The organism is Blastococcus sp. SYSU DS0541, from assembly GCF_054050875.1.
Genome location: NZ_JBJHAD010000016.1, coordinates 56,410 through 113,202 on the forward strand (window position 1 = coordinate 56,410; position 56,793 = coordinate 113,202).

Annotated in this window: 53 protein-coding genes and 3 pseudogenes (2 of these 56 cut by a window edge); 30 read left to right on the plus strand and 26 right to left on the minus strand. The window is 75.3% G+C overall.

The window, feature by feature from the left end; translation table 11 throughout:
- Both ACI794_RS16445 and ACI794_RS16450 read left to right on the plus strand, forming a co-directional pair.
- A protein-coding gene (locus ACI794_RS16445) for an ATP-dependent 6-phosphofructokinase (RefSeq protein ID WP_456581416.1) crosses the window boundary here: on the plus strand, positions 1-410 show its end. Its footprint begins 619 nt before the window's first position; only the last 410 of its 1,029 coding nucleotides appear in the window; its start codon lies off the left edge, out of view; its stop codon occupies positions 408-410.
- Positions 411-450: 40 nt separating this feature from the next.
- A complete protein-coding gene (locus tag ACI794_RS16450) occupies positions 451-1,200 on the plus strand; it encodes an alpha/beta hydrolase family protein (protein ID WP_456616884.1) in 750 nt (249 codons plus the stop codon).
- Between the two features lie 4 nt (positions 1,201-1,204).
- On the opposite strand, the gene ACI794_RS16455 is transcribed toward ACI794_RS16450, so the two are convergent.
- A complete protein-coding gene (locus ACI794_RS16455) occupies positions 1,205-2,065 on the minus strand; it encodes a polysaccharide deacetylase family protein (protein WP_456616885.1) in 861 nt (286 codons plus the stop codon).
- Between the two features lie 116 nt (positions 2,066-2,181).
- On the opposite strand from ACI794_RS16455, the gene ACI794_RS16460 reads away from it, so the two are divergent.
- The 3 genes from ACI794_RS16460 (at position 2,182) to ACI794_RS16470 (ending at position 5,606) form a co-directional block, all read left to right on the plus strand.
- Positions 2,182-3,015, plus strand: a complete 834-nt coding sequence (locus ACI794_RS16460; protein ID WP_456616886.1) for a TSUP family transporter — start codon at positions 2,182-2,184, stop codon at positions 3,013-3,015.
- 86 nt (positions 3,016-3,101) lie between these two features.
- The gene (locus ACI794_RS16465; RefSeq protein WP_456616887.1) at positions 3,102-4,601 is read left to right on the plus strand and encodes a class I adenylate-forming enzyme family protein; all 1,500 of its coding nucleotides are present in this window, start codon (positions 3,102-3,104) and stop codon (positions 4,599-4,601) included.
- Between the two features lie 24 nt (positions 4,602-4,625).
- Entirely contained in the window at positions 4,626-5,606 is a 981-nt protein-coding gene (locus ACI794_RS16470; protein WP_456603653.1) for a phosphotriesterase family protein, read from the plus strand.
- Here ACI794_RS16470 and galK read toward each other — a convergent pair.
- On the minus strand, positions 5,594-6,760 hold the full coding sequence (gene galK / locus ACI794_RS16475) for a galactokinase (RefSeq protein WP_456603652.1): 1,167 nt from the start codon (positions 6,758-6,760) through the stop codon (positions 5,594-5,596). The two genes, ACI794_RS16470 and galK, sit on opposite strands and share 13 nt — an antisense overlap.
- On the minus strand, positions 6,757-7,767 hold the full coding sequence (locus ACI794_RS16480; RefSeq protein ID WP_456603651.1) for a UDP-glucose--hexose-1-phosphate uridylyltransferase: 1,011 nt from the start codon (positions 7,765-7,767) through the stop codon (positions 6,757-6,759). Before ACI794_RS16480 ends, galK begins: the two co-directional genes overlap by 4 nt.
- A 58-nt stretch (positions 7,768-7,825) precedes the next feature.
- Between ACI794_RS16480 and ACI794_RS16485 the strand changes: the two are divergent.
- Positions 7,826-8,068: pseudogene (locus ACI794_RS16485) on the plus strand (hypothetical protein); the annotation flags it as partial.
- Positions 8,069-8,282: 214 nt separating this feature from the next.
- Positions 8,283-8,900: a carboxymuconolactone decarboxylase family protein gene (locus tag ACI794_RS16490; protein ID WP_456616888.1), complete on the plus strand. Its 618-nt coding sequence runs from the start codon at positions 8,283-8,285 to the stop codon at positions 8,898-8,900.
- A 7-nt stretch (positions 8,901-8,907) separates the two neighbouring features.
- On the opposite strand, the gene ACI794_RS16495 is transcribed toward ACI794_RS16490, so the two are convergent.
- Positions 8,908-9,417, minus strand: coding sequence for a phosphohydrolase (locus ACI794_RS16495; RefSeq protein ID WP_456616889.1), 510 nt, complete (start codon positions 9,415-9,417; stop codon positions 8,908-8,910).
- A gap of 9 nt (positions 9,418-9,426) precedes the next feature.
- Positions 9,427-10,389, minus strand: a complete 963-nt coding sequence (locus ACI794_RS16500) for a hypothetical protein (protein WP_456603648.1) — start codon at positions 10,387-10,389, stop codon at positions 9,427-9,429.
- A 228-nt stretch (positions 10,390-10,617) separates the two neighbouring features.
- Here ACI794_RS16500 and ACI794_RS16505 point away from each other — a divergent pair, with 228 nt between their 5' ends.
- On the plus strand, positions 10,618-10,839 hold the full coding sequence (locus ACI794_RS16505) for a hypothetical protein (protein WP_456582072.1): 222 nt from the start codon (positions 10,618-10,620) through the stop codon (positions 10,837-10,839).
- Positions 10,840-10,856: 17 nt separating this feature from the next.
- On the opposite strand, the gene ACI794_RS16510 is transcribed toward ACI794_RS16505, so the two are convergent.
- The 5 genes from ACI794_RS16510 to ACI794_RS16530 all read right to left on the minus strand — a co-directional run bounded on the left by ACI794_RS16510 (position 10,857) and on the right by ACI794_RS16530 (position 15,478).
- Positions 10,857-11,495, minus strand: coding sequence for a response regulator (locus ACI794_RS16510; protein ID WP_456603647.1), 639 nt, complete (start codon positions 11,493-11,495; stop codon positions 10,857-10,859).
- Positions 11,492-12,475, minus strand: a complete 984-nt coding sequence (locus ACI794_RS16515) for a sensor histidine kinase (protein WP_456616890.1) — start codon at positions 12,473-12,475, stop codon at positions 11,492-11,494. Before ACI794_RS16515 ends, ACI794_RS16510 begins: the two co-directional genes overlap by 4 nt.
- A gap of 9 nt (positions 12,476-12,484) precedes the next feature.
- Positions 12,485-13,501 (minus strand): hypothetical protein, encoded by a 1,017-nt coding sequence (locus ACI794_RS16520; protein ID WP_456616891.1) that lies wholly within the window; start codon positions 13,499-13,501, stop codon positions 12,485-12,487.
- 64 nt (positions 13,502-13,565) lie between these two features.
- The gene (locus ACI794_RS16525) at positions 13,566-14,216 is read right to left on the minus strand and encodes a hypothetical protein (RefSeq protein WP_456616892.1); all 651 of its coding nucleotides are present in this window, start codon (positions 14,214-14,216) and stop codon (positions 13,566-13,568) included.
- Between the two features lie 143 nt (positions 14,217-14,359).
- Positions 14,360-15,478, minus strand: a complete 1,119-nt coding sequence (locus tag ACI794_RS16530; RefSeq protein ID WP_456603644.1) for a zinc-binding dehydrogenase — start codon at positions 15,476-15,478, stop codon at positions 14,360-14,362.
- Positions 15,479-15,535: 57 nt separating this feature from the next.
- Here ACI794_RS16530 and serA point away from each other — a divergent pair, with 57 nt between their 5' ends.
- The 7 genes and pseudogenes from serA to ACI794_RS16565 all read left to right on the plus strand — a co-directional run bounded on the left by serA (position 15,536) and on the right by ACI794_RS16565 (position 21,913).
- Positions 15,536-16,744: a phosphoglycerate dehydrogenase gene (gene serA / locus ACI794_RS16535; RefSeq protein ID WP_456616893.1), complete on the plus strand. Its 1,209-nt coding sequence runs from the start codon at positions 15,536-15,538 to the stop codon at positions 16,742-16,744.
- A gap of 55 nt (positions 16,745-16,799) precedes the next feature.
- Complete coding sequence (locus ACI794_RS16540) at positions 16,800-17,612, plus strand: alpha/beta hydrolase (protein WP_456616894.1); 813 nt, start codon at positions 16,800-16,802, stop codon at positions 17,610-17,612.
- Between the two features lie 41 nt (positions 17,613-17,653).
- Positions 17,654-19,051 (plus strand): thioredoxin family protein, encoded by a 1,398-nt coding sequence (locus ACI794_RS16545; protein ID WP_456616895.1) that lies wholly within the window; start codon positions 17,654-17,656, stop codon positions 19,049-19,051.
- A pseudogene (locus ACI794_RS16550) lies at positions 19,048-19,572 on the plus strand (UGSC family (seleno)protein). The gene ACI794_RS16545 and the pseudogene ACI794_RS16550 overlap by 4 nt, the downstream one beginning before the upstream one ends.
- Before the next feature lie 31 nt (positions 19,573-19,603).
- Complete coding sequence (locus ACI794_RS16555; protein WP_456603640.1) at positions 19,604-20,215, plus strand: peroxidase-related enzyme; 612 nt, start codon at positions 19,604-19,606, stop codon at positions 20,213-20,215.
- A gap of 29 nt (positions 20,216-20,244) precedes the next feature.
- On the plus strand, positions 20,245-21,078 hold the full coding sequence (locus ACI794_RS16560) for an SMP-30/gluconolactonase/LRE family protein (RefSeq protein WP_456616896.1): 834 nt from the start codon (positions 20,245-20,247) through the stop codon (positions 21,076-21,078).
- A gap of 97 nt (positions 21,079-21,175) precedes the next feature.
- Positions 21,176-21,913 carry an HpcH/HpaI aldolase family protein gene (locus ACI794_RS16565; protein ID WP_456616897.1) on the plus strand — a complete coding sequence of 246 codons (738 nt, stop codon included), beginning with the start codon at positions 21,176-21,178 and terminating at the stop codon, positions 21,911-21,913.
- A 9-nt stretch (positions 21,914-21,922) separates the two neighbouring features.
- Here ACI794_RS16565 and ACI794_RS16570 read toward each other — a convergent pair whose 3' ends face one another.
- Entirely contained in the window at positions 21,923-23,218 is a 1,296-nt protein-coding gene (locus ACI794_RS16570; RefSeq protein WP_456616898.1) for a D-arabinono-1,4-lactone oxidase, read from the minus strand.
- Positions 23,219-23,345: 127 nt separating this feature from the next.
- Here ACI794_RS16570 and ACI794_RS16575 point away from each other — a divergent pair, with 127 nt between their 5' ends.
- Complete coding sequence (locus tag ACI794_RS16575; RefSeq protein ID WP_456616899.1) at positions 23,346-25,289, plus strand: patatin-like phospholipase family protein; 1,944 nt, start codon at positions 23,346-23,348, stop codon at positions 25,287-25,289.
- Complete coding sequence (locus ACI794_RS16580; protein WP_456603634.1) at positions 25,286-26,254, plus strand: MsnO8 family LLM class oxidoreductase; 969 nt, start codon at positions 25,286-25,288, stop codon at positions 26,252-26,254. The genes ACI794_RS16575 and ACI794_RS16580 overlap by 4 nt, the downstream gene beginning before the upstream one ends.
- Before the next feature lie 20 nt (positions 26,255-26,274).
- Here ACI794_RS16580 and ACI794_RS16585 read toward each other — a convergent pair whose 3' ends face one another.
- Positions 26,275-27,333 (minus strand): TerC family protein, encoded by a 1,059-nt coding sequence (locus tag ACI794_RS16585; protein WP_456603633.1) that lies wholly within the window; start codon positions 27,331-27,333, stop codon positions 26,275-26,277.
- Between the two features lie 151 nt (positions 27,334-27,484).
- Between ACI794_RS16585 and ACI794_RS16590 the strand changes: the two genes are divergently transcribed.
- The 6 genes and pseudogenes from ACI794_RS16590 to ACI794_RS16615 all read left to right on the plus strand — a co-directional run bounded on the left by ACI794_RS16590 (position 27,485) and on the right by ACI794_RS16615 (position 31,745).
- Positions 27,485-27,802, plus strand: a complete 318-nt coding sequence (locus ACI794_RS16590; RefSeq protein WP_456603632.1) for a winged helix-turn-helix domain-containing protein — start codon at positions 27,485-27,487, stop codon at positions 27,800-27,802.
- A pseudogene (locus ACI794_RS16595) lies at positions 27,799-28,461 on the plus strand (sulfotransferase family protein); the annotation flags it as partial. The gene ACI794_RS16590 and the pseudogene ACI794_RS16595, both read left to right, overlap by 4 nt.
- Before the next feature lie 190 nt (positions 28,462-28,651).
- Positions 28,652-29,056, plus strand: a complete 405-nt coding sequence (locus ACI794_RS16600; protein ID WP_456582055.1) for a hypothetical protein — start codon at positions 28,652-28,654, stop codon at positions 29,054-29,056.
- Between the two features lie 72 nt (positions 29,057-29,128).
- Positions 29,129-30,688, plus strand: coding sequence for a phospholipase D-like domain-containing protein (locus tag ACI794_RS16605; RefSeq protein ID WP_456603631.1), 1,560 nt, complete (start codon positions 29,129-29,131; stop codon positions 30,686-30,688).
- Between the two features lie 89 nt (positions 30,689-30,777).
- Entirely contained in the window at positions 30,778-31,230 is a 453-nt protein-coding gene (locus ACI794_RS16610) for a DUF1905 domain-containing protein (RefSeq protein ID WP_456616900.1), read from the plus strand.
- A gap of 29 nt (positions 31,231-31,259) precedes the next feature.
- Positions 31,260-31,745, plus strand: coding sequence for a cupin domain-containing protein (locus tag ACI794_RS16615; RefSeq protein WP_456603630.1), 486 nt, complete (start codon positions 31,260-31,262; stop codon positions 31,743-31,745).
- A gap of 83 nt (positions 31,746-31,828) precedes the next feature.
- Here the strand turns inward: ACI794_RS16615 and ACI794_RS16620 are convergent, their stop codons facing one another.
- From ACI794_RS16620 to ACI794_RS16635, 4 genes are all read right to left on the minus strand, one after another.
- Positions 31,829-32,500 carry a hypothetical protein gene (locus ACI794_RS16620; RefSeq protein ID WP_456616901.1) on the minus strand — a complete coding sequence of 224 codons (672 nt, stop codon included), beginning with the start codon at positions 32,498-32,500 and terminating at the stop codon, positions 31,829-31,831.
- On the minus strand, positions 32,497-34,494 hold the full coding sequence (locus ACI794_RS16625) for a multicopper oxidase domain-containing protein (protein WP_456616902.1): 1,998 nt from the start codon (positions 34,492-34,494) through the stop codon (positions 32,497-32,499). The genes ACI794_RS16620 and ACI794_RS16625 overlap by 4 nt, the downstream gene beginning before the upstream one ends.
- Positions 34,495-34,995: 501 nt before the next feature.
- Positions 34,996-36,597, minus strand: coding sequence for a glycosyl hydrolase family 28-related protein (locus tag ACI794_RS16630; RefSeq protein WP_456616903.1), 1,602 nt, complete (start codon positions 36,595-36,597; stop codon positions 34,996-34,998).
- A gap of 58 nt (positions 36,598-36,655) precedes the next feature.
- Positions 36,656-38,149, minus strand: coding sequence for a sugar transferase (locus ACI794_RS16635; protein ID WP_456616904.1), 1,494 nt, complete (start codon positions 38,147-38,149; stop codon positions 36,656-36,658).
- A 144-nt stretch (positions 38,150-38,293) separates the two neighbouring features.
- Between ACI794_RS16635 and ACI794_RS16640 the strand changes: the two genes are divergently transcribed.
- Together ACI794_RS16640 and ACI794_RS16645 are read left to right on the plus strand one after the other, a co-directional pair.
- Positions 38,294-39,217: a sulfotransferase family protein gene (locus ACI794_RS16640; RefSeq protein WP_456616905.1), complete on the plus strand. Its 924-nt coding sequence runs from the start codon at positions 38,294-38,296 to the stop codon at positions 39,215-39,217.
- Positions 39,214-40,467, plus strand: coding sequence for a glycosyltransferase family 4 protein (locus tag ACI794_RS16645; RefSeq protein ID WP_456616906.1), 1,254 nt, complete (start codon positions 39,214-39,216; stop codon positions 40,465-40,467). Before ACI794_RS16640 ends, ACI794_RS16645 begins: the two co-directional genes overlap by 4 nt.
- Here the strand turns inward: ACI794_RS16645 and ACI794_RS16650 are convergent.
- Genes ACI794_RS16650 through ACI794_RS16665 form a run of 4 tightly spaced genes read right to left on the minus strand, consistent with a single transcriptional unit; the run spans position 40,430 to position 45,328 of the window.
- Entirely contained in the window at positions 40,430-41,647 is a 1,218-nt protein-coding gene (locus ACI794_RS16650; protein ID WP_456616907.1) for a glycosyltransferase family 4 protein, read from the minus strand. The two genes, ACI794_RS16645 and ACI794_RS16650, sit on opposite strands and share 38 nt — an antisense overlap.
- Complete coding sequence (locus ACI794_RS16655; protein ID WP_456616908.1) at positions 41,608-42,534, minus strand: sulfotransferase family protein; 927 nt, start codon at positions 42,532-42,534, stop codon at positions 41,608-41,610. The genes ACI794_RS16650 and ACI794_RS16655 overlap by 40 nt, the downstream gene beginning before the upstream one ends.
- Positions 42,531-43,928, minus strand: coding sequence for a lipopolysaccharide biosynthesis protein (locus ACI794_RS16660; protein WP_456603621.1), 1,398 nt, complete (start codon positions 43,926-43,928; stop codon positions 42,531-42,533). The genes ACI794_RS16655 and ACI794_RS16660 overlap by 4 nt, the downstream gene beginning before the upstream one ends.
- The gene (locus tag ACI794_RS16665) at positions 43,925-45,328 is read right to left on the minus strand and encodes a hypothetical protein (protein ID WP_456603620.1); all 1,404 of its coding nucleotides are present in this window, start codon (positions 45,326-45,328) and stop codon (positions 43,925-43,927) included. The genes ACI794_RS16660 and ACI794_RS16665 overlap by 4 nt, the downstream gene beginning before the upstream one ends.
- A 148-nt stretch (positions 45,329-45,476) precedes the next feature.
- Here ACI794_RS16665 and ACI794_RS16670 point away from each other — a divergent pair, with 148 nt between their 5' ends.
- Together ACI794_RS16670 and ACI794_RS16675 are read left to right on the plus strand one after the other, a co-directional pair.
- Entirely contained in the window at positions 45,477-46,349 is an 873-nt protein-coding gene (locus ACI794_RS16670; protein ID WP_456616909.1) for a sulfotransferase domain-containing protein, read from the plus strand.
- Between the two features lie 54 nt (positions 46,350-46,403).
- Complete coding sequence (locus ACI794_RS16675; protein ID WP_456616910.1) at positions 46,404-47,321, plus strand: Wzz/FepE/Etk N-terminal domain-containing protein; 918 nt, start codon at positions 46,404-46,406, stop codon at positions 47,319-47,321.
- Positions 47,322-47,382: 61 nt separating this feature from the next.
- On the opposite strand, the gene ACI794_RS16680 is transcribed toward ACI794_RS16675, so the two are convergent.
- The 4 genes from ACI794_RS16680 to ACI794_RS16695 form a co-directional block, all read right to left on the minus strand.
- Positions 47,383-48,336: a UDP-glucuronic acid decarboxylase family protein gene (locus ACI794_RS16680; RefSeq protein WP_456616911.1), complete on the minus strand. Its 954-nt coding sequence runs from the start codon at positions 48,334-48,336 to the stop codon at positions 47,383-47,385.
- A 133-nt stretch (positions 48,337-48,469) separates the two neighbouring features.
- Complete coding sequence (locus tag ACI794_RS16685; RefSeq protein WP_456616912.1) at positions 48,470-50,122, minus strand: peroxidase family protein; 1,653 nt, start codon at positions 50,120-50,122, stop codon at positions 48,470-48,472.
- 194 nt (positions 50,123-50,316) lie between these two features.
- Positions 50,317-51,969: an ABC transporter permease gene (locus ACI794_RS16690; RefSeq protein WP_456616913.1), complete on the minus strand. Its 1,653-nt coding sequence runs from the start codon at positions 51,967-51,969 to the stop codon at positions 50,317-50,319.
- Entirely contained in the window at positions 51,966-52,886 is a 921-nt protein-coding gene (locus ACI794_RS16695) for an ABC transporter ATP-binding protein (protein ID WP_456603614.1), read from the minus strand. The genes ACI794_RS16690 and ACI794_RS16695 overlap by 4 nt, the downstream gene beginning before the upstream one ends.
- A 75-nt stretch (positions 52,887-52,961) precedes the next feature.
- Between ACI794_RS16695 and ACI794_RS16700 the strand changes: the two genes are divergently transcribed.
- On the plus strand, positions 52,962-53,456 hold the full coding sequence (locus ACI794_RS16700; protein ID WP_456603613.1) for a GbsR/MarR family transcriptional regulator: 495 nt from the start codon (positions 52,962-52,964) through the stop codon (positions 53,454-53,456).
- A 14-nt stretch (positions 53,457-53,470) separates the two neighbouring features.
- On the opposite strand, the gene ACI794_RS16705 is transcribed toward ACI794_RS16700, so the two are convergent.
- Positions 53,471-53,944 carry a hypothetical protein gene (locus ACI794_RS16705; RefSeq protein ID WP_456616914.1) on the minus strand — a complete coding sequence of 158 codons (474 nt, stop codon included), beginning with the start codon at positions 53,942-53,944 and terminating at the stop codon, positions 53,471-53,473.
- Between the two features lie 285 nt (positions 53,945-54,229).
- Here ACI794_RS16705 and ACI794_RS16710 point away from each other — a divergent pair, with 285 nt between their 5' ends.
- On the plus strand, positions 54,230-55,162 hold the full coding sequence (locus ACI794_RS16710; protein ID WP_456616915.1) for a sugar phosphate isomerase/epimerase family protein: 933 nt from the start codon (positions 54,230-54,232) through the stop codon (positions 55,160-55,162).
- 85 nt (positions 55,163-55,247) lie between these two features.
- Here ACI794_RS16710 and ACI794_RS16715 read toward each other — a convergent pair whose 3' ends face one another.
- On the minus strand, positions 55,248-55,847 hold the full coding sequence (locus ACI794_RS16715; protein WP_456616916.1) for a TetR/AcrR family transcriptional regulator: 600 nt from the start codon (positions 55,845-55,847) through the stop codon (positions 55,248-55,250).
- A 75-nt stretch (positions 55,848-55,922) separates the two neighbouring features.
- Between ACI794_RS16715 and ACI794_RS16720 the strand changes: the two genes are divergently transcribed.
- On the plus strand, positions 55,923-56,793 hold the 5' portion of the coding sequence (locus tag ACI794_RS16720; RefSeq protein WP_456616917.1) for an MFS transporter. It continues 284 nt past the right edge of the window; the window shows 871 of its 1,155 coding nt (coding positions 1-871); it begins with the start codon at positions 55,923-55,925; its stop codon lies off the right edge, out of view.

Sequence of the window (56,793 nt, forward strand, 5' to 3'; positions counted from 1 at the left end):
AGCGGTTCGCCCGTGGCGACTCCCACGTCATCGGCGTCGTCGCCGAGGGCGCGGAGCCGCTGCCGGGTCAGATGGCCTTCCGGCGCGGCGGCGTCGACGAGTTCGGCCACCGCCGGTTCACCGGCGTCACCCAGCAGTTGGGCGAGGAGCTGGAGCGGCGCACCGGCAAGGAGGTGCGGGCGACCGTCCTGGGTCACGTGCAGCGCGGGGGGACGCCGACCTCGTTCGACCGGGTGCTGGCCACCCGCTTCGGGCTCCACGCCACGATCGCCGCGCACGAGGGGCACACGGGCCAGATGGTGGCGCTCCGGGGGACGGAGATCGACCTGGTCCCGCTCGCGCGGGCGGTCGCCCGGCTGAAGACGGTGACGCCGCAGCGGCTCGCCGAGATCCGGGCCTTCACCGGCTGAGCGGCTGGACGGCGCCGGCCGGCCCGGCCCATCCTCGGGCGTGCCCCCGCACCCCGCACCCGAGGACCGGTCGGTGCTCACCCGGCCGTCGGCGCCCCCCGACGACGTCCTCCGGTACGGCCCGGCCGCGGAGCAGGTCGCGGACGTCCGCCTCGCGGCGGCCGCCCCGGCCGACCGGCCGCTGCTCGTGGTGGTGCACGGCGGCTTCTGGCGCCCGGCCTACGACCGGGCGCACCTGGGGGCGATGACCGAGGCGCTGGCGCAGGCCGGCTGGCGGACGGTGGCCCCCGAGTACCGCCGCGTCCCCGGCCGCCCCGACCTGGCGGTCGCGGACGTCCACGCGGCGCTGCAGGCGGTCGCCGGGCGGCCGGACCTCACCGGCGGCCGGCAGGTGCTGCTGGCCGGGCACTCGGCCGGCGGGCACCTCGCGTTGCACGCGGCCGCGACCGCCGCCGCCCCACCCGCCGGCGTGCTCGCCCTCGCGCCCGTCGCGGACCTGCGGCTGGGGCAGGCCCTCGGCCTCGACGGCGACGCGGTGGCGGCCTTCCTCGGGGAGGACGCCGACCGGCGCCCCGACCTGGACCCCGCGCGGCTGCCGGCGCCGGCTACCCCGGTGCGGATCGTGCACGGGACCGGGGACGGCGTCGTGCCGCCGGAGCTGAGCCGGTCCTACGTCCGGGCCCACCCCGCGGCCGGGCTCCACCTCGTCCCCTGCGGCCACTTCGCCCTGATCGACCCCCGCAGCGACGCCTGGCCGGGGGTGCTGGGCGCCCTGGACGCCCTGAGCTGACCGCTCAGAACGCGTCGAGCCGGGACAGGAGCGTCGGGCCGTCCCAGGTGGGCGGAGGCATGATCCGCCGGATGGTCAGCAGGGGATGGGCCGGGTCCTGCGGGTCGGCGAGCTGGAACGCGGCCCGGTAGCCCGCCGCCGCGACCCGGGGCAGCGCCTCCGGTGACCACATGCCGTGGGGGTAGGCCATGGTCTCCACCGGGTGGCCGAGGATGCCGGCCAGCTCCTCCCGCGGCCGGTCGAGCTGGACCACCCACTGGTCGCCGCTGAGCCGGTCGACCCGCTGGTGGTCCCAGCTGTGCGCACCGATGGTCATGCCCGCCGCATCGAGCTCGCGCAGGTGGTCGGCGCTCAGCCAGTCCGGCTTGCCCAGGACGACGGTCATCGGGAAGAACGCGCCCGGGAAGCCGAGCTCCCGCAGCAGGGGGAGGGCCACCGAGTGGTGGGTCGCCGAGCCGTCGTCGAAGGTCAGCAGCACCGGCCGGTCGGGCAGGGGCGCGCCGAACTGCAGGTGGTCCAGCAGCTCCGGTACGCCGATCGGGGTCCGCCCGCCGTCGCGGAGCGCCTGCAGCTGGGCCCGGAAGATCCCCGGCGGCGTGATCATCGTGCGGGCGTACGCGCTGTCCTCGGCGCGGAACTCGCGCAGCTGGTGGAAGCAGAGCACCGGCACGGTGGAGCGGGCCAGCACCTCTGCCGCCGTCGCGGAGGTCGGCGGGGCGCTGGTCGGCGCGGGCTCGGTGGTGGGCGAGGGGGCCGTCGTGCGGGGGCGGGAGGTCCGCGGGGCGGCCGCGGGCTCCGCGGTCGGGCTCGAGCAGGCGCTGAGCAGGGCCGTCCCGGCCGCGGCGAGGAGGGTCCGTCTGCGCACGCCCCCACCCTCGCCGCCCGGGTCGCCCCGGGCAAGCACCCCGGCCGCGGGGTGCCCGGGCCGGGGTCCTACCGTTCTCGGGGGCGTGCCCGGGCCGGGCTCGCGACGAGGAGGTCGTGGCGGCGGTGGGGGACGTGCTCCCGGTCGACCTGCTGCCCGAGGGCATCTCCGGCGGTGTCCTGCTGCTCCTGCTGGTCGCCGCGCTGACCGCCGGGTGGATCGACGCCGTCGTCGGCGGTGGCGGGCTCGTCCAGCTGCCCGCGCTGCTGCTCGTGCCGGGGATCAGCCCGGTCGAGGCGCTTGCCACCAACAAGCTGGCGTCGATCTTCGGCACCACGACCAGCGCCGTCACCTTCCAGCGCCGGGTCCGCCCCGACCTGCGCACCGCCCTGCCGATGGCCCTGGTGGCGCTGGCCGGGAGCTTCGCGGGGGCGTCGGTGGCCGCGGCGCTGCCGGCGTCTGTGTTCAAGCCGGTCATCGTCGTGGCGCTGGTCGCCATCGCTGCCTTCACCCTGCTGCGCCCCTCGCTCGGGGAGGTGACGGCGCTGCGCCATGCCGGCCGGCGACACCACGGGGTGGCCGCAGCGCTCGGTGTCGCCATCGGCTTCTACGACGGCATCCTCGGCCCCGGCACCGGGTCGTTCCTCGTGTTCGCCATGGTGTCGCTGCTCGGGTACGACTTCCTGCACGCCAGCGCCAAGGCCAAGATCGTCAACGTCGCCACCAACCTGGGTGCGCTGCTCTTCTTCGCCCCGATCGGCGCGGTCTTCTGGGGCCTGGGCATCCTCATGGGTGCGGCCAACATGCTCGGCGGCTACCTCGGCTCCCGCACGGCGACCACCCGGGGGAGCGGGTTCATCCGCGTGGTCTTCCTCGTGGTGGTCACGGCGCTCATCGGCCGGCTCGGCTGGGACGTGTGGGAGGAGAACCTGAGGCCGCTGCTCGGCTGAGCCGTGGCGCCGCCGGTGGACACCGCGGGCGGCCGCCGACAGACTGCCGGGACCACGCATTCGTCGAGGTGAGCGGGAGGTCGCGGATGCCCAGCCCCTTCGACCGCAGCGGCACGGAGGTCGGGCCGGACGGCATCCGGCGCTACACCGGCCTGCCGCGGAACCTGGTGCACCTGCTCCGCGCCGCCGTCGACGCCCACCCCGACGCCGAGGCGCTGGTCGAGCTCGGGGGAGAGCGGCTGACCTACCGGCAGCTGTGGGAGCGCGCGGCCCGGGTGGCCGGCGGGCTGCGGGCGGCGGGCGTGGGCCCGGGCGACCGGGTCGCCAACCGACTCGGCAACGGCAACGACTGGGTGCTCGTGTTCTGGGGGACGCTGCTCGCCGGGGCCGTCGTCGTCCCGGTCAACACCCGGTTCGCCGAGCCCGAGGTCCGCTACGTCGTCGAGGACTCCGGCGCGACCCTGGTCGTCGAGCCCGGCACGCCGCTGCCCGACGGCGAGCCGCTGGTGGTCGACGACCAGGCGCACACCGACCTGGCCGGCATCTTCTACACCAGCGGCACCACCGGCTTCCCCAAGGGTGCGATGACCACCCACGAGAACTTCCTGTCCAACGTCGAGACCTGCCTGCGCTGCCTGGGGCTGCCCCGCGACGAGCGGCTCTCGACGCTGATCTCGGTGCCGCTCTTCCACGTCACCGGCTGCAACTCCCAGCTCCTGGTCGTCACCGCGGTCGCCGGGCGAGCGGTGGTCATGCCCGCGTTCGAGGTGGGCGCGTTCCTCCGCGCGATCGAGGAGGAGCGCATCTCGGTGCTGACGACGGTGCCGGCGATCTACTGGCTGGCGCTGCAGCAGCCGGGATTCGCCGACGTCGACACGTCCTCGGTGCGGGCGGTCAGCTACGGGGGCGCGCCGATCGCTCCCGACCTCGTGCACCGGATCAAGGCGGCGTTCCCGACGGCTCGGGTCGGCAACGGCTTCGGGCTGACCGAGACCTCCTCGGTCTCGACCTACCTGCCCGACGAGTACGCGGCCGAGCACGCCGACTCGGTCGGGTTCGCCGCGCCCGTCGTCGACCTGCGGGTGGACGACCCGGATCCGGCCACCGGCGTCGGCGAGCTGCTGATCCGCGGCCCCAACGTGGTGGCCGGCTACTGGCGCAAGCCCGAGCAGACCGCGGAGACCTTCGTCGACGGGTGGCTGCGCAGCGGCGACCTGGCCCGCATCGACGACGAGGGCCTGGTCTTCGTCGTCGACCGCAAGAAGGACATGATCAACCGCGGCGGCGAGAACGTGTACTGCGTCGAGGTCGAGAACGCCCTGGCCGCCCACCCCGCCGTCGGCGAGGTCGCGGTCGTCGGGGTGCCCGACCCGATGATGGGCGAGAAGGTCGGCGCCGTCGTCGTCCCGCTGCCCGGACGCGAGGTGGACCGCGACGACCTGCTGGCCTTCGCCCGGGAGCGGCTCGCCGACTTCAAGGTGCCGCAGTTCGTCGCCGTGCGCACCGATCCGCTGCCGCGCAACCCCGGCGGCAAGGTGCTCAAGCCGCCGCTGCGCGAGCAGACCGACTGGCAGACCGCCCGCTAGAACCGACCCCCTGGAGGCCCCGCAGTGCCCACCGTCGAGACCGTCCGTGGCCCGATCGACACCGCCGACCTCGGTGCGACCCTCATGCACGAGCACGTGTTCGTGCTCTCCACCGAGCACGTGCAGAACTACGGCACCGGCGACTGGTGGGACGAGGACGAGCGGGTCGCCGACGCGGTGAGCCAGCTCAACGAGCTCAAGGCGCTCGGCATCGACACGATCGTGGACCCGACCGTGTGGGGGCTGGGGCGCTACATCCCGCGGGTCCAGCGGGTCGCCGAGCAGACCGACGTCAACATCGTCGTGGCCACCGGGCTCTACACCTACGACGAGATCCCGCACCAGTACGAGCACCGGGGCCCGGGATTGCTGCTGGACCTGCCGCGCGACCCGATGGTCGACGACTTCACGGGCGACATCCGCGACGGCATCGCGGACACCGGGGTGAAGGCGGCCTTCCTCAAGTGCGTCATCGAGGCCAAGGGGCTCACGCCCGGGGTGGAGCGGACCGTCCGCGCCGTCGCCGCGACCCACCGGGAGACCGGCGCCCCGATCACCGTGCACACCTCCTCCCACACCGGCGCCGGCCGGCTCGCCGTCCAGGTGTTCGGCGAGGAGGGCGTCGACCTGACCAAGGTCGTCATCGGGCACGCCGGCGACAGCAACGACCTCGACTACCTGAGCGAGCTGGCCGAGGCCGGCTGCCTCCTGGGCATGGACCGGTTCGGCCTGGACATCTACAACCCGACGTCCTCACGGGTCGACACGATCGTCGCCCTGGCCGAGCGCGGCTACGCCGGCAAGATGGTCCTCGCCCACGACGCCAGCTGCTACATCGACTACTTCCCGGGGGCCGAGGGGCAGGCGGCCAAGCAGCAGATCGCGCCGAACTGGAACTACACCCACATCAGCAAGGACGTGCTGCCGATGCTCCGCGAGCGCGGGATGACCGAGGAGCAGGTCCGGCAGATGCTGGTCGACACCCCGCGGCGCTACTTCGAGTAGCCCGGGGGCCAGACCACCCGGGCGCCGTCCGAGGCGACGCAGACGGTGGCCTCGCCGGCGCGCCCGGTGGCCGAGCGGTAGGCGGCCGTGATGGCCGCGGCCGCCCCGGCGGCCTGCTCCGCGTCGGCCAGCGCCACGGCGCAGCCGCCGAACCCGGCGCCGGTCAGCCGGGCGCCGAGGACGCCGGGCGTGGCCTCGGCGAGCTCCACCAGGGTGTCGAGCTCGGGGATGCTCACCTCGTAGTCGTCGCGCAGGGAGGCGTGCGAGCGGCCCATCAGCTCGCCGAACGCGGCCGCGTCCCCGAGCCGCAGTGCGGCGGCACCGGCCAGCACCCGGTCGTTCTCGCCCACCACGTGCCGGGCCCGGCGCAGCTGCACGTCATCGAGCAGGTGGGCGTGCTCGGCGAGCAGGGCGGGGGAGACGTCGCGCAGCGCGCGCAGCCCGGGTGCGATGGCGCGGAGCGCCGCGACGGCGGCCTCGCACTCCGCCCGGCGGTCGTTGTAGGCCGACCCGGCCAGGGTGCGGGGGACGGCGCTGTCCAGGACCAGGATCGCGGTGCCGGCGGGGACGGGGACGGTCTCGGCCGCCAGCGAGCGGCAGTCGATCAGCACCGCAGAACCCGCGGCGCCGCAGGCGATGGCCAGCTGGTCCATGATCCCGCTGCGCACGCCGATGACCTCGTGCTCCACCCGCTGCCCCAGGCGGGCCAGCCGCTGCGGCGGCAGCTGCTCCCCGGCCAGGGCGAGCAGCGCCACCAGGACGCCGAGCTCCAGGGACGCCGACGACGACAGCCCGGCCCCGAGCGGCAGGTCGCTGTCGACGACGAGATCGGCCCCGGGGACGTCGTGCCCCTCGTCCTGCAGCACGGCGGCGGCCCCGGCCACGTAGCGCGACCAGCCCGGCCCCTCGTGCGGGCGCAGGTCGGCCAGCGGGCGCTCGTCGGTCTCGCCCATGCGCAGGGCGGTGGTCCGCAGCCGGCCGTCCGCGCGCCGGCGGGCCGCCACGACGGTGCCGCGGTCGAGCGCGGCCGGGAGCACGAACCCGTCGTTGTAGTCGGTGTGCTCGCCGATCAGGTTCACCCGGCCCGGCGAGCGGACGACGAGGTCGGGGTTCCCGCCGACCGTCCGGGCGAAGGCCGCGCGGAGCCCGGTCACGCCGACGCCTCGCGCAGCCGCGCGGCCGCGGTCTCCGGAGTGATGTCCCGCTGGGGCTGCGCCAGCATCTCGTAGCCGACCATGAACTTCCGCACCGTGGCCGAGCGCAGCAGCGGCGGGTAGAAGTGCCCGTGCAGGTGCCACCCCGGGTGGGTGCCGCCGTCGGTGGGGCGCTGGTGCAGCCCCATCGTGTAGGGGAACGGGACGCCGAACAGCGCGTCGTACCGGCGGGAGAGCCGCCGGAGCGCGGCGGCCAGCGCGTCCCGCCGGGCCCCGTCGAGGTCGGGCACGGCGCCGCAGTGGCCCCGTGGCAGCACCAGGGTCTCGAACGGCCAGACCGCCCAGAAGGGCACCAGCACCGTGACGTGCTCGTCCCGGAACACGATGCGCTCCCCGTCCGCCTCCTCGACCGCCAGGTAGTCGCACAGCAGGCAGCTCCCGGCCGCGGCGGCGGCGTCCTGGGCGGCGAGCTCGCGGACCGCCTCGGTGGGCAGCCGCTCCTCCGCCCAGATCTGGCCGTGCGGGTGCGGGTTGCTGGCACCCATCGCCGCGCCGCGGTTCTCGAACACCTGCACCCAGCTCACCCAGTCGAGCCCGCCGAGCTCGGTGTACTGGTCGGCCCAGGTGTCCACGACCGCGCGGACCTCCTCGACCGGCAGTCGCCCGAGCGGGAGGTCGTGCCGCGGTGAGTAGCAGACCACCCGGCAGACGCCCCGCTCGCTCTCGGCGACCAGCAGACCGTCCCGGTCCGACACCGCGGGCGCGGCGTCCGGGGTCAGCGCGGCGAAGTCGTTGTCGAAGACGAACGTCGCGTCGTAGGACGGGGTGCGGTGCCCTCCGGCGCGCTCGTTGCCCGGGCAGAGGTAGCACTGCGGGTCGTACGCGGGCAGATCGGGCACCCGCGCGTCCTCCACCTGGCCCTGCCACGGCCGAGCCGTGCGGTGCGGTGAGACGAGCACCCACTCGCCGGTGAGCCGGTTCAGCCGCCGGTGCGTCGAGTCGAACACGGGCTCAGGATGCCCGGGGCCCGTCGCGGCACGCTTGCCGGGAGGCGCCGCAGCGCGGATGCCGTGCCGGTATGGCCGACGGAGGGCTGCAGCTGCAGCCGTGGGACGCCGGCACGTGGACGACCCCGCCGGCCGCCGTGCGCGAGGACGTACTGACCTGCTGGTCACCGCGGTCGAGGGCAGCGACGCCTGGCGGCACACCTCGTACGGGTTCGTGCACGACGACCAGGCCGGGCTGCTGCTGCGGGCGGCCCCGGACACGTGGGTCAAGGCCGGGGTCGAGTTCTCCGACGAGGCGCCCCAGGTCGGCGCCGTGCTCACGCTGGGGCGCCCGGACTGGTCGGTGGCCCCGGCGAGGTCGGCCGGCGTCATGCTGCGCTTGCTGGGCGGCGTCAGCGCGAACCAGCGCGGCGATCGCATCGGACAGCGCCCGCTCGGACTTGCCGAGGGCGTGTCGGCCGCCGTCTGCCAGGCCTACGCTTCGGTGCCCCGATCGCCCAGGAAAGGGACCGCTCATGTCCGACGAGCTGACCGGCCGGCCGAGGCCGCGCGGCCCTGCACGCGTCCCGCTGCTGCACCCGGCCCGGCTGGAGGGCGAGCGGGCCCGGCTGCACGCCGAGATCACCTCCGGTCCCCGGCGGGCGCAGTCCTCCGTCGTCCCGCTCACCGACGACGACGGCCGCCTGCTGGGGCCCTTCGCCCTCATGCTGCTGGCCCCGGGGATCGGATCGGCGGTCCAGGCGGTGGGGGCGGCGCTGCGCGAGGACGTCTTGCTGAGCCCGCGGTCGCGGGAGCTGGCCGTGCTCGCCGTCGCCGCCCGGCGCCGGTCGCACTTCGAGTGGCTGGCCCACGAGCAGGCCGCCCGGGCAGCGGGCGTCGCCACGGCGCAGCTGCAGGCCCTGCTGGACGGCCGGGTCCCCGAGGGACTGGACGCGGTGGACGAGGTCGTCGTCGCGACGACGTGGCGGCTGCTCGACGACGGTGAGCTCGACGACGACGGCTACGCCCGGGCCACCTCGGTCCTGGGGGCCGAAGCGCTGGCGGCGCTGGTGTGGCTGGTCGGCTACTACGCCATGCTGGCCACCGCGCTGGCCACCTTCCGGCCGGAACCGCCGGTGCCGGCAGGCGGCTGAGCCCGGTTCAGACGAGGACGCGGCGGCCGTGGATCCGGTCCGCCGCCTCCGCGGCGAGCAGGATCCGGCGGGCCGGGCGGTACCGGCCCTCGCGCAGGGTGCGGGCCTTGTCCGGGTCGGTTCCGGCGAGCTCCTCGCTGGCGGCGAGGTCGAGGGAGTTGTCCGCGAGCATGACCAGCCGGCCCAGGGGATCGGCGGCGGCGCGGCGGATCGAGCCACCCATGTAGGGCTCGCCGGGGCGCGGGGTGACCGCGTCGACGGCGGCCACCACCACCTCGGGGACCGCGAGAACCCGGAGCCGGGCGACGTCGTAGCGCCGCGCGGGATCCGGGTGGTCCCGGGTCAGGGCCACCACGTCCCGCAGCACGCCGGCCATCTCCGCCTCGGGGCCGTAGGGCCGGAGCATCTCGGCGAGCGGCCGCAGGTGGGCGAGGTAGTGGTCGTGGCCGTCCCGGTCCACCTGGCCCTCGTGCGCCGCGAGCGCCAGCAGGTGCGCGTCGGGGACGGTGAAGGCCACGCTCCGAGGCTAGGCGCTGGCGGCCGGTGGTCGCCGGGTGCGACGCGGTGCCCGGCCGAGGAGGCGCAGCCCCGACGTCGCGGGCCGCACCTCCTCCGACGGCGGCACCGCGCCGGCCGCCCGCTCGACCTGCGCGTCGAGCTCCGCCCGCCGGCGGTCGAGCGACGCCACCTCCTCGAGCAGCGCGGCGCGGCGGTCGGCGGCCTGCCGGTCGAGGTGGTCCCGCAGCGCCGCGGCCTCGGCGTCCGCGCGGCACCGCTCGTCCCGGCCGGTGGCCAGCAGCCGGAGCACCTCCGCCCGGCCGGCCAGCCGGGCCGCGGCGACCTCGGCCGCCGCCTGCTCCCCGAGCCGGGCGGCCCGCTCCGCGGCGCGCTGCTCCACCTCCTGCGCCTCCGCTGCGCGCCGCTCCGCCTCGGCGGTGGCCTCCTCACGGATCCGCTCGGCCGCGTCCAGGGTCCGGCCCGCGACGGCGAGCACCATCTCCGCCTGCGCCACGGCGGCGGCGATCGTCTCCCGCGCCCGGTCCCGTGCGCCGGCCAGCTCGCGGGCGGCGCGGGCCCGGAGCTGCTCGGCCTCGGTCCGGGCCGCCGCGCGCAGCTGCTCGGCCTCGGCCGTCATGCCCTGGGCCTGGTCGGCCGCGGCGGCCAGCAGCTGCCCGATGCGGTCGGACAGCCGCAGCAGCTCACCGCCGCCGGCGGAGTGGTCGAGCAGCTGCCGGGCCTCGTCGAGGGCGGTCTGGGTCTGCAGGCACCGGGCCAGCAGGTGCTCCCGCTCCCGGTCCGCCGTGGCCAGCTCGTCCTCGGCCCACTGCACGTAGGTGTCGACCTGGAAGCGGTCGTAGCCGGCCAGTGCCCGGCCGAACATCGGCGCCGCCCGGAACATCGTGGGCAGGTCGCCGGAGACGTTCGGCGGCGTGCGCGGCGCGACGTCGATGACCTCGGCCGCGCTCTCCTGCTGGGTCGCAGCGCTCATCCGGCGTGCCTCCTCCCGTGCCCCTGGGGCACCCGTCGTGCCGACGCTAGGTGCCGGAACGGGACGGCCGCGCGCCGAGGAGCGGGCCCGTCACCCGGCCGGGTGGGGTGCCCCACCCGCTCCGGTCGCGCCCCCCGGCCGGTGTCGCCCCGGGTGACGTCCCCCGCACGGGTGAGCCGGACCAGGCGAGGGGTTCACCGCGGGCAGCGCCCGGGCACACCGTGGCCCATGGCACCGCCCAGCCCCGCGCCGGCCCCCGGCAGCATGACCGTCGCCCTGCTGTTCCAGTGGGAGGTCGTGGCCACCGTCGTGCTGGTGGCCGCCGTCCTGGCTGTCCTCGCGGTGGTGGCGCTCTCGGCGGCGCCCGGGGCCAGCGACCGCTCGGAGTGGCAGCGGTGGCTCGCCGCCCGGTCGCGCGCCGAGCCGGGCGAGCCGCGCGCGGACGGCTGACCGGCCGCGCCGCCGGGTCAGGCGCCGCCCCGGAACCGCAGCACCGCCTCGACCCGGCTGCGGGCCTCGAGCTTGGTGAGCAGGCGGGAGACGTGGTTCTGCACCGTCTTGACCGACAGCCCGAGCCGCCGGGCGATGCCCGCGTTGTCGAGGCCCTCGGCCATCAACCGGAGGACCTCGTTCTCGCGGTCGCTGAGCCCGGGCGCCGCGGGCGGCGCGACCTCCCGCACCTCGCTGAGCCGGGCGAGGAGCCGCGGGGCCAGCGACCGCCCGAAGACGGCGGAGCCGTGGTGCACCGCCCGCACCGCCGCCAGGAGCTCCTCCTGGCCAGCCCCCTTGAGCACGTAGCCGCGTGCCCCCGCATCGAGGGCGGCGACGATCGCGTCGTCGTCCTCGACCATCGTGATCACCAGCACGGCCGTCGAGGGACTCGCGCGCAGCACGAGCTGGGTCGCCGCGGCACCGGACATCCCCGGCAGGTTCAGGTCCATGAGCACGACGTCCGGCCGGTGCACGGTCGCCAGCCGGACGGCGTCCTCGCCGGTGCCCGCCTCGCCGAGGACCTCGGTGTCCGCGACCGACTCGAGCAGTCCGCGCAGCCCCCGCCGGAACATCGGGTGGTCGTCGACGAGGACGATGCCGATCGGGCCGCTCACCGGGGGCCTCCGGTCGGGGCGCCCGTCGGCAGCGCGGCGACGACCACCGTGCCGCCGCCGACGCGGTCGGTGACGACCAGCTCGCCGCCCAGCTCCTCCGCCCACTCCCGCATGGTCGAGAGCCCGTTGCCCGGGCGGCCCGGGGCGGGCGCCGCGGCCCGGCCGCGCCCGTCGTCCTCGACCGATACCAGCAGGCTCCGCCCGGCCTCCGCGCGGAGCAGCACCCGCACGCACGTGGCCCACGGCCCGGCGTGCCGGACCGCGTTGGTCACCGCCTCCTGGGCGATCCGGTAGGCGGCCACCTCGGTCGCGGCGGGGAGCGCGGGCACGGTGGGGCAGCCCTCGACGACGACGGGGAGGCGGCTGCTGCTCATCCGCCGGGCGAGGGCGTGCAGCGCGCCGGGCAACCCCAGGTCGTCGAGCGCGGCCGGGCGGAGGTCCTCCACCACCCGGCGCACGTCGGCGACCGCCTCCTGGACGTCGTCGCGCAGCTCGAGCAGCGCCCGGTCGACGGCCGGGTCGCCGCCCACGGTGTTGCGTGCGGTGTCCACCCGCAGCGTCAGCCCGGCGAGCGCCGGACCGAGCCCGTCGTGGAGGTCGCGGCGCAGGCGGCGCCGCTCCTCCTCGCGGGAGAGGACCAGCCGCTCGCGGGACGCCTGGAGCTGGTGGGACAGCTCCAGTGCCCGCACGACCGGCGCCAGCTGGTGCGCCAGCGCCGTCAGCACCGGGACCGTGGTGGCGCTCCTCCGGACGCCGGCCAGCCGCAGGGCGCCGACCTCGACCCGCTCGTGCACCAGCGGGACCTGCTGCTCGGGCGGCCCGGGGCGGCCACGGGACGCCAGGACGGCGCCGTCGGCGCCCAGGACGGCCACGTACGGCAGCCGCAGCGACTCGGCGAGCGCGTCGACCACCGCCGGGAGCGTGTGCTCCGGCGCCGCGGCGTCGGCCAGCCGGTCACCGAGGCGCCGGGCGACCTCCACCGGTTCGTCTCACACGCCCAGGGTCAGCCGGTTCACCGCCCGCTGCACGCGCTCCCGGACCGGCTGGAAGGCCACCGCGACGACGGCCGCGGCGACGACCGGCGCCCATCCGGGGTCACCGGAGCGGAGCACCGCGCCGACCCCGCCGACCACCACGACGTACACGGCGACGACCCCCGCCGTGAGCACCCCGTAGACGAGCGTGCGGTTGGCCGCGAGGCGCAGGTCGTAGAGGTCGTGCTGCAGGACCGCCACGCCGACGGCGACGGGGAGTGCCGCGACCGCGAGGGGGAAGGCCATCGCGCCGCGGCTCTGGTCGACCACGATCCAGAGGCCGACGACCAGGGAGACGGCGGCGGCCACCAGCAGGGCGCCGACCTGCTGCCGCACGAGCGGGCTCCCCCTGCGCCGGCGCACGGCGACCGCGCACAGCCCGACCAGCGCGCTCACCGCCACCAGCGCGAGGCCGGTCAGCGGCAGGAGGTCCACGGCAGGTCGCCAGTCGAGGGGGAGCCCGAGCGGGTTGCGCATCCCGGCCAGGCGGTAGTCGAGCGGTTCGGGGGCGGTGAGCACCGCGCCCGTGAAGAGCGCGAGCGAGCAGAGCGCCAGGACGGCCGCGGGGCGCCAGCGTGCCGACGGCAGCCGTCCGTCCGGGAAGAGCAGCGGGAGCAGGACGACGATCGTGATCCACCCGGCCCCCCGCACCGCCAGCGCCAGCACCGCGACCACGGCCCACCCCGGCTGGTCGGCGCCCCCGACCAGTCGGGCGACCGCCACCTCCAGGGGCAGGGAGGACAGGCCCCACAGGGCACCGCCGGCCCACAGGACGAGCCCGATCCGGTGGCCCGGGCGGTGCACCAGCACCACCGCACCGGCGACGACGAACAGCAGGACGACGACGGCGTCCGCCCATCGGGCGCCGGCTTGCGGGAGGGCGTTGCCGTGCGCGACGGCGGCGGCCCCGGCTGCCGAGGCCACGGCGGCCGACGACGCGAGCCACAGCCCGGCGGCGCCTGCCCGTCCCATGGCGGTCATGGTGCGGCTCCGGTGCCCCGTGCGGGAGGTCCCCGGTCGCGGCGGGTCGCCGTCGCTACCGGCCGAGCCGGGTGCCTTCCTCCGCCACGGAGCGCCGGGGGAGGACGGCGGCCGCCACGAGGACCCACAGGGGGAAGGCGAGCGTCAGCAGGAAGGACAGCGGGGTCACGAGGCCGACCGTCGCGAGAGCCGCGCACGTCCAGCCGAACCACCGGGGGAACGCCGCCGTGCGGAGGACGGCCACCGCCGTGCCGGCCAGCAGCACGGTGAGCCCCACCGGAGCGGCCAGCCCCGACAGCGCCAGCCCGCCGTCGTAGAAGACGACGGCGGACTCCGGTGCCAGGCCGGCGGGGCTCCCCGCCCGCAGGGCCCCGGCGGAGACGAGGGCGAACCCGCCGGCGAGCAGGCCGGTCGCCGCGGCGCCGCCGAGGGCCGCCACCCGGGCGGGCCACGGATCCCCGGACGCGGCGTCGTCGAGCGCGCGGACGAGCGCTGCGAGGAAGCAGGCGAGCGGGACCAGGGCGATCAGGGAGAGCGTCATCGCGACGGCGATCCGGTCCGGTGCCGCGGCGTAGAAGCGCAGCACCTCCTCGGGCTCCGCGTGCGGCGCCGGGGTGGCGCCCTGCAGGGCGTTGCCGGCGACGGCGAGCGCGGCGAAACCGGCGGCGGCGGCGAGCGGGGTGCGTGCGGACGTGGAGACGGGCATGGTCGACCTCGTGGGGGCGGGAGGTGGCCCGCGAGCCGGGCGGCGTACCCCGGCCTCGGCGGTGCGTGGACCGGACCACGGTCGCGCCCGGGAGTTCCCGTCGTCATCGGGCGCATTCCCGCACGGCCGGGAAGTCCTCCCGGTCAGGCCGTGTCGAGGACGATCTTGTACTGGCCGGGCCGGGGCTGGATCGCCGCGGAGAAGGCTGCCTGGACCCGGTCGACCGGGTGGACGTCGCTGACGTAGACGTCGCGGAGCCGGGGGTGGGCGGCGAGGTAGTCGCCCGCGTCCCGCAGCACCCGCGCCCGCTCGAGGGTGACACCGGCGCGCAGCGTCAGGTTCTTCCGCAGGAACGTGATCATGTCCATGGGGTACACCGGGTCGTCGGGGATGCCGAAGTAGAGGACGTCCCCACCCGGCGCGACGCCGGCCAGGCAGTCCTGCAGCGTCGTCACCTGGTGGCCCACGGCCTCGACCACGACGGCCGGGCGGTCGGCGTCCGCGAGGGTCGCCGCCCACCGGCTCGCGCTGGCCGTGACGGTCTCGTGCACCCCGAAGACGTCGGCCGCGGCGGTGCGGTCCACCCGGTCGACGCCGACGACCCGGCGGGCGCCGCGCTGCCCGAGCACGTGGCTGAAGAGCAGGCCGATGGGGCCCTGCCCGATGACGGCGACCGACTTCCCGCTCAGGTCCCCGAGCTGCTCCGCGGCGTAGAGGACGCAGGCGAGCGGCTGCAGCATCACGGCGGTGGTCGGGGGGAGCGAGGTGTCGTAGCCGGCCAGCCCGTTGCCGTCGGTGACCACCAGCTCGGCGATCCCGTCGAAGGCGGACGCCCAGCCGACGACCCGGTCCCCCGCGGAGTGGGCCGGGTGCCGGCTGGCGACCACGTCGCCGACCACCTCGTGCAGGGGGAAGCCGGGAACCGGTGTCGCCGTCCGGTCCGCCGGGTTCGGGGCGTACAGGAAGGGCGCGCCCTTGAAGAAGGGCAGGTCGCTGCCGCAGATCCCACCCGCCCGCGTGGCGATCAGCACCTGGCCCTCGGCCAGGTCCTCGGCGCGCGGTGCGGGCACCTCGACCTGCTCGAAGGTGAACGGTCCGCTCAGCCGCTGGGCCCACACGTCGCGCCGCCTCCCGTCTCCGCGGCCGCCCGTGCGGCCGTCCGCGAAGTAGACCAGCGCCCGGCTCCGGGCGCAGCGGGACCCCCGGGGGAGCCCGTCGCAGAGCGCCCCGGCGCCGACGGGATACTGGTCCGCGTCGCGCACGCCCGGCGACGCGCCGGCGCGCCGGGCCGGCGGTCCCACGGTCGAGGAGGTCTGGACGTGCCCAGAGCGCTGCTGCTGGAGAACATCGACCCGGTCGCGACCGAGATCCTCGGTGCGGCGGGCTACGAGGTCGAGTCGCTGCGCGGGGCGCTGGACGAGGCCGACCTGGTCGCCGCGCTCGACGGTGTGGACCTGCTCGGCATCCGTTCGAAGACCCAGGTGACCGCGGAGGTGCTGCGCAGCCGTCCCGACCTGCAGGCGGTGGGCGCGTTCTGCATCGGCACCAACCAGATCGACCTGACCGCGGCCGCGGCCGCGGGTGTGGCGGTGTTCAACGCGCCGTTCTCGAACACCCGCAGCGTGGTGGAGATGGCGATCGCCGAGATCATCATCCTGGCCCGGCGGCTGGTCGACCGCGACCGATCGCTGCACGCCGGCACCTGGGACAAGTCGGCCGCGGGCAGCCACGAGATCCGCGGGCGGACCCTCGGCATCGTCGGCTACGGCAACATCGGCAGCCAGCTGTCGGTGCTCGCCGAGGCGCTCGGCATGCGGGTGCTCTTCTACGACCTCGAGGACAAGCTGGCGCTCGGCAACGCCCAGCGCTGCGACTCCCTGGAGGAACTGCTGGAGCGGGCGGAGACCGTCACGCTGCACGTGGACGGCCGGGCCGGGAACGCGGGGCTGTTCGGCGCCGAGCAGTTCGCCCGCATGCGGCCGCGCAGCATCTTCCTCAACCTCTCCCGCGGGTTCGTCCTGGACCACGAGGCGCTGCGCGACAGCATCCTGAGCGGCCACATCGCCGGGGCGGCGGTCGACGTCTTCCCGCACGAGCCCCGCGAGCAGGGCGACGAGTTCACCTCGGTGCTGCGCGGCCTGCCCAACGTCATCCTCACCCCGCACATCGGCGGCTCGACCCAGGAGGCGCAGCACGACATCGGGCGGTTCGTGGCCGGCAAGCTCGTCGACTACACCGGCACGGGCACCACGACGCTGAGCGTCAACCTGCCCACCGTCGTCCTGCACAGCTCCTCGACCGACCGCTTCGCCCTGCTGCACCGCAACGTGCCGGGCGTCCTGGCGCGGGTCGACGCCCTCGTCGGCGAGCACGGGCTCAACGTCGACGCCCAGGTGCTGGCCACGCGCGGGGAGTACGGGTACGCGGTCACCGACGTCGGCGCCCCGCTGCCCGCGGACCTGCTGGCGGCGCTCCGCACCCTGCCGGAGGCCGTCCGCCTGATGAGGTTCGGGCCCCGGGTCGACTGACGCGCGCATCCCGCCGGACCGGGCGTCCCCGCCGGCGGGGCGTCATGCTGGTGCGGTGGCGGAGGACCGCTCGGCCGGAGCGCGGCGCACCCGCCGGTGGTTCCTCGCGGGCGCCGCCGGCGCCCTCCTCGCCGGGGCGGCGCCGGGCTGCGGGGCCCGGCCGGAGGGAGCGACGCCGGAGCCGGCCGAGCGCCCGGCGGCGTCCCTCGCGGCCCGTCCGGGAGAGCCCACCGAGCCGTTCCCGGGCCCCGGCACCCATCCGCTGGACCTCGGGGAGGAGGGTGACGCGCTGCTGCACGTGCCGCCGGGCCTCACCGCCGGCGAGCCGGCGCCGCTGGTCCTGACACTGCACGGGGCCGGCGGTGACGCCGCGGGCGGGCTGGCGCTGCTGCAGGCCGAGGCCGACGAGCGCGGCCTGCTCCTGCTGGCGCCGAGCTCCCGGGGCCCCACCTGGGACGCCGTGCGCGGTGGCTTCGGGCCAGATCTCCGGGTCGTCGACCGGGCGCTCCGGCGGACTTTCGGCACGGTGCCGGTCGACGGCGGGCGGATCGCCGTCGCCGGCTTCTCCGACGGCGCCTCCTACGCGCTGGGCCTGGGACTGGCCAACGGGGAGCTCTTCGACGCCGTCCTGGCGTTCTCGCCGGGGTTCGTCCCGGAGACGTCGTGGCACCGGCCGCCGCGGGTGTTCGTCAGCCACGGCACCGGCGACGACGTGCTGCCGGTGGACCGGACCAGCCGGCGGATCGTCCCGGCCCTGCGCGAGGAGGGGGTCGAGGTGACCTACCGGGAGTTCCCCGGGCCGCACGCGCTGCCGCCCGAGATCGCCCGGGAGGCGCTGGACCTGCTGGGCTGGGGAGCCCCGGGGTGACCGCCGTCACGGCCGGCCGGCCGGGTGGGTACGGTCACGGCGTGCGGCTCCCGGACGGTCTCGTGGCGGTGGTGAAGCGTGACTGCCCCACCTGCGTCCTGGTCGAGCCGGTGCTGCGGCGGCTCGGCGCCGCGGTCTGGTGCCAGGACGACGCCGGCTGGTTCGACGGCGACGACACCGAGCTCGAGCTCTCCTACCGGCTCGGCATCGAGACCGTGCCGACGCTGCTCCGCGTGGTGGACGGCGCCGAGACCGCGCGGGTCGTCGGGTGGAGCCAGGAGCAGTGGGCGGAGCTGACCGGCGTGCCCGACGTCGGCGAGGGGTTGCCCGAGCACCGGCCGGGGTGCGGCTCGCTGTCGGTGGACCCGTTCCGCGTCGATGCGCTGGAGGCGCGCTTCGGCGGGAGCGGGCTGGCCAGCCGGCGGGTCGAGCTCGCCGAGCTCGAGGACGAGCACGAGGCGCTGTTCGACCGGGGCTGGACCGACGGGCTCCCCGTCGTGCCGCCGACGCCCGAGCGGGTGCTGCGGATGCTGCGCGGCACGACGCGGGACCCGCAGGACGTGGTGGCCGTCGTGCCGCCGGACCTCGTCGAGTGCACCGTGGAGAAGGTGGCCGTCAACGCGGTGCTGGCCGGGTGCCTGCCCGAGCACCTGCCGGTGGTCCTTGCCGCGCTGGAGGCGGCGGCCGCCGAGGAGTTCGCCCTGCACGGCCTGCTGGCGACGACGTACTTCTCCGGCCCCGTCGTGGTGGTCAACGGCCCGGTCGCCGGCCGGATCGGGATGAACAGCGGGGTCAACGCGCTCGGGCAGGGCAACCGGGCCAACGCCACGATCGGCCGGGCCCTGCAGCTCGTGGTGCGCAACGTCGGCGGCGGCCGCCCCGGCGAGGTCGACCGGGCGACCCTGGGCAATCCCGGCAAGTTCACCTTCTGCTTCGCCGAGCGGGAGCAGGACAGCCCCTTCGCCCCGCTCGCCGCCGACCGCGGGGTGGCCGGTGACGCGGTGACCGTCTTCGCCGGATCGGGTGTGCAGCCGGTCGTCGACCAGCTCAGCCGCGACCCGCGCTCCCTGGCGCGCACCTTCGCCGCTTGCCTCCGGGTCAACGCCCACCCCAAGCTCCCCATGGCGTTCGACGCGATGCTCGTCGTCTCGCCGGAGCACGGCCGGGTGTTCCGCGAGGCCGGTTGGGACCGCGCCCGCCTGCTGGCCGAGCTCGACGAGCTGCTCACCCTGCCCGGCGACGAGCTGGTGCGCGGGGCCGGTGGCATGGCCGAGGGGGTGCCCGCCCGGCTGGCCGGGGCCGATCTGCCGAAGTTCCGGCCCGGTGGTCTGCTGGTGGCGCACGCCGGCGGCGACGCCGGGCTGTTCAGCGCGATCGTGGGCGGCTGGGTGGCCGGCGAGACCGGGAGCGCCCCGGTGACGAGAGAGGTGCGCGCATGAGGACCGTCCTGGACCCGACCGGCGAACGGCAGGCGTCCGCCCGGGAGCTGCTGCCCCGGCCGGCCTCGCTGCGCGGCCGCAGCGTGGCGCTGCTCGACATCAGCAAGGCGCGCGGCGACGTCGTCCTCGACCGGCTCGCGGAGCTGCTCGCCGCGGACGGCGCGCTCGTGCGGCGCTACCGCAAGCCGACCTTCGCCCGCACCGCGCCGGTGGACCTGCGGCACGAGATCGCCGAGCAGTGCGAGGTGGTCATCGAGGCGCTCGCCGATTAGGGCTCCTGCACGTCGTGCAGTGTGCACGACATCGCCGACCTCGAGCGTCGCGGCGTCGTCGGGGTGTTCCTCGCCAGCGAGGCCTTCGCCGAGGCCGCCCGCGCGCAGGGCACGGCTCTGGGGTTCCCCGCGCCGTGCGTGCTCGTCCCGCACCCGGTGCAGGACCGCACCGACGCGGAGCTGCGGTCGGCCGCCGAGGCGGCGTACCCGGCGGTGGTCGCCGCCGTCACGGCGACTCCCGGTGGATGACGCCGACGGCGCGCGCTGCCAGGGTGGGCCGATGACCGAGATGCCGATCAGCCGCTTCCCGCTCCGGCCCGCCGGCGAGCTGCCCCCCGACCTCGCCGAGCGCTACGCGGAGGTCCAGGAGAGGTCCGGCTTCCTGCCCAACGTCTTCGCGGCGCTGGCCTGGCGGCCGGACGAGGCGCGGGCGTTCTTCGCGATGCACGACGCGCTCATGGACAAGGACACCCCGGGCCTGTCCAAGGCCGACCGCGAGCTGATCGTCGTCGCCACCAGCGCCGGCAACGACTGCCTGTACTGCGTCGTCGCGCACGGCGCCGTGGCACGCATCCGCACCAAGGACCCCCACATCGCCGACCACGTCGCCGTGGACTGGCGCAAGGCACCGCTGTCCCCGCGGATGCGCGCCGTGCTCGCGGTCGCCACCCGCCTGGCGGCCGACCCGGCCTCGGTCACCGCCGAGGAGCTGGGCGCCCTCGCCGACCACGGCCTGACCCAGGACGACGTCTGGGACGTCGGCATGATCACGTCGTTCTTCGCGCTCTCCAACCGGCTGGCGCACTTCGCGGCGATCACGCCCAACCCCGAGTTCTTCCTGATGGGCCGGCTGCCGCGCGGTGCCGGAGAGGCGCCCGCGCCGCCCGCCTGACGCGGGGCCGCTCGCGCTACGGTCCGCCGGTGACCGCTCCGACGACGACCGTGCTCGCCGACGACCTGGGCTTCCCGGAAGGGCCGCGCTGGCACGACGGCCGGCTGTGGTTCTCCGACTTCCACGACCGCGTGGTGCGCCGGATGCCCGCCGACGGGGGCCCCGCGGTGGTGCTGGAGCTCGACGACAGCCCCTCGGGGCTCGGCTGGCTGCCCGGCGGCGACCTGCTCGTCGTCTCCATGGTCCGGCGGGCCCTGCTGCGGGTGGCCGACGGCGGCACCGGCGTGCACGCCGACCTCGCCGGCGCGACGCGGTTCCGGGCCAATGACCTGGTCGTCGACGCGGCGGGGCGCGCCTACGTCAGCAGCTTCGGCTTCGACCTCGAGGCGGGCGCGGAGCCGGAGCCGGCCGACCTCGTCCGCGTGGACCCCGACGGCTCGGTCTCCGTCGCCGCGGCGGGCCTCGTCTTCCCCAACGGGATGGTGCTGAGCCCCGACGGCCGCACGCTCGTCGTCGCGGAGACCTACGGGGCGCGGCTCACCGCGTTCGACGTCGCGGCGGACGGGTCGCTGTCCGGCCGGCGGGTGTTCGCCGAGCTGCCCGGCATCGCCCCCGACGGCATCTGCCTGGACGCCGAGGGGCAGGTGTGGGCGGCCACCGCCCGAACCCCGGAGGTGCTCCGGGTGCGCGACGGCGGCGAGGTGACCGCCCGGGTCGCGGTGGGCAGCGGCTCGCTCTCCTACGCCTGCGCGCTGGGCGGGGACGACGGTCGCACCCTGTTCGTCTGCACCGCGCCGAGCTGGCGCCCCGGGCCACGCGCCGGCCGCATCGAGGCCGTCCGGGTCGACGTGGGCGCGGCCTGAGCATGCGCACCGCACACCTCTCGGTCGCGGGCGCGGCACCCTGCGCGCAGGATCGGCGGGGCGGCATCGGGCTGGTCGACGACGAGGGAGGGCCGGGATGGCGGGCAGCGAGGCGGAGCTGCGGCGGCGGTGGTCGGAGGGTCGGCCCTGCCACGGGCTGTGGAGCGTGCTGCCCGGGGTGGTGACCGGTGAGCTGCTCGCGCGCACCGGCGCCGACTACGTGGTCGTCGACCTCCAGCACGGGGCGACGGCCGAGGCGGACCTCCCCGGCACCTGCGCGGCCATCACGGCCGCGGGCTCGGTGCCGTTGGTCCGCACCCGCAGCTCCCTGTTCCCCGACATCGGGCGGCCGCTGGACCTCGGCGCCCGCGGTGTGATCGTGCCCAACGTCCGCGACGCCGGCCACGCCCGCGAGATCGTCGCCGCCTGCCGGTACGCACCCGCCGGTGGGCGGTCGATCGGCCGGCTCTCCGGCGGGGCCGACGAGCCGCTGGTGGTCCCGATGGTGGAGACGGCGTCCATGCTCGACGACCTGGACGCGGTCCTCGGCGTCGAGGGCCTGGACGGGCTGTACGTCGGCCCCGCCGACCTCGCGCTCTCCCTGGAGCTGACCGGGGACGCCCACCGGACCGAGCTCGGCTCGGTGCTCTCCTCGATCATCGCCCGCGCGCGGGCCGCGGGCGTGCCCGTGGGGGTGCACGCCCGCAGCGGCGAGGAGGCGGCCGGCTTCGCCGCGGAGGGCGCCACGGTGGTGACGGTGGCCGTCGACGCCGTTCTGGTGGCCGAGGCCGCCGCCCAACACCTCGGCGTCGCACGGGTCCGCGCCACCGGCTGACGGCGCCGGTCAGGTGAAGGCGTCGACGGTCCGGTCGAGGTAGTCGTTGCGGAAGGCCCCGCGCGGGTCCAGCCGCCGGACGAGCGCGCGGAACTCCGGCATCCGCGGGTACAGCGCGGCGAGCTCCTCGGCGCCGGTGGTGAACACCTTGCCCCAGTGCGGTCGCGCCCCGTACGGGCGCAGCGCCGCCTCGATCTCGGGCAGGAGCGCGCGCACCCGGGCCTCCTCGGGCAGCCAGGTGAAGTGCAGCGCCAGGACGTCCCCGCCGTACGCCGGGCTCAGCCAGAGGTCGTCCGCCGCCACGGTGCGCAGCTCGCTGACCTGGAGCAGCGGGGCGATGCGGGACGCGAGGGAGCGCAGCGCGTCGCAGGCCGCCCGCCCGTGCCGCCGCGGCACGAAGTACTCCGTCTGCAGCTCCTCGCCGCTGCTGGGGGTGAAGCCGGTGCGGAAGTGCGGCAGCCGTTCGTGCCACTCCCCGGGGAGGCCCAGCTGGGCGGTGAGGATCTCGACCGGCGTGCCCGGCAGCATGTGGGTGGGCTCCGTCGCGGCCCGCGCGCCGAAGAACTCCTCCGGCGCGACCTCGTGCTCGTCGGGGCGCGCCTTCACCCACACCTGGGTCACCTCCCGCCAGTCGGTGAACACGCTGACGCTGTAGGCGGCATCGGCGACGGCGTCGAAGTCGGCGAACAGCCGCTCCCAGGTCAGCCCGACGTAGACGTCGGTGCGCACCTGGAACGCCGGCTGGACCCGCAAGCCGATCCGGGTCACCACGCCGAGCGCGCCCAGGTGCACGACGGCGCCGGCGAAGTCGGGGTCCCCGTGCGTCAGCGTCTCCAGCTCGCCGTCGCCACGTACGAGCTCGAGCGCCGCCACGGCGGTGCTCAGCGACCCGTTCCGGTTGCCCGACCCGTGGGTGCCGGTGGCCGTGGCGCCCGCGACGGTGATGTGCGGCAGGGAGGCGAGGTTGTGCAGCGCGAACCCCTGCTCGGCGATGCGCGGCACCACCTCGCTGTAGCGGGCGCCGCCGGGGATCCAGGCGAGGCCCGCGCCGTCGGGGCGGCGCTCCACCTCGACCTCGCCGGGCAGCCGGTCGAGGGAGACCAGGTCGGCGGTGGTGTCGGCGATGTCGTTGAAGCAGTGCCGGGAGCCCAGGACCTTGACCCGGTCGCTGCCGGCCACGAGGGCCTGCAGCTCGGCGAGGCTCGCGGGCCGGTGCAGCCGCGCCGCCCGGTAGGCGACGTTGCCGGCCCAGTTGGTCCCCGGCTCCGCCGCGTCCGGGGGTGTGGTGGACGACGTCTGCTGCATGCTGGCTCGCGATCTCCTCCGGGTGACGGTCCCGCGGACTACCGGGGGGCCGATGATCCCCGATGGCGGCAGCCGCCCGCGGCCCGCCTGCCCTGCCCGGCCCGCGCCCGGGTGACACGATGCCGGCATGGCATCGCCGGGGGCCGCGGCCGGGCAGGGCAGGACGGCGTTCGTCCTCGGGGGCGGCGGGGTGCTGGGCGCGGCCGAGGTGGGCATGCTGCAGGCCCTGGCCGAGGCCGGCATCCGGCCCGACCTGGTGGTGGGGACGTCGGTGGGGGCGATCAACGGCGCGCTCGTGGCCGCCGACCCGGCCCCGGACGCGGTGGGCCGGCTGCGCGCGGTGTGGGAGGACCTGGCCGAGCGCGGGGTGTTCGCGGGCTCGGTGCTCGCCCGGCTCGGCACCCTGGTGCGCACCCGCACGCACCTGCACCCGCGCGAGCCGCTCCGCGACCTGCTGGAGGCCCACCTCCCGGTGCGGACCTTCGCCGAGCTCCGCATCCCCTTCCAGTGCGTCGCCTCGAGCATCGAGCGGGCCGCCGAGCACTGGTTCACCGACGGCCCCCTGGTCGAGGCGGTCCTCGCGTCGTGCGCCGTCCCCGGGCTGCTGCCCGCGGTCGAGATCGACGGCCAGCACTACCTCGACGGCGGCCTGGTGCACAGCATCCCGGTCGGCCGGGCGGTCGCCCTCGGGGCCGAGACGATCTACGTGATGCACGTCGGCCGGATCGACCGGCCGCTGCGCCCGCCGTCCCGCCCGTGGGAGGTCGGGCTCGTGGCCTTCGAGATCGCCCGCCGGCACCGGTTCGCGGCCGATCTGGCCGCGCTGCCGGCGGGGGTGGCGGTGCACGTGCTGCCCTCGGGCGGTGCCCCTGCGCCGGGAGCCGGGGACCTGCGCTACCGCGATTTCTCCGGCGTCCCCGACCGGATCGACCGGCGCACAGGGCGGCGCGGGACTACCTGGGGCGCTCCGGCGCCGGGGCGGGCTGACGTGCTGCCCCCGCGGCGGGTGCGCCGGTTCACCGGCCCCCTGCTGGTCGTGGCGCTCGTGGCCGCGGTCCTGCTGCTGCCCGTGCTGGTCCTGGTGGCGGCCGTCGTCTCCGTGTGGCTGCCGGGGCACTGGCGCGGTCTCCGGCTGCTCTGCTTCGCGCTGCTCTACCTCGCGCTGCAGGTGGCCGGGCTGGTCGCGGCGGGGGCGCTGTGGGTGCTCAGCGGATTCGGTCGCCGGCTGACCTCGCCGAGATCCCGCGCGGCCCACTACACGGTGCTGCGGCTGCTGCTGGACGCGCTGATGCGGGCCGCCCAGCGGCTCTTCGCCCTCCGGCTGGTCACCGACGGAGCCTCGTGGTCGCCGCTGGACGACGGGCTCCCCGGCTCGACCAACGCCATGGTCGTGCTCTCCCGGCACGCCGGCCCCGGCGACTCGTTCCTGCTGGTGCACACGCTGATGGACCGCGACCACCTGCGCCGGCCGCGGATCGTGCTCAAGGACGTGCTGCAGCTGGACCCGATGATCGACGTCTACCTCAACCGGCTGCCCAATCACTTCCTCCCGTCGGGGCCCGCGGACGGGTACAGCTCGGAGGAGGCGATCGCCGACCTGGCCCGCGACCTGGGGGAGGAGGACGCGCTGCTCATCTTCCCGGAGGGGGCGAACTTCACCACCCGGCGGCGCACCCGGGCCATCCAGCGGCTCCGCGACCGGGGCCTCCTGGCGGCGGTGCGCCGCGCGGAGGAGATGCGGCACGTGCTGCCGCCCCGCCCCGCCGGGGTGGCCGCGGCCCTGGGCGCCGCGCCGCACGCCGACGTGGTGTTCGTGGCCCACACCGGGCTCGAGCACCTGAACACGCCCCGCGACGTCTGGCGCGGTCTGCCCATGGACAAGACCCTGCACCTGCGCTGGTGGTTCGTGCCCGCCGCCGAGGTCCCGCGCGACCCGGCCGAGCAGGTCGACTGGCTCTACCGGTGGTGGGAGACGATCGACACCTGGGTGTCCACGACGTCCGCGGCCGAGGACGCGGCACGGGGCCAGCCGGAAGCCGGGCGGTCGGCGCCCGGTTGCACCCCCGCGTGAGGCTCTCGCTGCTCGACCGCTCCCGCACCCGCGCCGGTCACCCCGAGGCGGTGGCCCTGCGGCACACGGTGGAGCGGGCGGTCGCGGCGGAACGGCTGGGCTACGACCGGTTCTGGGTGGCGGAGCACCACGGGGTGCCGGGCATCGCGTCGGGCGCGCCCGCGGTGCTCCTGGCGGCCGTCGGTGCGCACACGGGGACGATCCGGCTGGGGTCGGGCGGGGTGATGCTGCCCAACCACCAGCCCCTCGTGGTGGCGGAGCAGTTCCTGGTGCTGGCCGCGCTCCACCCCGGTCGGGTCGACCTCGGGGTGGGCCGCTCCCTCGGTTTCACCGCGCCCGTGCGCCGGGCCCTCCGCCGCACGGGCGAGGAGCCCGACGCGTTCGCCTCCGACGTCGGCGAGCTCCGGGGGTACCTGGAGCGGACGGCCGGGGTGACCGCCCGCCCCGTCGTCGAGGAGCCGGTCCCGCTGTCCGTCCTGGCCACGGCGACGGGGGCCGGCGTCGCCGCCGGGCTCGGGCTCCCGCTCGTGCTCGGCGGCCCGGTGCTGGACCGGCCCGAGCTCGGCGGCGTGCTGGCGGGCTACCGGCGCGATTTCCGCCCGCACCGTGGCAGCCGCCCGCACGTCACCGTCTCGCTGGACGTCCTGGTCGCCGACACCGACGACGAGGCCCGCGAGCTGGCGTTGCCCGAGGTCTGGGCGATGGCCCGTTCCCGGCGCACGGGCGTGTTCGACGCGCTGGAGCCGGTGGCGGCCATCCGGGACCGTCGGTGGGACGACCTGGACGCGCGCCGGGTGGAGCAGGGGCTCGCCGCCGTGACCGCCGGCCGGCCGGCGACCGTGCGCCGCCGCCTCGAGCAGCTCGCCGAGCGCACCGGCGCCGACGAGCTGCTCGCGAGCGGCTCGACCCATGACCGCGCGGCGCTCGCCGCCTCCGATGCCGCCCTCGCCTCCCTGCTGCGCTGACGGCGTTCCCGGCCGCCGGGTCAGGTGCGCAGCGACTCGTCGGTGCGCTCCTGCTCCGCCGCGGCGGAGGTGCGGCGGCGGCGCCACACCGGCTCCAGCGCGGCGTCCTCCTCCGGCGTCGCGACCGCGAACGGCGGGACGGCCGGCGCCGGCAGTGCCTGCCGCCCCTGGCCGCGGGTGGCGCGGAGGCTGAGCCAGATCGAGGTACCGATGATCGTCGCCACGACGGCCAGGCTGATCGTGGTGGGGATGTAGAAGACATCGATCTTCAGCAGCATCTTGATGCCGACCCACACGAGCACCAGGGCCAGCCCGGTCTTGAGGTACACGAAGCGGTGGATCAGGTCGGCGAGCAGGAAGTACATGGCCCGCAGCCCGAGGATGGCGAAGGCGTTGGCCGTGAAGACGAGGAACGGCTCGTCGGTGACCGCGAAGATCGCCGGGATCGAGTCGACGGCGAAGACGACGTCGGTGACCTCGACGAGCACCAGGACGGCCAGCAGCGGGGTGGCCAGCAGCCGTCCGCCGCGGCGGACGAGGAAACGCTGACCGTGGTAGACGTCGGTCATCGGCACCCAGCGGCGGAAGAGCCGCAGCGTCCGCGACGTCGCGGGGTCCAGGTGCTCGTTCCGCTGCCGGAGCATCCGGTAGCCGGTGAAGAGCAGGAACGCGGCGAACAGGTAGAGCACCCAGCCGAAGCTGGCGATCAGCACCGAGCCGCCGGCGATGAACAGGCCGCGGAAGACCAGCGCCCCGAGCACGCCGAGGAAGAGCACCCGGTGCTGGTACTCCCGGGGGACGGCGAAGTAGGTGAAGAGGATGGCCCAGACGAAGACGTTGTCCACGGCCAGCGACTTCTCGATCAGGTAGCCGGCGTAGTACTGCTGCCCGAGCTCGGCCCCGTAGGACCACCACACCCAGGCGCCGAAGCCGACGCCGATGGCGACCCACACGGCCGACCAGGCCGCCGCCTCCCGGACGCCGATGACGTGGGCGCGGCGGTGGGCGAACAGGTCGACGGCGAGCATCGCGAGCACGAGGCCGAGCACGGCGGCCCAGAGCCACAGGGGGACGTCCACGAGCGTTCTCCTCCGGTCGGTGAACCAACCGGAGGTCTCTCCCGGCTCCTGCCGGAGCCCACCTCGCCGGGAGCCCACGGGGACCCGTACTGACGACGAGGTGCTGGGGGGGTACTCCCCTCCGCGACAAGAGTGAAGCACACTTCATGCGATGAGCACCAGCGCGGATTCTCCGGGGCGTCGGCCCTGGACCTTCCTCACCAACCACGGGCACGTCCTCCTCGCCGTCGCGGCGGACCCCGACGCGCGGGTGGAGGAGGTGGCGGCGACCGTGGGCATCAGCTCCCGGGGCGTGCTGGCCATCCTGCGGGACCTCGAGGAGGCGGGTTACCTGACCCGGACCCGGCGCGGCCGGAGGACGCACTACGAGCTGAGGCCGCACCAGCACTTCCGGCACCCCGCGACCGCCGGTCACGAGGTCGACGAGCTGCTGCGCATCTTCGTCCCGGGAGCCGGCCCGGCGGGATGAGTGCTGCCGGCGTCGCCCGGGGCCGGCCGGTGGACCTGGATAGGTCGGGGCCGTCGACGGCTCGCCGACCACCCGCCCGCGGGGTCGGCACGCATCCGGGAGGTGCGGTGCGCCGGATCTTCGTCGTGGGCTGCCCGCGGTCGGGCACCACGTCGCTGCAGTCGTTCCTGGCGGCGCACCCGCAGGTCCACTCCTTCCCGAAGACCCACTTCTTCCACCAGCTGCGGCCACCGCGCGGTCTCCGGCACGCGGTGGGGCTGGCGGCGAGCGGGACGGCCCAGCGGCTCGACGACGTCGCCGGCTCTCCCCGTCGCCGGCGGCCCGCGCTGCCGACGGTGCGGGGCTACGGTGCGGCGTCCGCCTGGGTCGAGAAGACGCCGGCGAACATCTACGCCCTCGACCTCATCGAGCAACGGGTGCCCGATGCGCGGGTGGTGCGCATCGTGCGGGACGGCGTCGACGTCGTCGCCGGCCTGTGCGCCGCCGCGGCGGGCTGGGGCACGACCTGCACCGTGGACACCGCCGTCGACCAGTGGGCGGAGTGCGTCGCCCCCACCGACCGTCACCGGGGCCGGGAGCGGCACTCCGTCGTCGGCTACGACGGCCTCGTGCAGGACCCCGAGGCGACCCTCTCCGTGCTCGGCGGCGAGCTCGGCCTGCCGTACGCGGACGAGATGGTGACCGGGCGCGCCACGGCGGCCCGGGGCCTGGTCAAGGACTTCGAGCACTGGAAGGCCGACAACGCCGGGCCGCTGCACGACGGGGCGGAGCAACGGTCTCGGGCCGGGGCGCCGGTCGCGCCGCGCGACCGCCGCCACGACGGGGGGAACGGCCCTACAGTGCGGCAGCATGGCGCGCCGGTCGACGCTCGTGGTGGTCTCCTCCGTCCAGCTCGCCGCGCAGCTCGCCGGCCACGTGCTGGCCCTGCGGCGGCGCCGGCACTTCGACGTCCCGCTGATGACGGGCAGCCCCGAGCACGTCGGCCGGGACTGGTGGTGGTTCGGCACGGCCTTCAGCGCGCCCTCGTACCTGGTGGCGATGCAGACGTGGGCGGTGCTCCGGCTGCTCCGCGGCCCGGACGACCGCGCGCGCTGGGTGCTGCGGTGGGTCGGCGCCGGGATGACGGTCGGGTACGCCACCGAGCGGTGCGTCCGGGCGCGGGTCCGCCCGGGCGGCGCCGACCCGCTGGAGACGCCGGTGGTCGTGACCGGGTGGGGCTGCGCGGCCGGCATGGCCCTCCTCGCCCGCCGCTGACCACCCGTTCGTGCGGCCGGGTGCGCGTGGGGTCTTGGTGACCCGCGCCGAGGCGGGCACACTGCGCGTGTGATGGGCGGCGGAGAGGCGAGCACCGATCCCGGGATCAGGCTCCCCGAGCCGCACGGGACCGACGGGCGGCCGCGGCCGGGCGCGCCGCTGCTGATCCCCGGCGAGACCTGCTGGCGCATCGAGCGGGCCACCAGCTTCGCCATCTTCGTCGACGCGGCCGACTACTTCGCCACCCTCAAGCGCGCGGTGCTGCGCGCCGAGCGCCGGGTGCTGTTCATCGGGTGGGACTTCGACCCGCGCATCCGGCTGGACCCGCTCGGCGGCGGGCGGCCGGAGGACGACCGGCTGGGCGCCGTCCTCGAGCAGGCGGTGGCGGCCAACCCGGACCTGGAGATCGGCGTCCTCCAGTGGGACCTCGGCATGCTGCGCGCGCTCGGCCGCGGCCTGAAACCCATCGTGCTGCTGGACCGGAGCACCCCCGACCGCCTCACGTTCGCCGTCGACACCCACCACCCGGTGGGCGGGGCCCACCACCAGAAGATCGTGGTGATCGACGACTCGCTGGCCTTCGCCGGCGGCATCGACGTCACCGCCGACCGCTGGGACACCTCCGACCACGCCGACGACAACGTCCACCGGTGCCGGCCCGCCAACGGTCGCGTCCCGGGGCGGCCGACCGGGCCGTGGCACGACGCGACCAGCATCATGACCGGGCCGGCCGCGGAGGCCGTCGCCGAGCTCGCCCGCGAGCGGTGGGAGAGCGGGACCGGGGAGCGGCTGGAGCCCGTCCCCGGCGGGCGGGACCGGTGGCCCGAGGAGATCGAGCCGCTGTTCACCGACGTGGACGTCGCGATCTCCCGCACGCGGCCGGAACACGGTGGGACGTCACTGGTGCACGAGGTGGAGCTGCTGTGGCTGGCCGTGATCGCCGCGGCCCGGCGCTCGCTCTACATCGAGAGCCAGTACTTCGCCAGCCGGCGCATCGCCGAGGCGGTCGCCGAGCGCTTGCGCGAACCCGACGGCCCGGACGTCGTCGTGGTGAACCCCTGGACGGCCGACGGGTGGCTCTCGGAGAAGGCGATGGGCACCGCGCGCGCCGTCGTGCTGGAGCTCCTCCGCGAGGCCGACGTCCACGACCGCTTCCGGCTGTACACGCCGGTGACGGAGCAGCGCGCGCACATCTACGTGCACGCCAAGGTGACCGTCGTCGACGACCGCCTGCTGCGGATCGGCTCCAGCAACGTCAACAACCGGTCGATGGGGCTGGACACCGAGTGCGACCTGGCGATCGAGGCGGTGGAGGGGGAGCCGGGGGCCGACCGCCTCGCCGCCACGATCGGCGGCTTCCGCGACAGGCTGCTCGCCGAGCACCTCGGCTGCACCCCGCAGGAGGTCGCCACCGCGATCACCGACGCCGGTTCCCTGGTGCGGGGCATCGAACGGCTGCGCCGGCCCACCGGCCGCTCGCTGGTCCCCTTCGAGCCCCCGGAGCTCGGCCCCGCCGACCGGGCCCTGGGTGAGTCCGAGGTCATGGACCCGGAGAAGACGCCGAACCGGTGGCGACGGGTGGAGCGGTTCTTCGCGCGCCGTCGGCGGCCGCGGAACCGGACCCGGGCCTGACGGCGGGGGAGGCCGGGGCGTGCACCGATGAGTCCGCGGGAGCCACGAGGTCTACCGGTCGTCAGCAACCCCGCACGGCAGGAGCTCCCATGACCGGCACCCCGACCACGTTCCGCACCACGCTCGCGGCCACCGGCGGCAGCAACGTCGGCATCGTCGTCCCCGGGGACGTGGTGCTGGGCCTCGGCCGCGGGAAGCGGGTGCCCGTGGTCGTCACCGTCGACGGCGGCCACACCTACCGCACGACCGTCGCCTCGATGGGCGGCCGGTTCCTGGTGTCGTTCAACGCCGCGACGCGGGCGGCCACCGGTCGCGGGGCGGGGGACGAGGTCGAGGTGCGGCTCGAGGTCGACGACGCGCGGCGCACGGTCACCCTCCCGCCGACCCTCGCCGAGGCGCTCGCCGCGCACCCCGCCGCGGCGGAGGCCTGGGCCGCCCTGTCGCACAGCCGCCGGCGGGCGCACGCGGAGCAGGTCGCGGGAGCCCGCACGCCGGAGACCACCGCCCGCCGCGTCGAGAAGGTGCTCGGCGCCCTCTCCTGACACCCGGCCCCGGACAGGCAGGAGCGACCGTGTCGCTGCACCGGCACTACCCACCGGACCTCTACCGCGGCACCACCGGGGAGGTGAGCGCCTGGCTGCGCCCCGCGGGCGGCCGCCCCGACACCGTCTCGGCCAACGAGGTGACCTGCGAGTTCCTGGCCACGGGCGCGGAGACCGGCGGGCGCTTCGGGCTCTACCGCTACACGTTCGGGGAGGAGGAGGCCGGGCCGGCCCCGCACTTCCACCGCTCGATCTCCGAGCAGTTCTACGTGCTCTCCGGGCAGGTGAGCCTCTACGACGGGCGGTCCTGGCAGGACGCCGGCGCCGGTGACTTCCTCTACGTGCCCGAGGGTGGCATCCACGCCTTCCGCGGCGGGGCGCACGCATCGATGCTCCTGATGTTCGCCCCCGGCGGCCCCCGCGAGGAGTACTTCGAGACCCTCGCCCGGGGCGAGCGGATGACCCCTGAGGAGCGGGCGGAGTTCATGCTCCGGCACGACACCTACTGGCTCTGAGCCGTCGGGGGGACGGCGCGGGGCCCGCCCCCGGGTGAGGACGGGCCCCGCGGCACCGCTGTGGTGCCGGGAGGACGCGGACGTCAGGCGAGGACGCCGGTGAACCACAGCCCCCAGGCGAGGAGGCCGAGGACCAGCACCGCGTCGACGGTGCGGCGGCGCCAGGCACCCGGTTGCAGGGCGGCGAGCGCCGCGAGCAGCAGGAGCTCGGCGGCGACGGCGATCTGGCCGACGAACCCCGGGGCGTGCCGGGCCGGGCCGATCTCGCCCTCCATGGCGACGGGGCCGGGGGTGTTCGCCGCCACGCCCTCGGAGAGGTCGATCCCGGTCACCGGGTCGATCCCCGGCACGTGCGACGGCCCGGCGTGGCCACCGTGCGTGCCGTCGTGGACCGCGAAGGCGTCGAGCAGGCTCGTGGTGTGGGCGACGAGGTACAGCCCGATCAGCCCGACGGTGCCGGCGAGCGCGAGCGTGACCACGCGCGGCCCCGGCCGGAAGCCCGCCCAGCTGTTCAGCAGGAGCCAGGCCGCCAGGCCGAGCTGGGCCAGTCCCGTGACCAGGAAGAACCCGACCGCGAGCTCACCGGCCTCCAGGTGGTCCACCGCGGCGACCAGGTGCAACCCGCCGGCCACCCCGGCCCCGAGCGCGCCCGCCCGGAGCCACCGGCCGACGATGCGGCCGTGCGCGCGGCCGTGCGCACGGCCGGGGGGCGAGGTCACCGCGGGCTGCGCCGCGGTGACCTCCGCCGTGCTCACGGCGTACCGGCCGAGGTCGTCGTGGTGGCCGCCTCGGTGGTGGTGGCCGCCTCGGTGGTGGTGGTCGCCTCGGTGGTGGTGGTCGGTTCGGTCGTGGCCGTCGGCTCCGTGGTGGCGGTCGCCTCGGTCGTGGCCGTCGGCTCCGTGGTCGCGGTGGTCTCCGTCGTCTCCGTCGTCTCCGTGGTCTCCGTCGTCTCCGTGACGACGGGCTCCTCCACCGGTGCCTCCTGGGGCACCAGATCGGGCGCGGGCAGCGGCTTCGGGGGATCGGTGCGGATGGAGTCGCAGTCGATGTCGTGGTGGCCCACCTGGTACTGGACCATCATGTCGTGGTCCTCGTGCGAGAGGTTGTGGCAGTGGATCATGTAGCGGCCGTCCTCGTGCTCGAACTTCATGAGCAGGCGCACGGTCTCGTTCTCGCCGACGTAGACGACGTCCTTGGGGCCGCGCTCCTCCGGCCGCGGCGGCTGGGTGACCCCGGTCTCGGTGTTCGTGCGGCTGAGCACCTTGAAGTCGATCAGGTGGATGTGCAGCGGGTGGAACCAGCCCCCGGAGTCGTTCTCCACGTCCCAGATCTCGACGGCGTCCCGCTCCACGGAGGCGAAGAGCAGCTCGTAGTTCGACCTCACGACGTCGTCCCACGTTCTCTCGTTGATCTGCCAGAGGCCGTTTCCCCGGTCTAGCACCATCTTCCGGACCGCCGACCGGTCGGCGGCCTTGAGCGTCATCACGGGGTGGGGCGACCCGAGGACGTTCGGGGAGAGGTTGCCGTCGAAGCTCGTCACCCCGCGGCCGACCTCGAACTGCATGATCTTGCCGGTGTGGTCGAAGTCCCGGGCGTTCTCGACGCCGTCGTTGAGCAGCTGGACCTTGGTGCCCTTGAGGTCCTTGAAGTCGAGGATGAACTCGATCCGCTCGGCCATCCCGATGGTGAACTGGGTGACCGTCTGGGCGCTCTGCATGAAGCCGCCGTCGGTCGCGATCACCTTGAACGGCATGCCGTTGCTCATCCGGAGCTTGTAGCCGCGCGCCAGTGAGCCGTTGAGCATCCGGAACCGGTACTTGCGCGGCTCGACCTTCATGTTCGGCCACGGCACGCCGTTCACCAGGATCACGTCGCCGTAGACGCCGGACTCGCTGTCGTCGTCGAACAGCAGCTGGCCGTCCTGGGTGAACATGACGTCGCTGAGGATGAGCGGGAACTCGTACTGCGGCTTGCCCTCGGCGGCCTTCTGCCGGTCCCAGCGCGGGATCCCCAGGGCCTTCTCGAGCTCCTCGTCGACGACGTGGTACTGCGCGGCCAGGCCCATGTACACGTTCTGCGCGGTGTGGTGCACGCCGTGGTCGTGGTACCAGATCGTCCGCGGGGTGCAGCTGTTCGGGTACTGGTAGTTCTTCCACTCACCCGGGTTGGTCAGGTCGCCGGCGTAGCCGTCGTACTGCGGCTTGGACGGCGAGCCGTGCAGGTGGGTCGAGGTCCAGGGGACGTAGCCGAGGGTGGGGTGCCGCTTGGGCAGCTCGTTGAGCACCTGCATGACCGTCCGCCGGGGGATCTTGCGACCGGGGTTGTCGGGGTCGGGCTGCAGGTAGGTCCGGATCGTGGGACCGGGGACCGAGCGGTTGTAGCCCCACATCTTGGTCCACATGCCGGGGATCAGCTGGACCTGCACGTTGGTCTGGGTGATGCGGTAGTAGTCGGTGCCCAGGTACTCCGAGCCCCGGATCGGCTCGCCCGGGTAGTGGCTGTTGCCCGGCACCGGCACGTAGTCGTCGGGCACGTAGCCGAAGACGTTGCTGCGGACGTCGTCCCGGACGACCGGCTCCAGCACCGCCGGCGCCTTGAAGGCCTGGGTGTACGGCTGGGGCATCTTGCTCTCGTCCAGTTCGGACGCTGAGGCCGCTGACACGACGCCCTGGAGGGGCAGCGTCAGTGCGGCGGCGCCTGCTGCGGAGAGCTTCAGGACGTCGCGTCGGTTCAGGCTGGGCGTTTCCATCGGTACCGCTCCTCGGCAGATCCGCTGTGTGCAGCAGGAATGCTCGTCGTGCGGCCCCACCTGCCACAGCCGAAGCGAGGGGGAGGCGGGTCCCACCAATTGGGGGGTCAATTCCGGAGACGCGCGCGGTAATTGACCGAACGCGGTCGCGGCCTTTCCGTGCGTGTCCTTAGTGTGGAAAGTGAGCGTGTGACCTGCACCGATCACAGCGCGCCACGGCCCGCGTCAGCCGCTCCGGGGATTACCGCCTCACTGCCGGAAAGCGCATGACGGATAGGCGTGGCGAGCCGACACGTGGCTTCTCACGCAGGGCAGGAACCGCACGAATTCGTTTCGTCCGGGGCTGCCGGCGCGGCAGCAGCCGGGCGCGCCGGGAGCGTCACCACGGTGTCGGCGCTGGTCGTCGCGGCGGTCCACCGCGTGAGGCCCGGGTGCCCGCACGCCCGTGCCGCCCCGCCCCGGTGGGCACCGGGGCGGGGCGGCAGGCAGGAGGAGTGGCCGTCAGCCGCCGGTGTTGCTCCGCACGACGGTGTCGGCGGCGCGGTCGGTGACCGGCTCGGGGTGGCTGATGCCGGTGAAGTCGTTGCCCTCGATGACGACCGCGGTCGAGGTCGGCGACACCCGGATCGCCCGAGCGGTCGAGCCGGCCCCCGCTTCCTCGAAGGTGGAGCCGGCGACCAGGGCTCCGTTGACGCCGAGCAGGTCGACGGCCCAGAGGCTGTCGAGCTCGGTGAACCGGCAGTTCTCCACGGAGAGGGCGGTCACCGGGGTCGCCGGCCCGACCACCAGCAGGCGCTTGCCCGGGGCGCCGACGAACGTGCAGTCGTGGAAGCGCGGCCGGTCGGTGCCGTCCACCACGACGGTCGTCGGAGCGGCGCCCGATGGCGCGGAGAAGGTGCAGCCGTCGAAGGTCAGCCGGCTGATGTTCGGACCGCCCACCCGCACCGGGCTGTTCTTGGCGTTGGTCACGTCGGTGCGGGTGAAGGTCACGTCGCGGATGGCGCCCCGCGATGCCGGATCGGTCTGCACCCGGATCTCCTGGGTGGAGGCGTCCTCGGCTCCTGACATGTCGACGGTGCAGTCCGTGAAGGTGACGCGCTCGATCGCCCCCCGGCTGTGCGTGTTCTTGACGACGATGCCCCGGTTGGCGGCCGAGCCGTGGCAGTCCTGGAACGAGCAGTCGCTCACCGAGGCGTCCATGTCGGTCGTCCCGGGCTCGCCACCGGTGAACTCGAGCAGGGCGACCAGGAACCGGCTCGCCGAGCTGGCGCCGGTGCACCCGACGAAGCGGCCGCCGGTGATGCTCTGGTTGTAGAGGGTCGGCTCGGCCTCCGGGTTGCCGATCGGCACGAACTGGAAGCAGTCGTCGCCGGACTCGACGTGGCAGCCGGTGGCGAGGAAGTCCGCGCCGCCGACCACCCGGATCCCACCGGTGCCGAACGCCGGGGCGCTGCCGCGGACGGTGACCCGGTTCATCCGGCCGCCGTCGCCGGCGAACATGATCGCCTGCCCGCCGGCGTAGGTGTCGATCGTGATGTCCGCGATCGTCACGTCGTCGCCGTAGAGGGCGAGCACCACACCGGTCCTGTCGTGGCCCCGGGCGCCGATCGTGCCGGAGCCGGTGATCTGGACGTGATTGGACTTCACGGCGAAGTCGGCGTTGCGCAGGAAGGCGTCGGTCATCCCGGGGGGTGCGGCCCAGTCCTTCACCAGACGCGCGCGCCGGTCCAGGTGCAGCCGCACGTCGGAGCGCAGCAGCAGCCCGCTCGTGCACCGGTAGGTGCCCGAGGGCACGTAGGCGACCTCGCCGCGCCGCGACGAGGCGTCGAGCAGCTGCTGCAGGGCTCGGGTGTCGTCCTCGCGGCCGTCGCCCTCGGCGCCGAAGTCGCGCGCGTTCAGGACGTCGTCCTCGTCCTTCCGCGGCACCACCGCGGTGGTGCCGACGGGGGAGGGGCCGGAGGAGGTCAGGCCCGCGAGCAGCGGGGAGGCCAGCCCGGCGCCGCCGAGCATCAGGAGCCCGCGCCGGGTCAGGGAGGGCCCGGCGGGCCGCCCGGGAGTCCCCGGGGTGCCTGCGGGTGCGGGACCGGTGTCGTGTTCGCGCATGGGTTTCTCGTCTCGGACGGTGCACCGGGAGCGACCGGTGCGGTGCGCAGGGATGAACCTAGCTGTGGGCGACCGTTCGGACCGCCGTGCGGAAGGCCTGCCTCTGCACGGCGGCCACGGTGCGGATCAGGATGACGACGTCGCGCCAGAGCGACCACTGCTCGATGTAGGCGTTGTCGAACCGGGCGCGCTCCTCGATGGAGGTGTCCCCGCGGAGGCCGTGGATCTGCGCCCAGCCGGTGAGGCCGACGGTCAGCCGGTGGCGGTCGCGGTAGCCGTGCACCGAGTCGGCGAAACGGGCGGCGTAGGTGCACTCCTCGGGACGGGGGCCGATGAGGGACATGTCGCCGCGCAGGATGTTCCACAGCTGCGGCAGCTCGTCCAGGCTGGTCCGGCGCAGCACGTTCCCGATGCGGGTCTGCCGCTGCTCGACGTCGACCTGCCGCGCGTGCATCGTGCTCCGCGTCGAGCCGGCCGCCACCGGCCCCTGCTCGCGTGCCACCCGCAGCGTGCGGAACTTGAGCATCTCGATCCGTGCGCCGTCCTGCCCGGTCCGCGGCTGCCGGAACAGGACCGGACCGGGGCTGCTCATCCGCACCGCGGCGGCGAGCAGCGCCATGACCGGGGAGAGCAGGGTCAGGGCCGCCCCGGCCACCACCACGTCGATCAGCCGCTTGACCCGCCGGGCGCCCCGGCGCAGGGCGGCCCGGCGGACGCGGTGCAGCGGGATGCCCCAGAGGTCCTCGATGTCCGGGCCGCACGGGGCCATGCCGACGTCGAAGAACCGCGGCACGACGTAGACCTCGACGTCGCGCAGCGCGGCGCTGCGGACCAGGTCGACCAGCGCGGCCTCGCGGGTGGGGCCGTAGGCGACGACGACCGTGCGCACCCCGTAGGTGTCCAGCACCAGCTCCAGGTCCTCCAGGTGGCCGAGCGGCTCCCGGTCGTCCAGCGGGCTGCCGTCGCTGAGGTAGCCGATGCCGCGAAGCCCGAGCTCGGGATGGGCCCGCATGGTGGCCAGCAGCTCCATGCCGAGCCGGCCGCCCCCGACGACCAGGGTGGGGTCCTCGACCGCCCGCCGGCGCCGGGCGGCGCGGACGGTCGCGTAGGCGAGCCCCCGGCCGGCCACCAGGCACGGCACCGCCCATGCCGCGTGCACGGCCACGCCGGTGACCGAGGGGGAGGCGACGGGCGCCACCAGCAGCAGCGCCACGCCGAGCCGGGAGAGGAGGCGGGGGGCCTCGTCGAGGACGGAGAGGGTGATCCGGGGGTGGTGGGCGCCGGTCGCGGCCAGCACCAGGAGCGCGACGACGGTGAAGGCCGCAGCGGCGGCGTCCGCACCTCCCAGCCACGCCATCGGCAGCGCCAGCGCGGCGGCGTCCACGACCAGCAGCCCGGCGCGGACCAGCGCCGTGCGGTCCCGCACCTCCCGCTCGGGGAGGTGCAGCTGGGTCGCGGAGGCGGCCGCGGGACGGCCCTGCGCCCCACCGGCGCGCGGGCGCGGCACCCGCGTCAGGCCGGCCCGGCCCTCCTGGTAGGACACCTCGGTCATCGCGGCCCCGTCTCCGTCGTCGTGCCCACAGACTCCGTGGCCGTCCGTGAGGGGGACAGGTCCACGCGTGGGGGGCGCCCACCCCCCAAATCGTGGGGTGGTGCAACGGACCGTCCGGGGTTCCGCGCCGCTAGCATCCCGGCGATGGGGGCAGCCGCGAACTTCCTGGTCATCGGGGCAGCCCGGAGCGGGACCACCGCGCTCACCTCGTTCCTGGGCGAGCACCCGGACGTCTTCGTGTCCACCCCGAAGGAGCCGCACTTCCTGGCGTTCCCGGGCGGGGCCCCGGTCTTCACCGGCCTGGGTGACGACGACCTGGTCAACCGGACCGCCGTGCGCGAGGAGGAGTCGTGGCGGGCGCTGTTCGACGGCCGCGCCGAACCGCGGCTCGGGGAGGGGTCGGTGACCACGCTGGCCCACCCCGGCTCCGCGATCCCGGCCATCGAGCGGTGCTGCGCGCCCGGCTGCCGGCTGGTGGTCATGCTGCGGGACCCGGTCGACCGGGCCTTCTCCAGCTGGCTCTACCTGCGCTCGCGCGGCTACGACGCCGGGACGTTCGAGGAGTGCCTGGCCGCGGAGGAGGAGCGCACACGGGCGGGGTGGAGCCACATGTGGCAGCTCGCCCGCCTGAGCCGCTACGCCGAGCAGCTCGCACCGTTCACCGCCGCGTTCGGGGACCGCCTGCTCGTCGTCGTCCAGGAGGAGTTCAGCGCGGACCCCGCCGGTCACCTGCGGCGGGTGCTGGAGTTCCTGGAGGTGGACCCGTCGGTGCCGATCGACCCCACCCGCCGGGTCAACGCCTCGGGCCTGCCGCGCAGCCGCGCGGTCACCGCCGCCCAGAACGTGCTGCGCCGCTCACCGGCGCTGCGCCGGCTGGTCACCGCGGCGGTGCCGCAGGGCCAGCGGGAACGGGTCCGCGCGGCGAACCTGGCACCGACGACGATCGGCCCCGCGACCCGCGCCGGGCTGGCCGCCTCCTTCGCCGACGACGTCGGTGCGCTGCAGGACCTGCTCGGCCGCCGGCTGACCACGTGGCCGACCGCCGCGCTCGTGGAGGGGAGCTCGTGAGCGGCGCGCCCCGCGGGAGCGGATCGCCGTCACGGAGCGACCGGATCAAGGTGCTGCAGCTGACCGGCATCACCGTCGGCGGCTCGGCCGAGCACCTGCTCCAGTTGGCGACCCTGCTGCCCCCGGACCGGTTCGAGACCACGATCGCGCTGTCCGGCGGCGGGCCGCTGGACGCCGCGATCGGCGGCTCCGGGTTGCCGGTGCTGGACTACGCCCCGTCGCACGGCGCCGGCCACTTCAAGCAGGCGACGCCCGACGGGCCGCTGGAGCTGCTGCGCCAGTTCCGGCGGATCCGCGCCGACATCCGGCGGCACCGCTACGACGTCGTCCACACCCACACGTCGGTGGCGGGGGCGATGGGCCGGGTGGCGGCGTGGTCGGCCGGTACGCCGGTGCGGGTGCACATGCTGCACGCCTACGCGGGTCACGCCGGGGTCCCTCAACCGAAGCGCTCGCTGTACCGGCTCGTCGAGCGCGCGCTCGGCCTGTTCACGACGCACTACGTCGCGGGTTCGGCGTTCATCCGCGACGTCGGCGTCCGTTCGCGGCTGTTCCGGCCCGGGGACTGCACGGTCATCCCGTACTCCACGCGGATGGCCGTGGGCGACGGCGCGGCGGCCGACCGGGCCCGCCTGCGGGGTGAGCTCGGGCTGCCGCCCGACGTGCCGCTGATCGCCCTCGTCGGCCGGATCGAGGAGCAGAAAGGCGTCGACCTGCTGGTCCGCGCCGTTCCCGCGGTCCTCGCGCAGGTGCCACGGGCGCACGTCGTCGTCGTCGGTGACGGCACCCGGCGGGGTGAGAGCGAGGCGCTGGCCCGCGAGCTGGGAATCGCCGACCACGTGCACGTCACCGGCTGGCGGCACGACCTCCCCGACGTCATGCGGGCGATCGACGTGCTGGCCCTCCCGTCGCGCTGGGAGGCGTTCGGCATCGTGAACCTGGAGGCGATGGCGGCGGCCAAGCCGGTGGTCGGCTTCGCCGTCGAGGGCATCCCGGAGGTCGTCGTCCACGGGGAGACCGGGCTGCTCTCGCCGGCGGGCGACGTGGAGGGGCTCGCCCGCGACCTGGTGCGCGTGCTGACCGACCCGGAGCTGGCCGCCCGGCTGGGGGCGGCGGGACGACGGCGCTTCGTCGAGCACTTCGCCCCGGAGCGGATGGTGCAGGCGCACGTCGCGCTCTACGACGAGCTGCTGGCGCGGCGTCGCGCCCGGATCAGCCGGCTTCCAGCACCCCGCGGACGAGCCGGCTGAACGTGCGGCCGAGGTCCTCGACCCGGTAGTGGGTGCGGATCAGGGCCGCGCCCGCGGCGCCCATCGCGGCGCGATCGGCCGGGGAGAGCGCCGCCAGCTCCGCGATGCGTTCGCGGACCGACGCCGGGTCCTCGCTCACGGCCAGCAACCCGTCCCGGCCCGGCTCGAAGACCGGCGGCCGCCCGGAGCAGTCGGTGAAGACCGTCGGGCAGCCGGCGGCCATCGCCTCCATGACCGCGAGCGGCAGCGCGGGCCCCTCCCACCGGGCGGTGTGCACGTACCCGTCGGCCGCGGCCAGCAGCCGGGCGACGTCGTCCCGCCAGCCGAGGAAGGTGACGGTGCGCTCCAGGCCGAGGTCGCGGACCTGCCGGTGCAGGGACGTGGCGTAGTCCTGGGTCCGGCGGGCGGCGACGGAGTCCCCGGCCGACCCCACCAGCGCCACCCGCACCGGCGCGGACAGTCCGTCGAGGGCCGCCAGCAGGACGTCCTGACCCTTCTGCCGGTCCAGTCGGCCCACGTTGAGCAGCAGCAGGTCCTCCTCGCCGGCGCCCATCTCCGCCCGCAGCCGTTCCCGCTCCGCCGGGGTGAGCCGGACGGGCGGGGAGACGGCGATGCCGTTGGGGAGGACGACGGTGCGCCCGGGCGGGACCCCGAAGCCGGTCATCTCCTCCTGCACGACGGCGGAGGTGCAGACCGCCAGCGTGGTCGACCGGGCGACGACGGCCCGGTAGCCGCGCCGCTTCAGGGCCGCCAGCGGTCGCGGCCCCCAGAAGTGGTGCTGGTTCTGCACCATCAGCACCCCCGGAACCCCGGCGCGGGCGGCGGCGAGCAGGGCCGGGGCGCGGTCCCGCTGGTTGACGCCGATGACGCAGCGCCCGCCGTCGCTGCCCACCCGATCGGCGAGCGCGGGCACGAGCCGGGGGTCCCAGGGGCGCTCCAGGCGCCGTTCCAGGACGGTCGCGACGCCGAGGGCGGCGACGTCGGGCAGGATGCTCGGGCCGGTCCGCGGGGCGGCCCCGTGCACGAGGGTCAGGTCGAAGCCGTCGGCGCGCAGAGCCCGGGCGAACTCCAGCGCCATCTTGGCCGCACCCGTGCGGTCGGGTAGCCGGAGGGTCATGAACAGGCGTCCGGCCGGGCCGGTCACCCGGGGCCGCCCGCCGGCCGCTCGGGCGCCCGCCACGCGGCCACGTCCAGGCCGGTGACCTGCTCGAGCAGCTCGAGGTCGGGGGCGAGGTCCGCCACCAGCGCGCGCCGGGTCTCCGGCCGGTAGCCGATCCGCACGATGTTGCGGGCGACGACCCGCCGCCGCAGCCCGCGGCGCAGCGACGTCGGCAGGAGCGGCGAGACCAGCTTCTTCAGCGGGTGGTGGGTGCTGACCACCCGGCCGAGGAACCGGCTGCGCGGCTCGCCGGAGCGGTGCGGGTCCGGGGTGGTGGTCCGGGGGACCGGCGGCACCCCGAGGTGCGCGTAGACCCGGGCGAGGACGGCGTCCGGGTCGGCCGTCATGTCCTCGTGCCGCAGGACCAGGAGCTGCTCGCGCGGGAAGACCTCCAGCACCCGGCGCAGCTGCTCGCCGTAGCGGCTCATGCCGACGTAGTGCCAGATGTGGTGCCAGCCCTCGGCGATCCGGCGCGGTTCGTCGGCCAGCGCCTCCTCGAAGGTCGCGCAGGGCTCCCAGCCGCGGGTGCGCATGAAGCCGTAGGCGGACAGCGCCCGGTCCACCGGATCACGCAGGAGGCAGACCAGCCGCGCGTCGGGGGCCATCTCCCGGACGCGGGCCGCGGCCCCGGGGTGGTACATCGTCGACACCGACGCCTCGCCGCGGAGCTGGTCGGGCCGGGCGTCGCGGTACAGCCGCAGGTAGGCATCCCGGTCCGGCACGGCGAGCCGGTTGATGGTCTGCCGGTCGCCGGGCCCGGTGAACGCCGGCGTCGTCCCGGCGAGTGCGAAGTAGTGCGGCTCCTTCGGCTCGGTGAGGAAGAGCCCGGGGTGCTCGGCGAGGTACTGGTACAGCGCGGTCGTCCCCGACCGGGCGGCGCCGATGACGAGGAACTGCGGTCCGGTCACCACCCACCTCCGCGCGGGAGCGCGATCGTGCGGATCCCGAGCGTCCGGTGCGCCGCCCGGGCGAGGTGCAGGTTGCGGGCGCTCATGGACACCGCCGCAGCCGCCGCCACCCCGGTGCCGCCCCAGGCTGCCCCCCACCACGTGGCGAGGCCGGCGAACGCCAGCGCCGCCGCCAGGGCGCTGAGCGCGACGGTCCGCTGCTGCCCGGCGTGGGAGAGGACGACCGAGCACGGCCCGGTCCAGGCGTTGACCAGCACGCCGGCGCTCATCACCAGGGCCGGGACCAGGGCGGCGGCGTACTCGGCCCCGAACAGGGCCGGGAGCACGACCTGCCCCGTCGCGCCGAGCAGGACGACCGCCGCGGCGGTCGCCGCGGTGGACCAGACCGCGAACCGCCGGACCGGCTCCGCCAGCGTCGCCATCCGGCCCTCGACCGACGCCGCCGCCACCCGCGGCGCGAGCGTGCGCATGCCGATGGCGGTCGGGACGGCGACCAGGACGGCGATCCGCACCGCCACCGCGAAGACGGCGACCTCCTCGACCGGGGCCACCACCGCGAGCAGCCACACGCCGGCCTGCGGCAGGGTCACCGAGGCCAGGGAGGCGACGGCGAACGCGCTGCCCGTGCGCAGCAGCCGCCACGGCGGACCGTCGCCCTTCCGGCCCTCGGTCGCGTCCGCCGGTACCTCCCCGGCCGGTCCGTCGTCCGCTGCCCGCCCGGCCGCGTGCCGGCCCGCGGGGGTCACCTCGCGGGACAGGAGCAGCAGGGCGGCGAGCACGACCGCGGTCTCGATCGCGACCGTCCACGCCACCGCGGCTCGCGCCGACAGGGTCGTGACGGCGCCGGCGGCGCCGGCCAGCAGGACCACCACGAGCACCACCCGGCGGACGTGCTCGCCGAACACCAGGGCCAGGCCGAAGCGGTTCCGCGCCCGGAGCACGTTGACCAGCACGGGGCAGAGGGCCGCCGCCGGCAGCCACAGCGCCACGAGCAGCACCAGCGACCGGTACGCCGTGGCCGGGGTGCCGGCCGCGACCGCCGCCGGGCCGACCGCCCACTGCCAGATCGCTGCGGTCACCAGGACACCGGCGGCCTGCGCCAGGACCAGCCGCCGCAGCAGGTCCGCGTGGGTGCGGCGGGCCTGCTGCGCCACGGCGATGGTGGCCACCTGGGGGAGCCCGAACTGGGCGAGGACCGCGAGGAAGGTCAGCCAGCTCAGGGCCCACGACAGGGCCCCGAACTCGGCGGTGGAGAGGACGCGCGCCCCGACCACGGCGACGAGCAGGGCGCTGACGACGGCGGCGAACTGGCCGACGGCGACCAGGACCGTGTCGCGGCGGAGGGACCGGCGCGCGCCCGCACGCCCCCTGTGACCGGTGAGCGGGGCGGTCACCGGGCGGACACCGTCCGCCCGGCGGCGGCATCCTCCCCGGCCGGCGGAGGCGTGGCCGTTCCCTCGCCGCCATCGCGCGCCCGCCGGAGGAAGAGGTTGAGCAGCACGGTGAAGGCGATGATCGGCAGGCCGATGGCGACCCACTTCGGTGCCGAGGTCGCCCAGACGCCACCCGGGAAGACCCGGATCATGAAGACCAGGCTGAAACCCCACACCAGCGGATCGCGCAGGAACCGGCGGAACGCGAACTGACCGGCCCGGGCGACGAGGCCGCTCACCAGGCCGCCGAGCACGATGCCCGGGTACCCGAAGTTCACGTACCAGTCGCCGACCGGGGTCGCCGGGAAGCCGTTGTTCCGGTCGATGTAGGTCTGGGCCAGTTGCACGGCGGGGGAGACGAAGGGCTCCTGCGGGCCGGACAGCACCGAGGGCACCGCGGCGACCGAGCCGTCGACGAAGTCGGAGCCGCCGGTGAAGTCGAACCGGTCCGGCCAGTCGTCGAGGTAGAGGAGCAGCGCGTCGTAGAACGTGTTGTTCGTGGCGACCGCGACCTGCCGGACGGTGCCCTGCCCCTCGATCGTGGGCGCCAGGTCGCCCCAGAGCACCGTGTCGCGGGCGGCGCGCAGCGTGAAGGCCAACGACAGGGCCAGCACGGGCACCAGCAGGAAGCGGCGGCGCCAGCGGGGGTCGCGCAGCCACTGCCCGTCCGGGCGGCGGGCCGCGCGGCGTCCGATCCGGCCGAAGATCAGCCCACCGGCGAGCAGCGCGACGGCTGAGAGCACCGGCACGTCGCGGGCGCCCCAGGTCCAGCTCAGGTAGCCGTTCACCGCGACGAGCCCCAGGAGCAGCAGGCGCTGCGGGCCGGCGCCGCGCACCGAGAACCAGGCGGCCACGCCCAGCAGCGCGGCCAGCAGGGGAAGCGTCCGCAGCGCCCGGCTGTCGGTCAGGGACCGGTCGACCTTCGAGGCCTGCAGCAGCCCGGACGGACCGCCGTACCGGATCCACAGGGCCACGGTGACGGCCGAGGCGGCGGCGGTCAGGACGACGGCGAGGACGACCAGCATCCGCGGCGGCAGGGGTCCGCGCAGCTGCGGGAAGAGGACCGACACCGGCCGGACGAGGGGGGTGGTCAGCCGGGCGCCGGCCCACAGGGCGATCAGGAAGAGCACGACGACCGCCTGGCCGCGCAGCAGGAGCAGCTCGGTGTCCCGGTCCTGGAACAACAGCGTGGGGAACGGGCTGTCCAGCTCCGCCGCCAGCACCAGCGGGCGCCACAGCAGCTGCAGCGCCAGGTAGTAGAGGACCAGCGCCATCGCGTCGAGCGGGTGGTGCACCAGAGCGCGGTAGACCAGCGCCCAGACGACCGCGGACGCGGCCACGGCGAGCAGCGGCGCGATCACGACCGCGCCACCACGTCGTGGGAGAGACCCACCGCACCTCCGACCTGCGCCGTCCCGCGACGGCTGGTCGGCGAGGCTAACGCAGCGGAGCGGGTTGCGGGAGGTCCGCCGTTCCGCAACACCGGCCGGTTCCCCTAGCATCCGGCGGATGCGCCCGGGCCCCAGACTGATGGTCGTCGGTGCGCCGAAGAGCGGCTCGACCGCGCTGTTCCACTACCTGGCCCAGCATCCCGACGTGCGCAGCCACGTGCACCGGGAGATGCCGTTCTTCGGCCGGGACGAGGAGGTCGCCCGCGGCTGGGGGCACGCCGTCGAGAAGTACTTCCCCCCGTCGGTGGGGGACGCGCCGCTGGTCGCCAAGCACACGATGGCCATGTACGACGCGGCCGCGGTGCGCCGCATCGTCGACACCACGTCCGCGGTCGTGGTCGCCGTCCTCCGCGATCCCGTGCCGCGCGCGTACTCCCACTTCCACTACGCCCGGCTGCGCGGGTGGGAGGACGCGGCCACCTTCGAGGAGGGGCTGGCGCGGGAGGCGGGCCGGGCGGTGAGCGCACCGCCGCAGGCCCGCGACATGCAGTACGTCGGGAACGGGATCTACGCGCCGCACGTGCGGGCGCTCCTGGGGACCGTGCCGCCGGAGCGGCTCCGCGTCTACCTCTCCGACGACCTGCGAGCCGACGCAGCAGGGGTCTGCGCGGAGCTGTTCGACCTGGCCGGCCTCGCCCCGCACGCGCCGGACGCGACGGCGGGTCACAACCAGGGCAGGTCGCCCCGGTCGGCGTGGTTCGCCCGGGCCTTCCTCGCCGCGCAGCGGCCCGGGAGCCCCGCCCGCCGGCTCGTCACCCGTGTCCCCAGCCGCACGCTGTACCGCGCCCGCCACCTGGTCAACCGGCTGAACGAGGGGCCGGCGACCTACCCGCCCATGGCGCCCGAGACCGCTGCCGGGCTGCGCGAACGCTTCGCCGCACCGAACGCCGACCTCGCCGCGGTGCTCGGCCGGTCGCTGGGCGCCTGGTGATCGTGATGCGACCGAGACCACAGGAACCCGTGAGTTGCCGGTACGTTCACCGCCGTGCTGGAGACCGCGCCTGACGGAACGTCGCACCCGACCGCGGACCGCAGTCGCGGCACCCACCGGGACGACGCCACGCGCTCCGGGCTCGTCGAGTACCTCGCCGCGCTCCGGCGCTACTGGTGGGTGGCGCTGGCCACCTTCCTCGTCGTGCTGGTGGTCGCGGTGGGCTCCCTGTTCGTCCTCGGGCCCGTGTACCGGTCGGACGCGGAGGTGCTGGTCCGGACCGAGGACAGCCGCCAGCTCTTCCCGCGCACCGGCGGGACCTCGGCGGGCGCCCTGATCCGCTCCCCGGCGGCGGAGCTCGTCTACGTGAGCGGCGACGAGTTCCAGCAGCTCGCCGCCGAGGCCGCCGGGGGAGAGGCCGAGGTCGAGGTGCGCGCCGCCGCCGAGTCCAGCTCGCTGCTGTTCGTCGCCGAGGCCGGCGCCGCGGACGCCGCCCGGGACGCGGCGCAGACGTGGGCCGAGACCTACGTGGCGACCCGTCACGCGAGCGACGTCGCGGAGACCGCCGCGCTTCGGGACCTGCTGATCGCCGACCGCGACGCGCTCCAGGCGCGGCAGCAGGAGATCCTCCAGCCGGTGGCCGCGCTGGACGAGGCGGTGGCCGTGGAGACCGACCCGGTCGAGCTCTCCCGGCTGCTCAACCAGCGGCTGGCGATCCAGCGGACGCTCAGCTCGGAGCTCGACCCGGTGGAGACCGAGCTGCGCCGGCTCAACACCCAGATCGCGAGCCTGGAGGTCGACCTGCGGGTGATGGGGAACCCCGAGGCGCTCGCCTACATCAGCAGTGCGGCCGAGCTGCCGGAGGAGCGGGCGGACGGATCGCTCCGGCGCAACCTGCTGGTCGGGGTGGTGGCGGGCCTGGTGCTCGCGGGGGGCGCGGTCGCGGCGGCGCAGGGGCTGAGCCGCCGCTGAGGGGCGCTGCCCTCGCCCCCGGGCTGGGCCGACGGTCCGGGGGGCCGTTCCCCGTCACCCGTCACCGGGTGGCGCGCACGACGTCCGGATGCGTGGCGAACCAGTCGATGGTGCGCTTGAGGCCCTCGTCGAGGGAGACCTGCGGCTCCCAGCCCAGCGTCCGGCGGGCGAGGCCGATGTCGGGCTGGCGGACCGTCGGGTCGTCCTCGGGGCGGGGGATGAACTCGATCGGCGAGCGTGAACCGGTCAGCTCCCTGATGCGCCGGGCCAGGTCGATGACCGGGAACTCGTGCGGGTTGCCGATGTTCATCGGTCCCGGCTCCGGCGAGAGCAGGAAGCGGACGAGCCCCTCGACGAGGTCGCTGACGTAGCAGACGGAGCGGGTCTGGTTGCCGTCACCGGCCACGGTGATCGGCTCCCCGGCCAGGGCCTGCCGGATGAACGTGGGGATGGCCCGGCCGTCGCGTGGTCGCATCCGGGGGCCGTAGGTGTTGAAGATGCGCACGATGGCCGTGTCGACGCCGTGGGTGCGCCGGTAGGCCGACGTCAGCGCCTCCGCGAACCGCTTGGCCTCGTCGTAGACCCCCCGCGGCCCCACCGGGTTGACGTTGCCCCAGTAGCTCTCCGGCTGCGGGTGGACCAGCGGGTCGCCGTAGGTCTCCGACGTGGAGGCGAGGAGGAAGCGGGCGTTCTTCTCCTTGGCCAGACCGAGCGAGTGCAGGGTGCCGATCGAGCCGACCTTCATCGTGTGGATGGGCAGCTCGGCGTAGTCGATCGGGGAGGCCGGGGAGGCGAAGTGCAGCACGTGGTCGACCGGCCCCGGGACGTGGACGAAGTCGGTGACGTCGGCCCGTACCAGCCGGAAGCCCGGTCGCTCCAGGAGGTGCTGGACGTTGGCCGGCGTGCCGGTCAGGAAGTTGTCGAGGCACAGGACCTCGATGTCGCGGTCGAGCAGCGCTTCGCAGAGGTGCGATCCGAGAAAGCCGGCCCCGCCGGTCACGACAGCACGGGACATCGTCGCTCCTCTCCTCCTGCAGCAGGCGATCCGTGGTCGGGCACCGTAGCCCGGCCGGCGGCCCCGTGGGGCCCTGGCCGGGTCGGCACGGCGATCGCAGGGCGGGAAGCCGCACCGCGAGCGATCCCGGACGTCAGGGGGTGAGGAGGTTCTCCGAGCCGACCGGGGAGGTCGCCTCCGGGTTGATCTCCTCCTCCGGCTCGAGCGGGAGGGCGCCGACCTCCACGACCTCGTCCTCCGGCTGGACGATCCGCGAGCGCGGGTCGAGCGCGCCGGCGAGGAGGATCAGGTCGCCGATCGTCTTCTTCTCCTGCCACTGGAAGGACGGGCGGCGGTTGAAGTACGAGTCGGGGTCCAGGGCCATGATGCCGAGGATGGTCTCGGCGACGATCCGGCCGCCGACCGGGCCCAGCCTGCGGCCGCCGTTGACCAGCTCGGCCTCCTTGAGCACGTAGTACCAGAGGGGGGCCTTGCCGTCCCAGCCCGGCTGCTTGAGCCCGAGCTCGGCGTTGGTGAGCGGGGTGACGCCCATGGCGGTGGCGACGTCCTGACCGCAGGGCAGCCCGAGCCGCTTGCCGCGCAGGAGGTTGCGCTCGGCGAGCGCGACGATCGCCTTGCTGGTGGGCGCCACGACGGTGGACGGGAGCGTGAACAGCGGCAGCGACAGCTGGGAGTCGATCAGCCGCGCCATGTTGCGGTCGTCCGGCGACGAGAGCCCCGGGATGTCGAAGAAGTAGTTCCAGTCGCACCAGAGGTTCTCGGGGATCGGCCGGTTACCGCGCAGGTCCTCGTAGCCGTCGGCGCCGAAGATCGGGACGGTGTGGCCGTCCTGCATCTCGTACTCCGCGCGGATCATGCTGTGCCCGAACCGGTAGGCCGCCCCGGAGTACTCGATCGGCATGTAGGGGTTCAGCGGGTTCCCGGGCCGGTAGAGCGTGCCGGTGAACTTGATCGTGCCGTCGCGCTTGATCAGGCTGCTGACCAACGGCTTGCCGACGATGCGCGGCAGGTAGTCGTTCACGATCAGCCACTGGTAGTGCCAGCGGGTCTGCTGCCGGGCCTGGGCGTAGGTCATGCCCTGGTCCATGAAGCTGTTGTGCAGCCGGAGGAAGACGGTGTGCAGCTGGGCGACGATGAGGTTCTCGTCGTTGCGCGGGTCGCCGAGGTAGGCGGCGCCGACGTCGTCGCGGGGCAGGTCCACCAGCCCGTCGTGCTCCCACACCCGCAGGTAGCCGTAGCGCGCGGGGTCGTAGAGCTGGGGGCTGCCCTTGATGCCCTTGCCGTAGACGCTGCCGAGGTCGAACCACGGGGTGTCGTAGTTCTTCATGGCCATCGGGTCCTGCAGCCGGTGGGTCAGCGGCGTCTTGTCCAGGGTCATGTCGTGGTCGACGAACTGGCCGAAGTAGATGTAGCCGGCCGGGATGCCGGGGTTGTCGAAGGCGACGTCGCTGTCCTTCACGTCGGAGAGCGGGGCCTTGCCGTCGTTCATGCTCGCCGCGAGCCACAGCAGCAGCCCGTCGGTGGGGGCGAAGGGCGGCAGGTCCTTGAACATCAGCCCGAACCGGGCCTCGAGGTTCCGGTCGACCCGGGCGGCGACCTCTGCGCCGCGCGGGTCGCCGACGGCGTGCGCGGCCGTCTCGGCGGGCCCCTCGGTGACCGGCGCGGTCGGGTCGGCGACCGGGTCGGTGGTCGTCAGCTCCTCGGCGCGGGCGGTGCCCCCGATCCCCCCGACGACGGGCGCGACCGCCACGGCCAGCGCACCGGCGAGGAAACCGCGCCGGGCCACCCCCCGCTCCCGGCCGGCCCCGCTGAACGGGCACCCGCCGCCCGCAACCCGGTGCTCCGTCTCCACCCTCATCGCCTCCGTGCGTGATCCGGGCCCCGCGGCCCGTGGCAGGACGAGCATCACCAGCGCGGAGGCGGCAGCGGCAGACGCGACCGTGGGGGTCGGCCGACCCCTAGATCTGGGGTGCGCCGGTGCTAGCCGGTCGCCAGGTCACGGCGGCGGAAGCCCGCGAAGCCGACGCCGAGCAGGGCCGCGGCGACGGCGAGGAGCCCGAGCACGGGGCCGGCGGTCCACGGTTCCAGGGGCATGAGCGGCACCCAGGCGACGGGGGAGAGGTCGCCGACCCAGCCCGGCCAGTCGAAGGACTCGGCGAACATCGTGATCATGAGGAAGAGCCCCACGGCGGTCCAGGCCAGCGCCGTCGCCGCCCGGGGGAGGAGGCCGAACAGCGCGACGGCGAGGCCGGCGACTACCCAGACCGCCGGCACGTACGCCACCGCCGCGGCCAGCATCCGGCCGGACGCGGCGGCCTCGCCGGTCTGGACGGCGCGCACGATCCCCGTGGTCACGCCGGAGGCCGCCATCGCCAGGGCGGAGCCGGCCAGGGCGACGGCGACGTGGCTGCCCAGCCAGGCCGCCCGGCTGGTGGCCGTCGCCAGCACCGGCTCGGCGCGGTGCTCGGACTCCTCGCTGCGCGCCCGCAGGACCGCCGACACCGCGTACGCGGCGGCCAGCAGCGCGGTGATGCTGAAGGTGGTGCCGAGGTAGGCGTCGACGAGGTCGCCGACGTCGGGGTTCCCGAACATCTCCAGGGCCTGCTCGTTGCCGGCGACCAGCGTCTCGACCGACTCGGCGAGCGCGCCGTAGACCAGGCCCAGCGCGGCCAGGCCCAGCGCCCAGGCGAGGAACGCCCCGCGCTGCAGCCGCACGGCGAGTCCCAGCGGCGAGCGCAGCGACCGCGGTGCCCCGGCGCGGCCCGGGCGCGGCTGGGTCAGCCCGGCGCCGAGGTCGCGCCGGTCGAGCAGGGCGAACCCGGCCAGGGTCAGCCCGGCGGCCACGGCTCCGCACAGCAGCAGCGGCGCGAGCGCGTTCGCGGACCACGGGTGGGTGGCCTGCGCCCAGCCGATCGGCGAGGTCCAGACGACCCAGTTGCCCTGGATGTCGCCGATGGCGCGCAGCACGAAGAACACCGCGAACGCGCCTCCCACGAGGCCGTAGACCGACCGGGTGTGCCCGGTGACCTGCACGGCGACGGCGGTGATCCCGGTGAAGACCAGCCCGCAGGCCCCGAAGGAGGCGCCGAGGACGAACGAGCCCGCGGCCGGCAGGCCGGTGACCGTGGCGCCGACCCCCACGGCGACGGCGAAGAGGGCGCAGGCGAGGGTGGAGAGCAGCACCGCGGCGAGCAGCGGCGCGTGCCGGCCGACCTGCGCGGACCGGACCAGCTCGGTGCGCCCGGCCTCCTCGTCGGCACGGGTGTGCCGGGTGACGGTGAACATCGCCATCAGGGCGGCGATCAGCATCACCGTCGCCGAGATCTCGAAGGCCACGGCGCCGGCGACCGTGTCCAGCCCGACCGGCGGCCCGCCGAGCGCGATGGTCGCGGCGTTGCTCCCCACCGAGGCGCGGTAGGCGGCCAGCGCGCCGGGGGAGTCGTAGAAGGACTGGCTGGAGACCGACTGCAGCGCCACCATCGACGCGCCGGCGGCGATCCAGACCGGCAGTCGGACGCGGTCGCGGCGGAGCGCGAAGCGGAGCAGCGCCCCCGTTCCGGCGGAGGTGGACGAGCGGCCGCTCCGTGGCGGCGCCGCGGGGCGGGCGGGGGCCTCGGACAGCTGGGTGCTCACGACCGCACCGGCTCACGCCCGGCGGTGTCCTCGGCCAGCTCGTCGCCGTAGTGCCGCAGGAAGAGCTCCTCCAGCGTCGGGGGCGTGCTCGTGAGGCTCACGACGCCGAAGCCGGTGAGGTGGCGGAGGGCGCCGTCCAGGGCGTCGGTGTCGACGTCGAACCGCAGCCGGCCGTCCTCGTGCCGCAGGTCGTGCACGCCGGCCAAGGTGTCCACACCGGTGGCCGGGCGGGCCGTCTCCACCGTGATGGCCGTGCGGGTCAGGTGGCGCAGCTCCTCGAGGCTTCCGCTCTGCACCGTCGCGCCGTGGCGGATGATGCTCACCCGGTCGCACAGGGCCTCGGCCTCGGCCAGGATGTGGCTGGACAGGAGCACGGTGCGCCCCTCGGCGCGCACCTCCCGGATGCACTCCTGGAACACCGCCTCCATCAGCGGGTCGAGGCCCGAGGTCGGCTCGTCGAGCACGAGCAGCTCGGCGTCCGAGGCCAGCGCGGCCACCAGGGCGACCTTCTGGCGGTTGCCCTTGGAGTAGGTGCGCGCCTTCTTGCGGGGGTCGAGGTCGAAGCGGTCGAGCAGCTCGGCGCGCCGGCGCGGGTCCAACCCTCCCCGGAGGCGGCCGAGGAGGTCGATCGACTCGCCGCCGGAGATGGTGGGCCACAGCGTCACGTCGCCGGGCACGTAGGCGAGGCGGCGGTGCAGCGCGACGGCGTCCCGCCACGGGTCGCCGTCCAGCAGCCGCACGCGCCCGGAGTCGGGACGCAGCAGGCCCAGCAGCACGCGGATGGTGGTGGACTTCCCCGAGCCGTTCGGGCCGAGGAAGCCGTGCACCTCACCCGTCGCCACCTCGAGGTCCAGCCCGTCCAGCGCGCGGGTCGCTCCGAAGGTCTTGACCAGTCCGGAGACCGAGATCGCTGTCATGCCGGTGAAGCTACAGATTCTTCACGAATTTGTGAACCTCATTGATCCTCCGACACGTCGGGTACCCTGGGCGGCGTGACGGTCGCGGAGAACACCGACGCGGAGCGGGCGACGCTGCTGCGCTTCGTGGAGCGGTTCGCCCTGGCGCTGCGCGAGTCGGGCATGCAGCCCATGCCGGCCCGGGTCTTCGCCTACGCGCTGGCCGACGACGCCGACCGCTACACGGCCGCCGAGCTGGCCGAAGGGCTCCAGGTCAGCCCCGCGGCGATCAGCGGGGCGGTCCGCCAGCTCGTGCAGATCGGCTTCCTCGTCCGCGAGCGGGAGCCGGGTACCCGCAGCGACCTGTACGTCCTGGACGACGCCCACCTGTGGACCCGGTTCGTCTCCGCCGAGCTGCAGGCCCTGCAGCGCTTCCAGGACGTCGTCGGGTCCGGCATCGACCTGCTCGGGACCGATCGACCGGGCGGGCGCCGGCTCGCCGAGACCCGCGAGTTCCTCGCCTTCCTGCACGGGGTCCTGGCCGACGCGGTCACGCGCTGGCCCGAGGAGCGCGAGCGCCGGCTGGGCTGACGAGCCCCTCGGGATCAGGCAGGTGGCCCGCCGTCGCTCGCGGCGTCCGTGGCCGGCGGGGGAGGGGAGAGCCGCAGCGTGCTCGCCAGCGCGCCGTACACCAGCGCCGGGCCGGCGTGCGGCCACCGCTTGCCGGCGGCTGCCCGCGCCTGCCCGCGGCGGAAGGCCCACCGCTCCCCGACCACCACGCCGGCGGTCGAGGCCGCCAGCGCGCTGACGCCGATGCCGATGAGGACCGCCTTGCTCCGCGCGGGGAGCGAGCGGAACGCCTGCGCCGGCCGGACCTCCTCGCGGACCTCGCGCACGGCCTTCCGCGCCGCCCGCAGGTCCGGTGCCGACGCGGCCAGCGAGGCGACCATCAGGGCCGCCTTCGCCCAGACGCGGCCGGGGCGGGAGGGGATGAGGTCGGGCAGGGCGTAGTACAGCGCGGTGGTGGCCCCGCCCAGCAGGGCCGGGACCACCCGGGAGCGCATCGGAGGCGTGCTCATGCCGCCATTCTGCCGCCCCCCGGCGCTCGCTCTCGCCCGCGTGACCAGCGCATTCCCGACCGGCAGCGACACCGGCGGACATCCGCCCAGGGTTGACCGGACTTCCGCTTTCCGTCGCGCAGAAGTGTTGCTAGCTTCTGTGGCGCAGCACACGGTCTTCGGCGCAGGCGTGGAGCCACCGGTGACGGTCGGGAGTCCCGAGGGGCTCCGCAGCGGGCGGCACGGGTCACGCGGACTGCGGTCGACGACGAGCGATCGCCACCCCACTCGAGAGGATCCACGACCTTGAAGAGAAGCCACCGCCCCCTGCGGGCAGTGCTGTTCGCCGCCCTGACCTCACTGCTGTTCCTCGGCCTCGTCGGCACGGCGAGCGCGGCTCCGCCCTCGACCGGAGCCCACGGGAACTCCGACTGCGTCGACCGGGCGGTGCCGGCACGCATGGTCTCCATCCAGCTGTGGACCTTCGCCGAGCACATCGGCTTCGGCACCGACGAGGCCACGCAGGCCCGGCACGAGGAGGTCCTCCGCCGGCTCAGCGAGATGGGCTACCGGAACGTCGAGCCCTTCACCCTGAGCGGCATGTCGGCGGAGGAGTACGCGGCGCTCCTGCGCGAGTACCGGCTCAAGGCCTCGGGTCGGCACGTCGACGTCGGCACCCCCGACGAGCCGGCGGACATCGAGCAGATCCTCCAGGAGAACCGCGTCCTGGGCGTGCAGTACTTCGGCTCCGGCGGCACCCCGCAGCTCGAGACCGAGGCCGAGTGGATCGCCTACGCCGAGTACCTCGACGCGGTCGGCGAGCAGGCCCGCAAGGCCGGCCAGTGGCTGATGATCCACAACCACAACTGGGAGTTCGAGACCACCTTCGGTGATCGGACCGCCTTCGACATCCTGATGCAGCACTCCGAGCGGCGGCACGTCGTCTCCCAGCTCGACCTGTACTGGGCGGTCTTCGCGGGTGTCGACCCGATCGACGTCATCCAGGAGTACGGCAACCGGATCCGGCTCTTCCACGTCAAGGACCTGAACGAGGACATGGACCGGCGGATCGAGATCGTCGGCCGCGGTGACATCGACTTCTCGGAGGTCTTCCGAGCGGCCGGCGGCAGCACCCGGTACTACGTCGTCGAGCACGACCCCCGCTTCGGCGACCCGACCTACGACCCCTTCGAGGCCGCTCAGGAGGGCTTCACGTACCTCACCTGCTCCACCCGCTGACGCATCCGGCACGCACGAGAGGGGCGGCTCCGCACTCCGGGGGCCGCCCCTCTCCTGCGTCGTCGGGGCGGACGGCGGCAGCGGTTCACCGGTCGGGGAGCCGGGTCGCCAGGACCAGGCGCGCGGTGGCGCGGGCGCGGCCGAGGGGGTCGTCGCCGATCGGCCCCGGGGTGGTCGCCCGTCTCGCGAGCCCGGCCAGTGCGCCGTCGTAGAGCAGCAGGAGGTCCGCGGCGAGCTCCGCCGGCCGGTCGGCGCCGGCGGTGCCCGCGAGGTCCTGCAACCGCCCGGTGAGGAACGCGGAGTCCGCCGCCAGCCACACCTGGCCGGGATGGCCGGCCGGCAGCTCCGTGGCGGCGGCCAGGAATCCGCAGCCCCGGCGGTCACCCGACCTCTCCCGGTAACGGGCGAGCGCGTCGAACACCGACAGGAGCCGGTCGCGAGGGTCGTCCCTGTCGGCGAGGACCTCGTCCCACACCGCGCGCCACCGGTGGTGCCGCTGCTCCAGGTAGGCGGCCACGAGCGCGTCCTTGCCGGCGAAGTGGGCGTACATGGTGGCCGGGGAGACGCCGGCCCGCCGCAGCACGGCGTCGACGCCCGTCGCGGCGATGCCCGACTCGTAGAAGAGCTCCGCCGCGGCCGAAAGCAGCCGCTCGCGCGCCGTCGCGGTCGCGGGGGTCCGGGGCACGGCACTACGGTAACGAACGTTATGGCGAAACGATCGTTACGTGCGTCTGGCGGGCCCGTCCCGGTGCGGCCTGCAGTGCTGATCAGCGCCGGTCTCGCCGTCATCGCGGTCACCTACGGGCTGGCCCGGTACGGGTTCGGCCTCTACCTGCCGCAGTTCCGGACCGAGTTCGGCTTCTCGGGCGGCACCGCGGGCGCCCTCGCGGCCGGGGGCTACCTGGGCTACTGCGCCGCCGCCCTGCTGGCGCCCCTCCTGGTCGCGCGCGGCCACGGGCGGGCCGCGCTGTGGGCCGCCGGTGGCAGCGCCGCGGCCGGATCCGTGGTGGTCGCCGTCGCACCGGGCACCGCGGTGCTCGCGGTCGGGGTGCTGATCGCCGGCAGCGGGGCGGGCGCCGCGACACCCGCGCTGGTGGCCGCGATCGCCGCCTCGGTCCCGCCCGCGAGCGAGGGGCGAGCCCAGGGCGTGGTCAACAGCGGCACGGGAGCAGGCGTGGTGGCCGGCGGCCTGCTGGTGCTCGCCGCCCCCGCGGCCTGGCGGGAGGCCTGGCTGGTGTTCGCCGTCCTGGCGGTGCTGGTGACCTGGGCCGCCGACCGGGCGGCCCGCTGGCCGGGCCCCGGCGCGCTGCCCCACCCGGCCGGCCGGCCCTGGCGCGGGCTCGGCCGGCCCACCGTGGCCGCGGTCCTCGCGGGCGCGGGGTGCGCCGGCGTCTGGACGTTCGGGCGGGACCTGCTGACCGGGGCGGGTGAGCTGTCCGCCGGGGTGAGCGGGGCGCTGTGGTGCGTCCTGGGGGCGGCGGGGTTGCTCGGCGGGGTCAGCGGCGCGCTGGTCGAGCGGTACGGGGTGCGCGCTGCCTGGCGGGCCGCCCTGGTCCTGGCGGCGGCGGCCTCCGCGCTGCTCGCCGTCCGGCCCGGCGTCCCGTGGCTCGCCGGCATCGCGCTGGCGGTCT

Bases quoted from the DNA above. Each gene is read 5' to 3' on its own strand.
- ACI794_RS16465 (WP_456616887.1), top strand. From the start codon at position 3,102: ATGCCCAGCCCCTTCGACCGCAGCGGCACGGAGGTCGGGCCGGACGGC.
- ACI794_RS16490 (WP_456616888.1), top strand. From the start codon at position 8,283: ATGTCCGACGAGCTGACCGGCCGGCCGAGGCCGCGCGGCCCTGCACGC.
- ACI794_RS16500 (WP_456603648.1), bottom strand. From the start codon at position 10,389: ATGAGCGCTGCGACCCAGCAGGAGAGCGCGGCCGAGGTCATCGACGTC.
- ACI794_RS16505 (WP_456582072.1), top strand. From the start codon at position 10,618: ATGGCACCGCCCAGCCCCGCGCCGGCCCCCGGCAGCATGACCGTCGCC.
- ACI794_RS16520 (WP_456616891.1), bottom strand. From the start codon at position 13,501: ATGGGACGGGCAGGCGCCGCCGGGCTGTGGCTCGCGTCGTCGGCCGCC.
- ACI794_RS16525 (WP_456616892.1), bottom strand. From the start codon at position 14,216: ATGCCCGTCTCCACGTCCGCACGCACCCCGCTCGCCGCCGCCGCCGGT.
- ACI794_RS16555 (WP_456603640.1), top strand. From the start codon at position 19,604: ATGACCGAGATGCCGATCAGCCGCTTCCCGCTCCGGCCCGCCGGCGAG.
- ACI794_RS16565 (WP_456616897.1), top strand. From the start codon at position 21,176: ATGGCGGGCAGCGAGGCGGAGCTGCGGCGGCGGTGGTCGGAGGGTCGG.
- ACI794_RS16570 (WP_456616898.1), bottom strand. From the start codon at position 23,218: ATGCAGCAGACGTCGTCCACCACACCCCCGGACGCGGCGGAGCCGGGG.
- ACI794_RS16575 (WP_456616899.1), top strand. From the start codon at position 23,346: ATGGCATCGCCGGGGGCCGCGGCCGGGCAGGGCAGGACGGCGTTCGTC.
- ACI794_RS16590 (WP_456603632.1), top strand. From the start codon at position 27,485: ATGAGCACCAGCGCGGATTCTCCGGGGCGTCGGCCCTGGACCTTCCTC.
- ACI794_RS16600 (WP_456582055.1), top strand. From the start codon at position 28,652: ATGGCGCGCCGGTCGACGCTCGTGGTGGTCTCCTCCGTCCAGCTCGCC.
- ACI794_RS16605 (WP_456603631.1), top strand. From the start codon at position 29,129: ATGGGCGGCGGAGAGGCGAGCACCGATCCCGGGATCAGGCTCCCCGAG.
- ACI794_RS16610 (WP_456616900.1), top strand. From the start codon at position 30,778: ATGACCGGCACCCCGACCACGTTCCGCACCACGCTCGCGGCCACCGGC.
- ACI794_RS16625 (WP_456616902.1), bottom strand. From the start codon at position 34,494: ATGGAAACGCCCAGCCTGAACCGACGCGACGTCCTGAAGCTCTCCGCA.
- ACI794_RS16630 (WP_456616903.1), bottom strand. From the start codon at position 36,597: ATGCGCGAACACGACACCGGTCCCGCACCCGCAGGCACCCCGGGGACT.
- ACI794_RS16635 (WP_456616904.1), bottom strand. From the start codon at position 38,149: ATGACCGAGGTGTCCTACCAGGAGGGCCGGGCCGGCCTGACGCGGGTG.
- ACI794_RS16640 (WP_456616905.1), top strand. From the start codon at position 38,294: ATGGGGGCAGCCGCGAACTTCCTGGTCATCGGGGCAGCCCGGAGCGGG.
- ACI794_RS16670 (WP_456616909.1), top strand. From the start codon at position 45,477: ATGCGCCCGGGCCCCAGACTGATGGTCGTCGGTGCGCCGAAGAGCGGC.
- ACI794_RS16680 (WP_456616911.1), bottom strand. From the start codon at position 48,336: ATGTCCCGTGCTGTCGTGACCGGCGGGGCCGGCTTTCTCGGATCGCAC.
- ACI794_RS16695 (WP_456603614.1), bottom strand. From the start codon at position 52,886: ATGACAGCGATCTCGGTCTCCGGACTGGTCAAGACCTTCGGAGCGACC.
- ACI794_RS16705 (WP_456616914.1), bottom strand. From the start codon at position 53,944: ATGAGCACGCCTCCGATGCGCTCCCGGGTGGTCCCGGCCCTGCTGGGC.